Source organism: Nocardioides sp. Leaf374 (assembly GCF_916862475.1).
GTDB classification, from domain to species: Bacteria; Actinomycetota; Actinomycetes; order Propionibacteriales; family Nocardioidaceae; genus Nocardioides; species Nocardioides kribbensis.
On the sequence record NZ_CAKASO010000011.1, the window covers coordinates 1 to 57,671 of the forward strand.

Genomic DNA, 57,671 nt, shown 5'->3' on the forward strand with positions numbered 1-57,671 from the left:
GGTTTGTGGGGGGGGGGGGTGGGGGGGGGGGGGGGGGGGGGGGGGGGGGGGTGAGTGGCGGCCAGTGCTGGGCGTGGGGTGGGACGTCATGCGAGGGGTGGATGCGCATCCACGGTGCGTATGACGTCCGGGCCCGCCGCGGCGAGGAGCGCCGGAGCGGCGCGGTCAGCGGGAGGAGGCGGGGGCGAGGATCTCGATGCGGGGGGCGCGGCCGGGCTCGGGGCGGGGCTCGTAGTCGGGGGTGGGGGTGTAGTCGGCCCACGCCAGCAGCGCGCGCAGGTGCTCGGTGAGCACCGGCAGGACCTCCGCGACGGTGACGTCGCGGCCGGCCTCCTGGCTCAGCGACGTGACGCCGGCGTCGGCGATGCCGCAGGGCACGAAGCGGTCGTACCAGCCCAGGTCGACGTCGCAGTTGAGCGAGATCCCGTGCATGGTCACACCGCGGCTGACGCGGATGCCGATCGCGCCGACCTTGCGCTCGGGGCGCGTGCCGGAGCCGGTGGAGTCGGCGCGCAGCCACACGCCGCTGCGGCCGGGCACCCGGGCGGTGGTGACCCCGAAGGCCGCGCAGGTCGCGATCATCGCCTCCTCCATGCGGCGCACGAAGTCGACCACGAGCACGTGGTCGGGCAGGCGGACGATCGGGTACGCCACCAGCTGGCCCGGCCCGTGGTAGGTGATCTTGCCGCCGCGGTCGACGTCGAGCACGGGCGCGCCGCCCGGGTCGGCGGGGCGCTCGTGGGGGTCGGTGCGCTTGCCCGCGGTGAAGGTCGGCGGGTGCTCCAGCAGCAGCACCGTGTCGGGCGCTTCGCCCGCCACGACCTGGGCGTGCACCTCACGCTGGAGGTCCCACGCGGCGAGGTAGTCCACGGCCTGCGCGCCGAGGCCCACCGTGCGTACGTCGAGGTCTCTCCCGCTGCTCGCCATGGCTCCGATGCTACTCGCGGCCCTGCGCCCCGGCCCCGGCCCGTGCACAGGAGGGTCCCGCCTGTGGACGGCCGGCGGGCGGTGGTCGCCAGGTGGGTAGGGGGGACCCATGCCGCGCCTGCTGCTGACCGCCGTCGTCGTCACCTCCGCCGTCGTGCTGTGCGGCGTCGTCCTGCGGGGAGGAGGGCCCGGCCCGGAGCTGCGGCCCGCGGCCGCGGTGGCCGGAGGCCTCGAGGCGCTCGACGCCCCACCCCCCTCGAGCGCCGACGGTGGGCCCGTGACCGCGGGTGGTGGCCACCCGAGCGGTGGGGCCGGGGCGGTGGCCGAGCGCCCCGAGCCGCGAGCGGGGGCCGCCGAGCGGTGGTCGGCCGAGGAGCGCCGGGCGGCGCGCGTGGTGGCGCGGTGGGACCGGCAGCGGGCGGCGGCGTGGTCGCGGGCCGACCCGGAGCGGCTGGCGTCGCTCTACGTCGACGGGTCGGCCGCCGCACGCCACGACGTCGCGATGCTGAGCGCCTGGACGGCGCGGGGGCTGCGGGTGCGGGGCATGGCCACGCGGCTGGTCGCGGTGGAGGTGCTCGGCGCCGGCGTAGCCGCTGACGGGACCGGACGGCCCGCAGCCCGGCTGCGGCTGCGGGTGGTCGACCGGCTGGTCGGTGCACGGGCGGTGGGGCGCGGGGTCGACGTACGGCTGCCGCGCGACCGGGCGACCGCCCGCGAGGTCACCCTGGTCCGTGAGCGGGGTGGCTGGCTCGTCGCCGAGGTCGTGCCGGCCTGAGCGGCGCCCGCCTGGCCCGACCGTCCGCACCGACAGACCCGGCCCGAGCCGCCGCGGGCGGCGGTCAGCTCAGGCCGCTGCGGACCACGGCCTCGACGTCGGGGTCGTGGAAGGTGTAGCCGGAGTCGAGCAGCGCCTTCGGGGTGACGTTGAGCGAGCCGAGGAGCTCCGGGCCCATCGCGCCGGCGGCGGTGCGCAGCAGCGGGGCGGGCACGAAGGCGACCGCGGGCCGCCTGACCCCGGCGGCGAGGGCCTTCGTGAACTCCGCGTTGGTCGGCGTGGTCACGCAGCACAGGTTGAAGGGACCCGAGGCCGACTCGTGCTCGGCGAGGTGGACGGTGGCGTCGACCCAGTCGCGCAGCGAGATCATCGCCATGTGCTGGCTGCCGTCGCCGAGCTTGGCGCCGAGCCCGAGCTTGAAGACCAGGCGCAGCTGCTTGAGCGGGGGAGCGGCGGCGTCCATCACCGGAGCGGTGCGCAGCACGCACACCCGGGCGCCGGCGTCGACGGCCGCGTCGGCCGCCGCCTGCCACTCCCGGGTGACGTCGGTGAGCAGCGCGTGGCCGCGGCTGTCGGCCGACTCGGTGAGCAGGGCGTCACCGTGGTCGCCGTAGTAGGAGATCCCGCTGCCCGCGAGGTACGCCGGAGGGCGCTCGGCCTCCGCGATCACCTCCGCCAGCAGTCGGGTGGTCGTCACGCGGCTCTCGCGCAGCTCACGGGCCCAGGTCTTGGAGTGGGGGTTGCCGGCGGTCGGGGCGCCGGCCAGGTTGACCACCACGTCGGCCGACTGCACGAGCATGCGGTCGACGGCCCCGGCGTAGGGGTCCCAGGTCGACTCCGACGGGCCCTTCGCGGGGCGGCGGGTCAGCGCGGTGACGGTGTGGCCGCGCCCGCGCAGGGCACCCACGAGGTGGGAGCCGAGGAATCCGGACGAGCCGGCGATGACGACGTTCAGGGACATGGCCCCACCCTGTCACCCACCGGGAAACCCCGGCTCCCCCTTCGGGGCCGCACCTGCGCGGCCGGTCGGGCGTTGCCGCCGGACCAGGCGGGCCGTGGACGCGCCGACGGCGCGAGGTCGGTGACCTCGCGCCGTCGGGTGGTGCGGTGGTGTTGTCGAGACGGTCGCTGGCGCTCCCGGCCCGACCACCGTGGTGCGGTGGAGCGTCAGACCTCGAACTGGCCGGCCTCGAGGCGCGCCTTGACGTCCTGGAGGAAGCGGCCGGCGTCGGCGCCGTCGACCAGGCGGTGGTCGTAGGTCAGCGCGAGGTAGACCATGTGGCGCACGGCGATGGTCTCGCCGAGGTTGGCGTCGTCGATGACGACCGGGCGCTTGACGACGGCACCGGGGCCGAGGATGGCGACCTGGGGGCGGTTGATGATCGGGGTGTCCCACAGGGCCCCGACGCTGCCCAGGTTGGTGATCGTGAAGGTGCCGCCCGACAGCTCGTCGGGACCGATCTTGTTGGTGCGGGTGCGCTGCGCGACGTCGGCGATCTTCTTGGCCAGACCGGCGATCGACAGATCGCCGGCGTCCTTGACGACCGGGGTCAGCAGGCCCTTGTCGGTGTCGACGGCGAAGGCGACGTTCTCCCGGTCGTAGTAGGTGATCTCGCCGGCGTCGATGTCGATCGTCGCGTTGAGCTTGGGGTGCTGCTTGAGCGCGTCGATCGAGGCCTTGGCGAAGAACGGCAGGTAGGACAGCTTGACGCCCTCGCGGGAGAGGAAGTCGGCCTTCTTCGCCTCGCGCAGCCGCGCGATGTTGGTGACGTCGACCTCGACGACCTGGGTCAGCTGCGCCGCGGTGTGCAGCGAGTCGACCATGCGCTCGGAGATGATCCTGCGCAGGCGGCTGACCTTCTCCGTGGTGCCGCGCAGCGGCGACGGGGTGGTCGAGGGCGCCGAGGCACCCGACGCGGCGGGCGCCGCGGCCGGGGCGGCGGCCGCAGGAGCGGCGGCCGGGGCCGGCGCCTCCTTGGCCTTGGCGGCCTCGAGCACGTCCTGCTTGCGGATGCGACCGCCGACGCCGGTGCCGGTGACGGTGGAGAGGTCGACGTCGTGCTGGTTGGCCAGCTTGCGCACCAGCGGGGTGACGTAGCCGGCGGCGTCGTTGCTCGACGAGGAGCCGGACTCGCCGGTGGAGGGCGACTGCGCGCTGGGCGCCGGGGCCTTCTCGGCGGCCGGGGTGGTGGCCTCGGCGGGCTCGGGCGAGGCGGCGGGGGCGGCCGCGGCGGGGGAGTCGGACTTCTCCTTCTCCGGGGTCTCGTCGCCGGCGGGCAGCGAGCCCTTCTCCTCGACGATCCGCTCCTCCTGCTCGGCCTTCTTCTCGGCCTCGGCGTCGTCCTTGGGCTGGGCCTCGGGCGCGGCGGAGTCGGTGGGCTCCTCGACCGAGGCGCCCTTGTCGCCGATGACGGCCAGCTCGGCGCCGACCTCGACGGTCTCGTCCTCGTCGACCTTGATCGCCAGCAGCGTGCCGGCGACCGGGGAGGGGATCTCGGTGTCGACCTTGTCGGTGGAGACCTCGAGGAGAGGCTCGTCGACGGCGACCTCGTCACCGACCGACTTCAGCCAGCGGGTCACGGTGCCCTCGGTGACCGACTCGCCCAGCGCGGGCAGGGTCACCGAGGTGCCCGAGCCGCCGCCGGAGCCGCCGGCGGGGCCGGACTTCTCCGACTCGGGGGTCTCGTCGCCGGCGGGCAGCGAGCCCTTCTCCTCGACGATCTGCTGCTCCTGCTCGGCCTTCTTCTCGGCCTCGCCCTCGTCGGCCGGCTGGGCCTCGGGGGTCGCGGACTCGGTGGCCTCGGAGGCCTCGGGAGCGTTGGCGCCGCCGCCACCGTCACCGCCGGCCTCGCTCTCGTCGCCGACGAGGGCCAGGACGGCGCCCACCTCGACGGTGTCGTCCTCCTCGGCCTTGATCTCGAGGAGGGTGCCGGCGACCGGGGAGGGGATCTCGGTGTCGACCTTGTCGGTGGAGACCTCCAGCAGCGGCTCGTCGACCGCGACGGTGTCGCCCACGGCCTTCAGCCAGCGGGTGACGGTGCCCTCGGTGACGGACTCACCCAGGGCGGGGAGGTTGACTTCGGTGGCCAATGTGAGTTCCTTCGCTCGCGTTCTTCGTGTGGTGTGGGGCTGTGCGTCTGTGGTGGGGCGGGTGGAGCGGGGCTGGAGCAGGGGTGGCGCGCGGGGCCGCCGGGGCCAGCCTAGGAATGCGCGTGCAGCGGCTTCCCGGCGAGCGCCATGTGGGCCTCGCCGAGGGCCTCGTTCTGGGTGGGGTGAGCGTGGAGCAGCGGGGCGACGTCCTCGGCGTGTCCCTCCCAGTTGTAGATCAGCTGCGCCTCGCCGATGAGCTCCCCGACGCGGTCGCCCACCAGGTGGACACCGACGACGGGGCCGTCGACGCGGCGGACCAGCTTGACGAAGCCCTGGGTCTGCAGGATCTGGCTCTTGCCGTTGCCGCCCAGGTCGTAGGTCAGGCTCTGCACCGCGTCGGCGCCGTACGCCGCGACCGCGGCCTTCTCGTCGAGCCCGACCGAGGCGACCTCGGGGTGGGAGTAGGTCACCCGCGGGATGCCCGTCTCGTCGATCGGGGCGGGCTCCAGCCCGGCGATCTCCTCGGCGACGAAGATGCCCTGCGCGAAGCCGCGGTGGGCCAGCTGGAGGCCGGGCACGATGTCGCCCACGGCCCAGACGCCGGGCACCGAGGTGCGGCAGCGCTCGTCGGTGGTGACGAAGCCGCGCTCCATGGCGACGCCCTGCTCGTCGTAGCCCAGGCCCTCGGTGACGGGGCCGCGGCCCACGGCCACCAGGAGCAGCTCGGCCTCGACGACCTCCTGCTCGCCCTGGGCGGTGTCGACGGTGACCGCGACACCCTTCTCGGTGCGGGAGACCGACGCGAAGCGGGTGGAGGTGCGCACGGTGATGCCGCGCTTGCGGAAGGCGCGCTCGAGCACCTTGGAGCAGGCCTCGTCCTCGGCCGCGACCAGGCGCGGGAGGGCCTCGACCACGGTGACCTCGGCGCCGAAGCTGCGCCAGACCGATGCGAACTCCGAGCCGATCACGCCGCCGCCGAGCACCACCACGGAGGCGGGCACGCGCTCGAGGCGCAGGGCGTGCTCGGAGGTGAGCACCCGCTCGCCGTCGACGTCGAGCCCGGGCAGGCTGCGCGGGGTGGAGCCGGAGGCGAGGACGACGTGGCGGGCGGTGTGGGCCGTGCCGTCGACCGTGACCTCGTGGGGCCCGGTGAGGCGGCCCTGGCCCTCGATGACGGTGACGCCGCGCGAGCCGACGAGGCCGGTGAGCCCCTTGAAGAGCCGCGCGACGACGCCGTCCTTGTAGGAGTTGACGCCGGCCATGTCGATGCCCTCGAAGGAGGCGAGCACGCCGAAGCGCTCCGACTCGCGGGCGGCGTCGGCGACCTCGGCCGCGTGCAGGAGGGCCTTGGTGGGGATGCAGCCGACGTGGAGGCAGGTGCCGCCCAGTCGGTCCTTCTCGACCAGGGCGACGCGCAGGCCGAGCTGCGCGGCGCGCAGGGCACAGGCGTAGCCCCCCGAGCCCGCACCGAGGATGAGAACGTCGAAGTCGGTGTCGTGAGCGGGGCCGGCCACCGTGGTCCTTCCGTGTGCCGTGAGCAGGGGTGCGCCTCGTGAGCGCGGACCCATCTTTGCACTTCTTCAGGGTGTGTCCACACCGGCCTTCGGCGGGGCGGGCAGACTAGGGGCATGGCGTTCCTCGACCGATTCCGACGAAGCAGCGCGACGAAGATGCGCAAGCCGGCCCGTGACGGCTTCCGCACGGGCTCGACGCGCGTGCGCGCCTCGGACTCCGTCGACCAGGAGCACCTGCAGTCCTGGGTCGGCGAGCGCCACGGCGTGGAGGGCTTCGTCGAGCCCCGCACGGCGGTCTCCGACGTCACCCTGCTGCTCGTGGCGCACGACGGGGAGTGGACGCGGCGGCGGGTGCCGTCGGTGGAGTGGGCGCACGCGTTCTGCAACCGCCACCAGGTGCCGTCCTACGACGCGGCCGTGGTCGGCGTGCCGCAGCGCATGCGCGACTACAACTCCCGGATGAAGGCCCAGCGCAAGCAGCAGGGCCTCTAGCCCGCCGCGGCGGGGCGGGCCCCGTCGGGCCCGCCCTTCGCCGTCGCGCCGGGACTACTCCGCGACGGCGAAGGCCCGGGCGTAGTCGACGAGCGTCGCGACGGCGAAGCCGGTGCCGCCGGCGGTCACGTGCCCCGAGGCGCCGGAGCCGAAGGACGGCCCGGCGATGTCGAGGTGGGCCCACGGGAGCCCGGCGGTGAACTCGCGCAGGAAGGCCGCGGCGAAGAGGCCGCCGCCCCAGCGCACCCAGTCGTGCTGGGCCAGGTCGGCGACCTTGCTCGAGCGGATCCGCTCGCCCATCTGCTCGGGGATCGGCATCGGCCAGTGCGCCTCGCCGGCGACCTCGGAGGCGGCGAGCACGTCGTCGACGACCGAGCGGGTGCCCATCACGCCGGCCACCTTGTCGCCGAGGGCGACGACCATGTGACCGGTCAGCGTGGCGACGTCGAGCACGACGTCGGGCTCGGTCTCGGTGGCCCGCACGAGGGCGTCGGCCAGCACGAGGCGGCCCTCGGCGTCGGTGTTGGAGATCTCCACCGTGGTGCCGCCGTAGATGCGCAGCACGTCGCCGGGGCGGGTGGCGCTGCCGGAGACCATGTTCTCGGCCATGGGCACGAAGGTGCTGACCTTGACCGGCAGACCGAGCCGGGCGATCGCCAGCGTGGCCTGCACGACCGCGGCGGCGCCGGCCATGTCGGACTTCATCTCGCTCATCGAGGCGGCCGGCTTGATGGTCAGACCGCCGGAGTCGAAGGTGATGCCCTTGCCGACCAGCGCGAGGTGGCGGGTGGCGCCCTTGGGGGCGTAGGTGAGCTCGACCAGGCGCGGCGGGGCGCTCGACCCGGCGCCGACGCCGAGGATGCCGCCGCAGCCGAGGTCGGCCAGCGCGGCCTCGTCGTGCACGGTGGCGGTGACCTTGTGGCCGCGTGCGACCTGCTTGGCGTTGTCCTTGACCGCGGCCACGACGGCGTCGGCGAAGGCCGGCGGGGTCAGGTCGCCGGGCGGGGTGTTGACCCAGTCGCGGGTGGTGGCGACGGCCGCGGCGACGACCTGGGCCTCCTCGAAGGCGGTGGTGGCCTCGGCGCGGCGCGCGACCGGCGACAGCACGGCGACCTCGGCGACCGTGGTGGTCGTCGCGGTGTCGCGCTGGTAGGCGGTGAAGCGGTAGCCGCCCAGCGCCCACCCCTCGGTGACCGAGCGGACCAGCGCGGCGGAGTCGGCGGGCAGCGCGAGCGCGACGCTCGCGGCGTTGGTGACGGCACGGGCCGCGGCGCCGGCGCCGCGGCGCACGGTCTCCGGCGTGGCCTCGGCGCCGAGCCCGACGAGCACGAGGGTGGGGGAGGCGATGACGCCCCCGGTGGGCACGCGGGTCGTCTCGCCGACCTTGCCCGTCAGCGCCAGCATCGCCAGCAGCGGGCGCAGCTTGCGGCCGTAGGCCTCACCCACCGCCTCCGCGCCCGGGGCCAGCACGACCCCGTCGCCGCTGCTCACGACCCCCACCACCACGGCGTCGGCCTTGGTCTTGGCGGGGTTGGCGTTGCGCAAGGAGTACGTCGTCACCGGGGCAGGTTAACCGTCGGCGCCTCACGCTAGGTTGAGGCCATGGCCGAGGACCGTGCACCCGACCCCTCCCGCGACCCCTCCCGCGACCCAGACGGTGGCGTCACGCCGCCCGACGCGCAGGGGCTGGTCCGCTCGCCGCTGCACGAGCGCCACGTCGCGCTGGGCGCCAAGCTGGCGGAGTTCGGCGGCTGGTCGATGCCGTTGGAGTACCCCTCGGGCGTGGTCAAGGAGCACACGGCCGTGCGCGAGGCGGTCGGCCTCTTCGACGTCAGCCACCTCGGCAAGGCCAGCGTGACCGGTCCCGGCGCGGCCGACTTCGTCGACGCGACGCTCTCCAACGACCTGCGCCGCATCGGCCCGGGCCAGGCGCAGTACACGCTGTGCTGCGACGAGGAGACCGGCGGCATCGTCGACGACCTCATCGCCTACCTCCACGACGAGGAGCACGTGCTGCTCGTGCCCAACGCCGCCAACACCGCCGAGGTCGTGCGCCGGCTCACCGCGGCCGCGCCGGCGGGGGTGAGCGTGACCGACGAGCACCGCGACCACGTCGTGCTCGCGGTGCAGGGCCCGCGCAGCGACGACCTGCTCGCGGCCGTCGGGCTGCCGGTGGGCCACGACTACATGAGCTTCGCCGTCGCGCCGTACGCCGCGCAGGGCCTGACCCACGACGTGGTCGTGTGCCGCACCGGCTACACCGGAGAGCGCGGCTACGAGCTGGTCGCCCCCGTCGCCGCGGCGCTGGGCCTGTGGGACGCGCTGGTCGCCGCGGGGGAGCCGCTGGGCCTGCTCGCCTGCGGCCTGGGCGCGCGCGACACCCTGCGCACCGAGATGGGCTACCCGCTGCACGGGCAGGACATCTCCCTCGACGTCACCCCCAACCAGGCCCGGCTCGGCTGGGCCGTGGGGTGGGGCAAGGACGCCTTCTGGGGCAAGGAGGTGCTCACCGCCGAGCGTGCCGCCGGGCCCCGCCGCCGCCTCCAGGGGCTGGTGGCCACCGGCCGCGGCATCCCGCGCCCCCACATGACGGTCTCGCTGACCCCCGACGTGCTGCTGGGGGAGATCACCTCCGGCACCTTCTCCCCGACCCTGCGCAAGGGCATCGGCCTCGCGCTGCTGCCCAGCTTCGTGGCCGACGACGCCGAGGTCGGCGTCGACGTGCGCGGGCGGCGCGAGGTCTTCCAGGTCGTCCGCCCGCCCTTCGTCGCCCCCTCCGTCAGGACGTGATCCGCGTGAACCTGCCCGACCAGCCCCCGACCTTCCGCCAGCCCACCCCCGCCGAGCTGCCCTGGTGGTGGCGCCTCGAGGACGCCTCCGGCCAGGAGGTGAGCGTGGGCGCCGACCTCTCCGGCGAGCGCTTCGCCAACCAGGCCGACGCCGAGTCGTGGGTGGGGGAGTGCTTCGGCGACCTCGCCGCCGAGGGCGTCGACGCCGTCGTGCTCTTCGAGGGCGAGCGCCGCGTCTACGGCCCCATGTCGCTGCACCCGTGAGCGGGGCGCCGGTGCCCGGCGCGGTGGTCGGGCGTCGCTTCAGCCAGGTCGACGTGTTCAGCGCCGAGCCGCTGCGCGGCAACCCCGTGGCGGTGGTGCACGACGCCGAGGGCCTCGACGAGGCCGACATGGCCGCCTTCGCCCGGTGGACCAACCTGTCGGAGACGACCTTCCTGCTGCCGCCGACGACACCCGGCGCCGACTACCGCCTGCGCATCTTCACCCCCGGTCGCGAGCTCCCCTTCGCCGGGCACCCCACCCTGGGCTCGGCCCACGCCTGGCTCGAGGCCGGTGGCGAGCCGGCCGCCGACGGGGTCGTGGTGCAGGAGTGCGGCGCCGGGCTGGTGCGGCTGCGCCGCGGCGAGCGGCTCGCCTTCGCCGCGCCGCCGCTGGTGCGCTCCGGCCCGGTCGACGAGGCCGACCTCGCCCACGTGCGCCGCGTGCTCGGCGCCGGGCCCGGAGGCGGGCCCCGAGGTGGCTCGGGAGTCGAGGTGCTCGACGCGGCCTGGGTCGACAACGGCCCCGGCTGGCTCGGCGTGCTGCTCGCCGACGCCGCCGTGGTCCTGTCGCTGGAGCCCGACCTCGCGGCCTTCGGCGACCTCAAGCTCGGCGTCGTCGGCGTCCACCCCGCCGGCACCAGCGACGCCGACGTCGAGGTGCGGGCCTTCGTGCCCAGCCTCGGGGTCGGCGAGGACCCGGTCACCGGCAGCCTCAACGCCGGCCTGGCCCAGTGGCTCGCGGGCGACCGGCTGCCCTCGGCGTACGTCGCCTCGCAGGGCACGGTGCTCGGGCGGCGCGGGCGTGTGCACGTCAGCACCCAGGCCGGCCCCGACGGCGAGCCGGTCGTGTGGGTCGGCGGCGACACCGCCACGACGGTGGCCGGGCAGGTCCGGCTGCCCGCCGGGCCGCGCCGGTAGGGTCGCGCTCGTGCAGGCCTACCTCGACCTCGTCCGGCGGATCCTCGACGAGGGCGTGGCCAAGGGCGACCGCACCGGCACCGGCACGCGCTCGGTCTTCGGCCACCAGATGCGCTTCGACCTCTCCGCCGGCTTCCCGCTGGTGACGACCAAGCGCATCCACACCCGCTCGGTCTTCGCCGAGCTGCTGTGGTTCCTGCGCGGCGACACCAACGTCACCTGGCTCCAGGAGCGCGGGGTGAGCATCTGGGACGAGTGGGCCGACGAGCACGGCGACCTCGGCCCGGTCTACGGCGCGCAGTGGCGCTCCTGGCCCACCCCCGACGGCCGCCACGTCGACCAGCTCGCCGAGGTCGTCGAGCAGATCCGTCGCGACCCCGACTCGCGCCGTCACCTCGTCTCGGCGTGGAACGTCGCCGACATCCCGTCGATGGCGCTGGCGCCCTGCCACGCGCTCTTCCAGTTCTATGTCGCCCCCGCGGTCGACGGCGGGCCCGCGCGGCTGTCCTGCCAGCTCTACCAGCGCTCCGCCGACGTCTTCCTCGGCGTGCCCTTCAACATCGCCTCCTACGCGCTGCTGACCCACATGGTCGCCCAGGTCACGGGCCTGGCCGTCGGCGACTTCGTGCACACCCTCGGCGACGCCCACCTCTACTCCAACCACCTCGACCAGGCGCGTCTCCAGCTGACCCGCGAGCCGCGACCGCTGCCGACGCTGTGGCTCGACCCCAGCGTCACCGACCTCGGCTCCTTCGAGCTCGAGCACGTCGCCGTCGAGGGCTACGACCCCCACCCGGGCATCAAGGCGCCCATCGCCGTATGACCCCCGGCGGGCGGCGGGTGCTGCTCGTCGCCGCGGTGGCGCGCAACGGCGTCATCGGCGCCGACGGGGCGATCCCGTGGCACCTGCCCGCCGACTTCGCGCACTTCAAGGCGCTCACCCTCGGCCACACGCTGCTCATGGGGCGCGCGACCTACGACTCCATCGGTCGTCCGCTGCCCGGGCGCACCACCGTCGTGCTCACCCGCGACCCCGCCTGGTCGGCCCCGGGGGTGCTCGTCGCCCACGACCTCGACGCCGCGCTCGCCCTGGCCGACGACCAGCCCGAGGGCGCGGAGGTGAGGGTCGCCGGCGGCGCCGCGGTCTACGCCGCCGTGCTGGCCGCCGTCGGCGCCGACGGCGCGGGCCTGGCCGACGAGCAGGTCATCAGCGAGGTGCACCTCGAGCCCGCGGGCGACACCACCTATCCCGCGATCGACCTCGCGCTCTGGCACGGGGCCTCCCGCGAGCCGCACGACGGCTTCGACGTCGTGCGCTGGGTACGCCGCTGACGCTCGGCCCGGCCGCCGCGGGGCGGGTCACGGGGCCGGCGGGGGCGTCGTACGCGCGGGGACGTCATGCGGAGGGTGGGTGCGCATCCACGTCTCGTATGACGTCCGGGGTGGGGCGGGTGGCTGGTCCGGCGGGTGGGGTGGGACGTCATGCGGAGGGTGGATGCGCATCCACCTCTCGCATGACGTCCGGGGTGGGGGCGGCCGGCCGAGCCTCAGAGGCGGCTCAGCGGCAGCCGCACGGTGAAGGTGCTGCCCTCGCCGAGCTCGGACTCCAGGCGGATCGAGCCGCCGTGGCGCTGGACGATGCGCCGCACGATGCTCAGCCCCAGGCCGGTGCCGGGGCGGGCGAGCGCCTCGGGGTTGGTGGAGCGGAAGAACTCGGTGAACAGCTCCTCCTGGTCGGGCTTGCTGATGCCCAGGCCGGTGTCGCGGCACACGAAGCGCACGAACCGCTCGCTGCGCTCGACCGAGACGCTGACCTCGCCGCCGGCGGGGGTGTACTTGACGGCGTTGCCGACGAGGTTGAGCGCCACCCGCTCGAGCTCGTCGTGGTCGCCGCTGATGAGCAGCGGCCCGCCGTGGGGCTGGAGCACGAGCCGCACGCCGTCCTCCTGGGCGTGGAGCCGGAAGGCGGCCACGGCGTCGACGGCGAGCTGGTGGAGGTCGACGATCGCGGCCTCGGAGGTGGCCTCGCGGTCGGTGAGGCGCTTGAGGGTCAGCAGGTCGTCGATGAGGGAGAGCACGCGGTCGAGGTTGCGGCGCACCACCTGGAAGCTGGCCGCGGGCGCAGCGGCCGGGTCGTCCTCGATCAGCTCCAGGTGACCCTGGATGGAGGTCAGCGGGGTGCGCAGCTCGTGGGAGACGGTGGAGATCAAGTCGTTCTTGTAGACGTCGAGGGCCTCGAGCTGCTCGACGAGCACGTGCTCGCGCTCGAGCAGCCGGGCGTTGAGCACCGCCTGGCCGAGGTGGCGGGCGACCTGGCTGGCCGCGCGCACCTCGTGGGTCGTCCAGCCCGCGGCGGCGGTCTCCGCGCCGCTGCCCGCCCCGTCGGCGGGACCCTGACCGGACCCGTCGCCGGGCACGCTGCCGCCCCCGGCCCCGCCCCCTGCGCCGGCCCCCGCCCCGCCGCCGCTGCCAGGTCCGTCGCGCCGTGCGAGCACGACGTAGCCGAAGCAGTCGGTGCCGGCGCCCATCGGCGCCATCAGCATGCTGCTCAGGTCGTTGCCGTGCAGGTGGGCCAGCACGGCGGCGCGCTCGGCCTCGTCGCCGATGTCGGACCGTGGGCTCAGCGGTTGGCTGACCCAGCCCGCGGCCCCGCCGGCGACCGGGCGGCGGGTCGCGGTGTCGAGGTGGAGGGTGTGGGTGGTCAGCGAGGTGCCGTCGGCGCTCACCGAGGTGAGCGACACCGTGCCGGCGGCCCAGTGGTCGCAGGCCTCGCGGGCCGCCCAGGCCACGACCGGGGCGGGGGTCTCCGCGTGGCCGGTGGGGAAGCGCGCCCCGTGGTCGGCGCCCGGCAGCGCGCTGGCGCCGACGACCCTCACCCGCACCCAGTCCGAGCGCAGCGCGGCGGCGATCGAGGTCGTCGCGCGGTCCACCACCTGCGCGGCGTCGAGGCTGGCCCCGGCCTCGCTGTTGATCGCGTCGACCGCCGCGCCCAGGCGCACCTGCTCGGCCAGGTCGACGGCGCGCCGGGCGTTGCCGAGGGCGATGCCGGCCAGGTCGGCGTACATCTCCAGCTGCTCGCGCCGCGCGGCGTCGGGGCGGCGGCCGTCGAGGGGCAGGTCGACCGAGAGCAGGCCGAGCAGCTCGCCCTCGGGGGAGCGCAGCGGTGCGCGCAGCGTGTCCTCCGGCCGCCACCGGTCGGGGTCGTCGGGGGCCGTCTCGTCACGGGGGACCGCCGTGTCGGAGACAGGGATCCAGCCGTCGGTCGGCAGGTCGGCCAGCCGCTCGGCGGGGATGAAGAGCAGCGAGCCCCACGCGTCGGCGAGCGCCAGCTCCTCCTCCATGAGCGCAAGCGGCACCCGGGTGCCGACGAGCTGCTCACGCGCCTCGGCGCTGCCCGCGACGCTGACGATCTCCAGGGTGGCGTCCTCGCGCAGGTAGCTGATCGCCGCCACCGCGAAGCCGACCGTGGCCGCCGCGCCCTCGGCCACGGCGTCGAGCACCGAGGCGACGTCGCCGCCCAGGTTGAGCCGTCGCATGATCTGGTAGACCGGGCGCAGGTCGCCGGTGACCGTGCGCGCCGTCTCGTCTGTGGCCTCCACCGTCGCCTCCCGCGTGGTCGGAGGCGTCATCCTCGCAGGTCCGCGACCCTCCGGCGGGGTTGCGCCGCGCCGGGCTGCTGGCAGCATGGCGGCATGGATCTGCGCGTGTTCACCGAGCCCCAGCAGGGCGCCACCTACGACGACCTGCTCGCGGTGGCCCGCGAGGCCGAGACCCTCGGCTTCGACGCCTTCTTCCGCTCCGACCACTACCTCGCGATGAGCGGCGACGGCCTGCCCGGGCCGACCGACGCCTGGACCACCCTGGCCGGGCTGGCCCGCGAGACCAGCACGATCCGCCTCGGCACGCTGATGACCAGCGCGACCTTCCGCCACCCCGGGCCGTTGGCGGTGCAGGTGGCCCAGGTCGACCAGATGAGCGGTGGGCGCGTCGAGCTCGGGATCGGCGCCGGGTGGTTCGCCGCCGAGCACGAGAAGTACGCCATCCCGTTCCCGTCGGTGGGGGAGCGCTTCGACCGCTTCGAGGAGCAGCTGGAGATCGTCACCGGGCTGTGGGCGACCCGGGGCGGCTTCACCTTCGAGGGGCGCCACCACGTCGTGCGCGACTCCCCGGGCCTGCCCAAGCCGGTGCAGACCCCGCCCCCGGTGATCATCGGCGGCCTCGGCAAGCGGCGTACGCCGGAGCTCGCGGCGCGCTTCGCCGACGAGTTCAACCTGCCCTTCGTCGACACCGCCACGACCCGCGAGCAGAGCGCCCGCGTCGCCCGGGCCTGCGAGGCCGCCGACCGCGACCCCGCCTCGATGACGTGGTCGAACGCCCTCGTGCTGTGCGTCGGCGCCGACGAGGCGGAGGTGGCCCGCCGGGCCGGGGCGATCGGGCGCGACGTCGACGACCTGCGTGCCCACGGCCTGGCCGGCACCCCGGCGGAGGTCCTCGACCGGATCGGCGCCTACGCCGCGGAGGGCTGCCAGCGGCTCTACCTCCAGGTGCTCGACCTGCACGACCTCGACCACCTGCGCCTCGTGGCCGCCGAGGTGGCGCCGCACCTGCCCGCCGGCCGTGCGGCGTGACCGGTCCCGCGACGCGGCGACCGGGCGGGATAGCCTGCCGCCATGACTGCTGAGGCGACTCCCGGGGCCCCGACGGCACCCTTCGGCACCGTGCTGACCGCGATGGCCACCGCCTTCGCCCCCGACGGGTCGCTCGACCTCGAGAGCACCCAGCGCATCGCCCGCCACCTCGTCGCCCACGGCCACGACGGCCTCGTCGTCTCGGGCACCACCGGCGAGTCGCCGACCACCACCCCGGCCGAGGACGGCGAGGTCCTCGCCGCCGTGCGCGACGCCGTCGGCCCCGACATCGTCCTGGTGGCCGGTGTCGGCACCAACGACACCCGCACCTCCATCGGCCTGGCCAAGCAGGCGGCGCAGGCCGGCGCCGACGGGCTGCTGCTGGTGACGCCCTACTACAACAAGCCCGGCCAGGCCGGGGTGCTGCACCACTTCCGCCAGGTCGTCGGGGCCAGCGACGTGCCGGTGATGCTCTACGACGTGCCGGGCCGCACCGGCACCCAGCTCAGCCTGGAGTCCTACGCCGAGGTCGCCCGCTGGGAGCAGGTGCTCGCGGTCAAGGACGCGGTGGGCGACCTGGCCCGCGGCGTGCGGATCAGCCAGCTCGGCCTGGCGCTCTACTCCGGCGACGACATCGCCAACCTCGGCTGGCTGGCCCACGGCGCGGTCGGCTTCGTCTCGGTCGTGGGCCACGTCGCCGGCGACCAGCTGCGCGCCATGCACGACGCGCACCGCGCGGGCCGTGTCGGTGAGGCCCTCGAGATCTACACCCGGATGCTCCCGGCGATCGAGGCCGTCATGGGGGTGGCCAACTACGGCGCCACCACGGCCAAGGCGAGCCTCGAGCTGCTCGGCGTGCTCGACAACCGCCGGGTCCGCTCGCCGCTGCTGGAGCTCGACGACACCGAGGTCGCCGCGCTGCGCGCCGGCCTCGAGGCCGCCGGCCTGCTGCCCGCCTGAGGCCCGCCCGGCGCGGGATGCGCGCCGTGCCACCACCGCCGGTCCACCGGGGTCCGCCCACCCCGGTGGGGGAGTGGTGACGGCTGGGGCGCGACACGCTTCCTGTGGTCCCTGTGACTGGAGTGGCGTTCCTCTAGGTTAACCAGCATGGCGACCCGTACGTCTTCCCCGCCGGGGTCGCGGAGCACGAGCACGTCCACGTCGACGTCCCCCACGACGTCCCGCAACGGCTCGAGCGCCCGACCACGGAGTACCCCGACCACCTCGACCGCGCGCAGCAAGGCCACCGGCAAGCGGCCTGCGCCCAAGAAGAAGACCGCAGCCCGTCCGGCGAGCCGGACGGGTGGTCGCTCGACGACCAAGCGGCCCGCGACCAAGCGCCCCGCCGCGCGTCCGGCGCCGCGCGCCGTGCGCACCGGTCGCGGCCCGGTCGCGCGCCTGTTCGACGCGGTCCTGCGCGGCGTGGTCGCCACCTGGCTCGCCGTGGCCCACGGCGTGGGCGCCCTGGCCCGCGGCATCGGGCACGGCGCCCGCGAGCTCGACCCCGAGCACCGTCGCGACGGTGCGGGCCTCTTCGTCCTCGCCCTCGCGGTCGTCGCCGCCGCCGCCGTGTGGTTCCAGCTCGGTGGCAGCGCCATGGAGATCACCCGCACCGCGGTCACCGGCTCCGTCGGCAAGGTCGGCTGGCTGGTGCCGCTGGCCCTGGTGGTCGTCGGCTGGCGCACCATGCGCGACCCGGTCGGCAACGGCCCGGCCGGTCGTCAGGTCATCGGCTGGAGCTCGCTGGCCCTCGGTGTGCTCGGCATCGTGCACATCGCCGGTGGCAGCCCGCAGCCCGTGCGCGGCGACGCCGGCCCGCTGCAGGAGGGCGGCGGCGCGATCGGCTACGTCGTCTCCTCGCTGCTGCTCGACCTGCTCCGCGAGGAGTACGTCGTCGTGCCGCTGCTCGTGCTGCTCGCCGTCTTCGGCCTGCTGGTCGTCACCGCCACCCCGCTCTACCAGGTGCCGGTCAAGCTCGCCGACCTGCGCGACCGCGCCCTGGGCCGCGACCTCTACGAGGACGACGACGACACCCGGGCCACCCGCTCGCGCCGCGGGCGCCACGACGCCGAGGACGAGATCGACCCCGAGATGGGCGACCCGGCCTACGACAGCCCGGTGCTCAGCGACCGCGAGCTGAAGAAGCGGCGCCGCAAGGACCCCATCGAGGTCGCCATGGAGCAGGAGGTCGCCACGGACGCCGGTGTCGACCTCTTCGCCCCCGAGCCGCGTACCCCGGCGGCGAAGCCGTCGGCGCGGCGCCCGGTCGCCCCCGACCTCCCCGACCTCGGCGAGGACGACGAGCCGGAGGCCAAGGAGGAGCTGGTCCCGCCGCCGCACACGCCGCTGCCGGCTCGCGTGGAGCAGCTCGCGCTCTCCGGCGACGTCACCTACCACCTGCCCGCCGGCGAGGTGCTCAAGCCCGGCTCGGTGCACAAGGCCCGCTCCAAGGCCAGCGACGCGGTCGTCGACCGCCTCATGCAGGTCATGGACGAGTTCAACATCGACGCCCAGGTCACCGGCTACACCCGCGGCCCGACCGTCACCCGCTACGAGGTCGAGCTCGGCCCCGCGGTGAAGGTGGAGAAGGTCACCGCGCTGAGCAAGAACATCGCCTACGCCGTCGCCTCGGCCGACGTGCGGATCCTCAGCCCGATCCCCGGCAAGTCGGCGATCGGCATCGAGATCCCCAACGTCGATAAGGAGATCGTCTCCCTCGGCGACGTGCTGCGCTCCACGACGGCGCGCTCCGACCACCACCCGATGATCGCCGGGCTCGGCAAGGACGTGGAGGGCGGCTTCGTGGTCGCCAACCTCGCCAAGATGCCGCACCTGCTCGTCGCGGGCGCCACCGGCTCGGGCAAGTCGTCGTTCATCAACTCGATGATCACCTCGATCCTCATGCGCTCCACGCCCGACGAGGTGCGGATGATCATGGTCGACCCCAAGCGGGTCGAGCTCAACGCCTACGAGGGCGTGCCGCACCTGATCACCCCGATCATCACCAACCCCAAGAAGGCCGCCGAGGCGCTGGCCTGGGTCGTGCGCGAGATGGACATGCGCTACGACGACCTGGCCAACTTCGGCTTCCGCCACATCGACGACTTCAACAAGGCCGTCAGGGCGGGCAAGGTCGAGGTGCCGCTCGGGTCCGAGCGCCAGCTCTCGCCCTACCCCTACCTGCTGGTCATCGTCGACGAGCTGGCCGACCTGATGATGGTCGCCCCGCGCGACGTCGAGGACGCGGTCGTGCGCATCACCCAGCTGGCCCGCGCGGCAGGCATCCACCTGGTGCTCGCGACGCAGCGGCCCTCGGTCGACGTGGTCACCGGCCTGATCAAGGCCAACGTGCCCTCGCGCCTGGCCTTCGCCACCTCCTCGCTCGCCGACAGCCGGGTCATCCTCGACCAGCCGGGCGCCGAGAAGCTGGTCGGCCAGGGCGACGGCCTCTTCCTGCCCATGGGCTCCTCGAAGGCCGTGCGCGTGCAGGGGTCGTGGGTCACCGAGGCCGAGATCGCCCAGGTGGTCAAGCACTGCAAGGAGCAGCTCGAGCCGACCTACCGCGAGGACGTCACCGCCCCCGCGGCCAGCAAGCGCGAGCTCGACGACGACATCGGCGACGACATGGACCTGGTCATCCAGGCCATCGAGCTCGTCGTGTCCACGCAGTTCGGGTCGACCTCGATGCTGCAACGCAAGCTGCGTGTCGGCTTCGCCAAGGCGGGCCGCTTGATGGACATCATGGAGAGCCGTGGCGTCGTCGGACCCAGCGAGGGCTCCAAGGCCCGCGACGTGCTGGTCAAGCCCGACGAGATCGACGGCGTCATCGCGACCCTGCAGGGGGAGATGTGAACGACATCCGCACCGACCTGACCGAGCCCGCCGAGGGCGCCACCGAGAGCCTGGCCGCCGACGGGCACGGCGCCGCGCCGCGCACGGTGGAGGTACGCCGCAACGGCGTGCTGGCCGGCGCCATCGGGGGCGTCGCCGCCCTCGTGGCCGCGGCCTACCTCGCCCGCGCCACCGCGACGGGCGCGGCGCTCGACTGGGTGCTCTGCGTCGTGATGGCCCTCGTGGCCGTCGGCCACGCCCTGGTCCTGCGCGACGCCCGCACCCCGCTCTTCGTCGCCGACGACCTCGGGGTGCGCCTGCGCACCGGCCGCACCTGGCGCGGCCTGCCCTGGACCCAGATCGAGGCCGTCGAGGTGCTCCCGCGCCGCCGCGTCGTGCGCGACGGGGCCATCGACGTCCTGGCCGGTGACGACGACCCGATCTCGGTGCCGCTGTCGGTCTCGACCCGCGTGGTCGGCGTCGAGCCCGGCGCCACCGTCGTCGACGCCCTCGACGCCCTCGCGGGCGGTGCCGTCGAGGTGGTCGAGATCGAGGGCTACGAGTACCTCGACGACGAGGCCTGGGCCGCCGTCCACGACAGCGACCCGGCGACCGGGCCCACCGGTTACGCCGACGCCGCCGAGGCCGCCGAGGCCGCCGAGGCCGCCGAGGCCGCCGAGGCCGCCGAGGCCGCCGAGGCCGCCGAGGCCGCCGAGGCCGACGCCGAAGCCGAGCGCGCGGTGGCCCAGCGGGTCACCACCGAGCAGCCCCCGGCGGCCGGGACCGACGAGGTCCCCGCAGCCACCGCGCCGCCCGCCGGAGCCGACGACACGGCCGTGCGCCCCGCGGTGGGTGCGAGCGCTGCGGCGTACGCCTCCAGTGACGGTGACCGTCTCGCCCACGAGGAGGCCGAGGAGGACGCGGGTCGCTCCCACGACCCCCGTCCCGCGCTCGCCCAGGCCATCGGCGACCTGGCCTCGCGGCTGCCCTGGCGCCGTGAGCGGGCCACTGACGGCGACCCCGCCGACGGCGACTCCTCCCACGACGCCCCCGCCGGGACCGGCGCCGTGCGCGGCCCGGGCTCGCCCGTGGGCGCGCCCGTCATGGGGCGCCCCGAGGTCACCCCGAGCGCGACGCCGAGCCCGCTGCGCGAGCCCGTCGTGGCGGTGCGCAGCGAGATCCGCACCGACCTGGTGCACGGCGCCAACGCCCTCGACCTCGCCGACGACGAGTCCGACGACCACGCCCGCCGCGGCCTCCCCGAGGCGCGCGAGCTGCGCCGCAGCGGCAGCGTGAGCCTGGTCGAGGACACCGTGGTGTGGGGCGACCGGGTCAGCCCGATCGCCACCGCCGGCGACGCCGTGGCCCCCATCGTCATCGACGACCTCGGCGCCGAGCCGGCGGAGGACCCCGTGATCGGCCCCGAGCTGGCCGCGGCCCGGACCCGCCTGGGCCTCAGCGTCGACCAGCTGGCCGAGCGCACCCGCATCCGCCCGCACGTCATCGAGTCCATCGAGGTCGACGACTTCGCCCCCTGCGGCGGCGACTTCTACGCCCGCGGCCACCTGCGCACCCTCGCCCGCGTGCTCGGCGTCGACGTGGCGCCGCTGCTCGCCGACTACGACGCGAGGTACGCCGACGCCCCGATCAACCCGCGCCGCGTCTTCGAGGCCGAGCTCGGGGCGGGCGGGGCGATCCGCGGCACCCGCGGCGGCCCCAACTGGTCGATCATGATCGCCGCGGTCATGGCGCTCGTGCTCTGCTGGTCGGTCGCGCGGCTGGTCATGGACCAGCCGGTCGACCTGCGCGACCCGGCCCCGAACCTGCCGGCCGCCGTGCAGTCCTCGGCCGGCGCCCGCGTGCCGGTCACCCTCACCGCCGCCGGCGGCGGCGCCACGGTGTGGGTGCGCGACGGCGACAACGAGCTGGTCTTCAAGGGCACGCTGACCTTCGGCCAGGTCAAGGTCATCGACAAGGTCTCCCAGCCGGTGCGCGTGCAGTCCTCCGACGGCTCCGTCGAGGTCGCCGTCGACGGCCAGGACCGCGGCGCCCTCGGCGCCACGGGCAAGACCGCCCAGGACACCTTCACCGTCGAGGACTGACCGCACGGGCGCGACCCGCACACCGCCACCCGGCCCCGAGGAGCAGCTGCTCCTCGGGGCCGGGTGCGTCCGCGGCCGGGTCGGGCCGCGGCGGGAGCGGGACGTGTGGCGGCGTGGCGGCGTGGCGGCGTGGTGGCGTGGTGGCGAGGGACGTCATACGAGCGGTGGATGCGCATCCACGGTGCGTATGACGTCCGGTGCGGGGGCGTCGCTCGGGTGGCGGCGGGTGCGGGACGTCATGCGGGGGGTGGATGCGCATCCACGGTGCGTATGACGTCCGCGGCGGGCGCGTCGTCGGACCCCGCCGCGTCAGGCGCGGCGGTAGCGGCGCTCGGGGCGCCCAGAGCCGCCGTACTGCAGCCGCACGGCGAGGCGTCCCTGGGCGACGAAGTGCTCGAGGTAGCGCCGGGCGCTGACGCGGGAGATGCCGACCGCCTCCGCGCACTCCGCGGCCGAGCGCTCCACACCGTCGTCGAGGGCGGCGAGCACGGTGTCGGCGGTCTCGCGGCTCAGGCCCTTGGGCAGCACCTCGCGGCCGCGGTTGAGGGGGGCGAAGGCGGCGTCGATGTCGTCCTGGCCCGGCGTGGCCGAGCCGGCGAGGGCGGCGCGGGAGGCGCGGAAGGCCTCGAGGCGCCAGTGCAGGTCGTCGGCCTCGAAGGGCTTGACCAGGTAGTGCGCCGCGCCGCCGGCGACCGCTGCGCGCACGGTGTCGGCCTCGCGGGCCGCGGTGACCATGACGACGCCGACGTCGTTGCCGGCACCCCGCAGCCGGCGCAGCACCTCGATGCCGCTGAGGTCGGGCAGGTGCACGTCGAGCAGCACCAGGTCGGGGGAGAGCCGCTCGATCTCGGCCAGCGCGGTCTCGCCGGTCGCGGCGACGCCCACGACCCGGAAGCCCTCGGCGCGCTCGACGAAGCGGGTGTGGATCGAGGCGACCATGAAGTCGTCGTCGACGACCAGCACGGTCAGGTCGGTCGGCTCGGTCACGGCGCTGGGGTCACGGTCCTGGGGTCGGTGGGATCGGCTCGGTGGGGGCGGGCAGGCGCGCGGTGAAGACGGCGCCCTCGGCATTGTGCACCGAGACCGACCCGCCGCGCCGCTCGCACACCACCTGCACCAGCGCCAGACCCACCCCGCGCCCGCTCGCGTCACCGGGCTTGGTGGTCACCCCGCGGCGGAAGACGGCCTCGCGCCGGTCCTCGGGCACCCCGGGTCCGGTGTCGGCGACCTGCACCACCACGGTGCCGTCGTCCTCGCGCACCAGGCGCACGTCGACCCGGCCCGCGCCGCCCGCGCCGCCGCCCGCGCCCCCGGCCACGACCGCGTCGACGGCGTTGTCGACCAGGTTGCCCAGCACGGTGCCGACGTCGGCCGACAGCTCGGGGTCGAGCCGGGGGAGCGAGGTGTCGTCGCGCAGCAGCAGCTCGACGCGCCGCTCCGCGGCCAGGGTGGTCTTGGCGATGAGCAGTGCGGAGACCGCCGGGTCGTCCACGCGCGCCAGCACGTGGTCGGTGATCTCGGCGCGACGCCGGTTGAGGGTGCCGAGGAAGCCCTGGAGCTCGTCGTACTCCTCGAGCTGGAGCAGCCCGGAGATGGTGTGCAGCTGGTTGCTGAACTCGTGGGTCTGCGCGCGCAGGGTCTCGGTGACGCTCTCGCGGGCGGTGAGCTCGCTCTGCATCGCGAGCAGCTCGGTGCGGTCGCGCAGGGTGGTGATGGTGCCGATGCGGCGCCCGCCGGCGGTGACCTGGTTGCGGTTGGTCACCAGCACCCGGCCCGCGACGACGAGCACGCCGTCGCGCAGGTCGTCGGGGGCCAGCAGCAGGTCGCGCACGGCGTCGCTGACCGGCAGGTCGGCCAGGGCGCGGCCCTGCGTGCCGGGCGGCAGGCCGAGCAGCTCGCGCGCGCTGTCGCTGACCACCGTGACGACGCCGTCGACGTTGACCGCCACGACCCCCTCGCGGATCGAGGTCAGCAGCGCCTCGCGCTGGTCGGCGAGTGCGGAGATCTCCGCCGGCTCCAGGCCCCGCGTACGCCGCTTGATCAGGCGCGCCAGCAGCCAGGAGCCGGCCAGGCCGAGGGCCAGCCCGCTCAGCAGCACCACCAGCAGGTCGGCCGTGGTCTGGCGCAGCCGCTCGGTGATGGGCGGGTAGTCCTCGGTGACGACCACCAGCCCCACCACGCGCGGGGGCCGGCCCGCCCGGCCCGGCGTCGCGGCGCGGGCACCGGCGTAGACCGGCACCTGCGCGGCGATGACCCGGTTGCCCCGGTCGACGATGTCGCCGGTCCAGGTGCGTCCCTGCGCGGCGTCGGGGCCCAGCTGCACCTGCTCACCCTCGCGGGTCGGGTCGGTGGCGACGAAGGCCGTGCCGTCGGGGGAGGTGAGGTAGACGGTGCTGGCGCCCACGTCGTTCTGCCGCTGCTGGGTGTAGAAGGCCAGCGAGCGCGCGTCGTCCGTGCCGAGCAGGCCCAGCTGCACCGCCGGGGTGTTGGCCAGGCTGTCGGCGGCGGCGCGCAGCCGGGCGCCCCGGGTGTCGCGGAAGTCGGCGTCGCTCTGGCGCACCGACACCACGCTGGTCACCAGCACGACGAGCAGCAGCACCACCAGCTGGAGGATCAGGAACTGCCCGGCCAGGCTGAGGTGGCGGCGCGACGAGGGCTCGCGCTCGGTCGTGGCCCCGGGCGACGGCGCGGGCGAGGGACCGGACGACGGCGGCGTCGAGCCGGTCCGGGCGCGCTCACCGCGACGTGACCACAAGTTCCACAACCTCCTTTGGTTGCCTAATCGTGACGGCCGACACAGCCTGCGTGACGATCGACACGTCCCACCCCGTCGACTCCCCAGGAGAGACATGTTCCCCGCAGCACCCCGGGCCCCGCGAGGGGGCCCACGCCGTGACCGCCGGCCCGGTCGGCCCGGTCCGCGACGCGCCCGCGTCGTGGCGGCCGCGCTCGCGACCGCCCTGGCCCTCACCGCCTCCTCCTGCGGCGTGACCCGCGGCGACGACAGCGCCGACCTCGACATGTGGATCCCCAACAGCCCCGGCGGCGGCTACGACCAGACCGGCCGCGCGGCGGTAGGGGTCATGGAGCAGGACGACATCACCGGCGGCAGCTTCCAGGTCACCAACATCCTCGGCGCGGGTGGCGCGGCCGCGATGAGCCAGCTGATGGGCCAGGAGGGCAACGAGCACCTGCTGATGACCATCGGGCTGGGGGTCGTGGGCTCGACGTACTCCTTCGCCTCCGACGCCCGGCCGCAGGACGCGACCCCGATCGCACAGCTGATCGAGGAGCAGGAGGGCGTGCTCGTGCCGGCGGAGTCTCCGTTCGAGACCATCGACGACCTGGTGGAGGCCTGGAAGGCCGACCCCGGCTCGATCGTCGTCGGCGGCGGCTCCTCGCCCGGCGGCCCCGACCACCTCTTCCCGATGCAGCTGGCCGAGACCGTGGGCATCGACCCGCAGGAGGTCCGCTACGTCACCTACGACGGCGGCGGCCCGCTGACCAGCGCCCTGCTGGGCAACAAGATCCAGGTCGGCTTCTCCGGCCTCAGCGAGTTCGAGGGCCAGATCGCCGCCGGCGACCTGCGCGTGCTCGCGGTCTCCGGCGAGGAGCGCCTGACCGGCGAGGCCGTCAAGGACGCCCCGACCCTCACCGAGTCGGGCATCGACCTGGTCTTCATCAACTGGCGCGGCGTCCTGGCCCCGCCCGGCATCTCCGAGGAGCGTCAGGACGAGCTGATCGCCTACCTCTCCGAGATGCACGACTCCCCGCAGTGGCAGCAGACGCTCGAGAAGAACGGCTGGATCGACGCCTTCCGCACCGGGGACGACTTCGAAGCCTTCCTGCTGGAGCAGGACGACCGCGTCTCGTCGACGCTCGAGGAGCTGGACCTGCTGTGAGCACTCCCACCACGACCTCGCCCGGCGCCCCGGGCACCCCCGGCGGGCACGCCCCGGCCGGTGACCACCGGCCCGAGGGCGGCGTCGACAAGGCGCAGTACCCGCTGGCCGCCCTGCTCGTCGTCGTCGGCGCCTACACCTTCTACGACGCCTCCACCCTCAGCGTCGGCTTCGGCGACCCGGTCGGCCCGCGGGTCTTCCCCTACGTCATCGGCGCCGTGCTGGTGCTGCTCGGCGTGCTGCTCGCGATCGCCACGGCCCGCGGCTCGAAGGCCGAGCCCGAGGGCGGCGAGGACGTCGACCTCGCCCAGCGCGCCGACTGGGCCACCGTGGCCAAGCTCGTGGGCGTCCTGGCCTTCACGATCGCCACGGTCGACCTGCTCGGCTGGGCCGTCACCGGCGCCGTCCTCTTCGCCGGCGCCGCCTGGGCGCTCGGCTCCCGCACGCTGATCCGCGACGTGATCGCCGGCCTCGTGCTGGCGATCGGCAGCTGGTACGCGTTCTACGTCGGCCTGGGCATCCCCCTGGCCCCCGGCATCCTCGATGGGATCTTGTGATGGGTGACTTCGACCTCCTCTGGGGCGGCCTGCAACAGGCCGCGACCCCCGAGAACCTGCTCTTCGCCGCCGTCGGCGTGCTGCTCGGCACCTTCGTCGGCGTGCTGCCCGGCATCGGCCCGGCCATGGCCGTGGCGCTGCTGCTGCCGGTGACCTTCGGCCTCGAGCCGACCCAGGCCTTCATCATGTTCGCCGGCATCTACTACGGCGGCATGTACGGCGGCTCCACCACCTCCATCCTGCTCAACACCCCCGGTGAGTCGGCGTCGGTGATGACGGCGCTGGAGGGCAACAAGATGGCCAAGCGCGGCCGGGCCGCCCAGGCGCTGGCCACCGCCGCGGTCGGCTCCTTCGTCGCCGGGACCATCGGCACGCTGCTGGTGGCCTTCTTCGCCCCGCCGCTGGCCGACGTCGCGGTGCAGATCGGCGCTCCGTCGTACTTCGCGATCATGCTGCTGGCCCTGGTGATGACCACCGCCGTGCTGGGCTCCTCGGCGCTGCGCGGCTTCATCGCGCTCTTCCTCGGCCTCACCATCGGCCTGGTCGGCCTCGACCCCAACACCGCCCAGGCCCGCCTCGACCTCGGCCTGCCGCAGCTGATCGACCCCCTCGACATCGTCGTCGTCGCGGTCGGCATCTTCGCCCTCGGCGAGGCGCTGTGGGTCGCGGCCCACCTGCGCCGCAGCCCGCTGCAGATCATCCCCGTCGGTCAGCCCTTCATGGGCAAGGACGACTGGAAGCGCTCGTGGAAGCCGTGGCTGCGCGGCACGGCGCTGGGCTTCCCCTTCGGCGCCATCCCCGCCGGCGGCGCGGAGATCCCGACGTTCCTGTCCTACGTCTCGGAGCGCAAGCTGGCCAAGAACGACGAGTTCGGCAAGGGCGCCATCGAGGGCGTCGCCGGGCCCGAGGCCGCCAACAACGCCTCGGCGGCCGGCATGTTCGTGCCGATGCTGGCCCTGGGCCTGCCGGTCACCGCGACCGCCTCGGTGATGCTCGCCGCGCTCCAGGGCTACGGCATCCAGCCCGGCCCGCAGCTGATGACCGACCAGGCCGACCTGGTCTGGACCCTGCTGGCCAGCCTGCTGATCGGCAACCTGCTGCTGCTCGTGCTCAACCTGCCGCTGGCCCCGCTGTGGGCCAAGCTGCTGCGCATCCCGCGGCCCCAGCTCTACGCCGGCATCCTGTTCTTCGCCTGCCTGGGGGCCTACGCCACCAACCTCGACCCCTTCGACGTGGGCCTGCTGCTCGTCTTCGGCCTGCTCGGGCTGATGATGCGCCGCTTCGGCCTCCCGGTGCTGCCGCTGATCCTCGGCGTCATCCTGGGCCCCCTCATGGAGGGCAAGCTGCGCGAGGCGCTGAGCATCTCCGGCGGCGACTTCTCCGGCCTGGTGAGCGAGCCGCTGGCGGTCGTGGTCTACGCGATCATCGCCCTCGCCGTGCTGGCGCCGGTCGTGGTGAGCCGGGTCCGTGGACCCCAGGCACCGGCCGTCCCGGCCAGCGCCACCGACGGTGCGGTCGCCGACGCGGCCCCCGCGAGCGACGATGAGAAGGTGGGTCGATGAGCGACCAGACGCACGACCGCACGCAGGACCAGGCCGGCGCCCCGGCGTCGCACGACGCGAGCAGCGCGAAGGGCTGGGTCGTGGTGGCCTGGGCCCCCGACGAGTTCGGCGCCGTCGCCCTGGCCCACGGCGTCTTCGAGGCCCGCGACCGCGGCCGCGGGGTGCTGGTGGTCAACGCCACCAAGGGCGACGCGCTCGTCGACGACCGCTACGCCGGACCCGAGGCCCTGCAGCAGGTCGAGCGCGAGCTCGCGGCGGCCGGCGTGCCCTTCGAGGTGCGCCAGTCGGTCGGTGGCGACGTCGCCGACCAGGTGCTGCAGGTGACCAGCGACGTCGACGCCCGCCTCGTGGTGATCGGGCTGCGCCGGCGCACCCCGGTCGGCAAGCTGCTGATGGGCAGCGTGGCCCAGCGGATCCTGCTGGCCGCCACCTGCCCGGTGCTGGCGGTCAAGCCCGGCGAGCAGCCCGGCTGACCCGTCGACCGTCCGTCGACCCGCCCCTCGACGCGCCCCCGTCCCCGGTGCCCACGCCCCGGGAGCGGGGGCGCGCGCGTGTCGAGGGTTCGTGCCCGGCCCCGTGCGGGCGGCATACTCGGGGGCGATCATGACGACTGAATCCCTCCCCGCCTCCCTCCCCGCCCGCGACGACGCCGACGCCCCGGCCGACGGCGAGCTGCTCTCGGTCGCCATGGTGACCCTGGGCTGCGCCCGCAACGAGGTCGACTCCGAGGAGCTGGCCGGCCGGTTGGAGGCCGGCGGCTTCCGCCTCGTCGAGGACCCCGCCGCCGCCGACACGGTGGTCGTCAACACCTGCGGCTTCGTGGAGGCCGCGAAGAAGGACTCCGTCGACACCCTGCTCCAGGCCGCCGACCTCAAGGCCTCGGCCGGCACGGGCGGCCGGGCCCAGGCCGTCGTCGCCGTCGGCTGCCTGGCCGAGCGCTACGGCAAGGACCTGGCCGAGTCGCTGCCCGAGGCCGACGCGGTGCTCGGCTTCGACGACTACCCCGACATCGCCGCCCGGCTGCGCTCCATCGTCGCCGGCGAGGTGCACCACCCGCACACCCCCCAGGACCGGCGCCTGCTGCTGCCGATCTCGCCGGTCGACCGCGCCGCCTCCACCACCCCGGTGCCCGGCCACGGTGACCAGGTGCCGCCGGCGGCCCCCGTCGCGGGCTCGGCGGCCGACCCGGCGACGGTCGGTGCCGGCGGCCCGGCGACCGGTCCCCGCGCCGTACGCCGCCGTCTCGACTCGGGCCCGATGGCGGCGCTCAAGCTGGCCAGCGGCTGCGACCGGCGCTGCTCCTTCTGCGCGATCCCGGCCTTCCGCGGCTCGTTCGTGAGCCGCCGGCCCTCCGACGTGCTGGCCGAGGCCCGCTGGCTGGCCGAGCAGGGAGCGCGCGAGCTCTTCCTGGTGAGTGAGAACTCCACCTCCTACGGCAAGGACCTCGGCGACCTGCGCCTGCTCGAGACCCTGCTGCCCGAGCTGGCCGCGGTCGACGGCGTCGAGCGGGTCCGGGTGTCCTACCTCCAGCCGGCCGAGACCCGCCCGGGCCTGGTGCAGGCCATCGGCGACACCCCCGGCGTGGTGCCGTACTTCGACCTGTCCTTCCAGCACGCCAGCGCCACGGTGCTGCGCCGGATGCGCCGCTTCGGCGACCCCGAGTCGTTCCTCGGCCTGCTCGAGCAGGTGCGCGCCGCCGCCCCGCTGGCCGGGGTGCGCTCCAACGTGATCGTCGGCTTCCCCGGCGAGACCGAGGACGACCTGCAGACCCTGTGCGACTTCCTCGTCGCCGCCCGCATGGACGTCACGGGCGTCTTCGGCTACTCCGACGAGGACGGCACCGAGGCCGCCTCCTACGACGGCAAGCTCGACGACGACGAGGTCCGCGCCCGCGCCGAGCACGTCAGCGCCCTGGTCGAGGAGCTCAACGCCCAGCGGGCCGAGGAGCGCATCGGCGAGCACGTCGAGGTGCTCGTGGAGTCGCTCGGCGAGGACGGCACCGCCGAGGGCCGCGCCGCCCACCAGGGCCCCGAGGTCGACGGCACCACGACGCTCGAGGCCCCGCGCGAGGGCGCCCACGCCGTGGGCGGTCTGGTCGCGGCCACCGTCGTCTCGACCGACGGTGTCGACCTGCTCGCCGAGCCCACCGGAGGAGTCCGATGACCCAGCCCGAGGTCGAGCCCGTCTCGCCCAAGCCGAGCAACCTCAACCTGCCCAACGCGCTCACCACGCTGCGCATCGTGCTGGTGCCGTTCTTCGGCGCCGCGCTGCTCGTCGACGGCGGCGACTCCGGCACGTGGCGCACCGTGGCCTGGGTGATCTTCTTCGTGGCCATGGCCACCGACAAGATCGACGGCGACATCGCCCGCGCGCGCAACCTGGTCACCGACTTCGGCAAGATCGCCGACCCCATCGCCGACAAGGCGATCACCGGCATGGCCTTCATTGGGCTCTCGATCGTGGGGGAGGTGTGGTGGTGGGTCACGATCCTGGTGCTGCTGCGCGAGTGGAGCGTCACGCTGCTGCGCCTCTCGGTGCTCAAGCGCGTGGTGATCGCGGCCGCCGACCTCGGCAAGCTCAAGACGACCGTGCAGGGCCTGGCCCTCGGCCTGCTCGTGCTGCCCCTGCTCGACCCCGACCTGCCGTCCTGGCTCGAGACGCCCGGCGAGGTGCTGTTCTACCTCGCCCAGGCGCTGCTGGCCGTGGCCGTGGCCCTGACGCTGTGGTCGGGCGCCGAGTTCTACCGCGGCGTGTGGCGCCAGCGCCACGAGCTGCGCGGGAGCGGCAAGTCGTAACCCAGTTGTCACCTGAGGACCCGGTCGCCGAGCGTTGATCCGGGGTTAGGGTCCGGAGGTCAATCGCCCATTTGGTGTGAAGGATCTCCCACTCGTGCTATCTCGCTCCTGGTCCGGACGGGCCACCCGTCCACTCGCCGCGTCGCTGGGCCTCGGCGTCGCCGCCGCCGCCCTCTCGGTCACCACCGCCGCTCCCGCCCAGGCCGTTCCGTCGGCCCCGGCTCCGCGCGCGGACAAGGTCGTCGACCTCACCCTGCTCAACATCAACGACTTCCACGGTCGCATCGACGCCAACACCACGAAGTTCGCCACCACGATCGAGGGGCTCAAGGCCGCCAACGGTCCCAAGCGCACGCTCTTCCTCAGCGCCGGCGACAACATCGGTGCCTCGCTCTTCGCCTCCAGCCAGTTCAAGGACCGCCCGACGCTGAAGGTGCTCGACGCGCTGGGCCTCAAGACGTCGTCGGTGGGCAACCACGAGTTCGACCGCGGCTTCGACGACCTCGACGGCCGCGTGGACGACGTCGCCGACTTCTCCTACCTCGGGGCCAACGTCTACGCCGAGGGCACCCGCACGCCGGTCCTGCCGGCCTACGACACCTTCAGGCGCGCCGGGGTCACCGTCGGCGTCATCGGCGCCGTGACCGAGGAGACCGCGAGCCTGGTCAGCCCCGCCGGCATCGAGGGCATCGAGTTCGGCGACCCGGTCGTCGCGGTCAACCGCGTCGCGCGCCAGCTCTCCGACGGCAGGCCGGGCAACGGCGAGGCCGACGTGCTCGTGGCGGAGTTCCACGAGGGCGCCGGCGAGGGGGCCCCCGCGGGCGCCACGCTGGAGGAGGAGGTCGCCGCGGGCGGCGCCTTCGCCCGCATCGTCACGAGGACCACGCCGAAGGTCGACGCCATCTTCACCGGTCACACCCACAAGCAGTACGCCTGGGACGCCCCCGTGCCCGGCACCGAGCGCACCCGCCCGGTCCTGCAGACCGGGTCCTACGGCGAGAACATCGGCCGGATCACGCTGAGCGTCAACCAGCGCACCGGCCGGGTGAAGGCCTACACGCAGGAGAACGTCGCGCGCGTCGCCGAGGCCGACCTGTCCTACCCCGCGGTGGTCAAGGTGCAGCAGATCACCAACCGCGCGCTGCGGCTGGCCGCCGAGATCGGCAACCAGCCGGTCGCGGAGATCACCGACGACATCACCACCGCCTTCGCCGGCGGCAGCTACGGCCCCGACGGCTACACCGGCGGCACGCGTGACGCCCGTGCGGAGGAGTCGGCCCTGGGCGACCTCGTCGCCAACGCCCTGCGCGACGGCGTGCAGGACTTCGCCGAGCCCGACCTGGGGCTGACCAACCCCGGCGGCCTGCGCGCCGAGCTGCTCTTCGCCGGCGACACGACCAGCAACCCGGCCAACACCGACGGCGTGGTCACCTTCGCCGAGGCCAACGCCGTGCTGCCCTTCAACAACACCGTCGCGATCGTCAAGCTCACCGGTGCCGACCTGAAGCAGGTGCTGGAGCAGCAGTACCAGACCAACGCCGACGGCTCCGTGCCCTCGCGCCCCTACCTGCAGCTCGGGATGTCCGACAACGTCCAGGTCACCACCGACCCGACGGCCCCCGCCGGCTCGCGCATCACCTCGGTGCTCATCGACGGCGAGCCGCTCGACCCGGCGCGCACCTACACGATCTCGACGCTGTCGTTCCTGGCCACGGGCGGCGACAACTTCCGCGCCTTCACCAACGGCACCTTCACCGACACCGGCCTGCTCGACGCCGAGCTCTGGCGCGACTACCTGGCCGGCAACGACCCGGTCTCGCCCGACTTCGCGCGCCAGCAGGTCACCGAGTCGGGCCTGCCCGACGCGCTCGTCGCCGGCGAGGAGGCGAGCTTCACCCTCTCGAAGCTCAACCTCACCTCGCTGGGCAGCCCGGCCAACACCGAGCTGACCGCGACCTACGTCGACGGCTCGACCACGAGCCCGCTCGGCACCTTCCCGATCACCACCGTCGACGGCGGCAGCGCCACCGTCACGCTCACCGTGCCCGCCGGGTCCTCCGGCGGCGTGGTCGAGCTGGTGGCCGCACCGAGCGGCACCACCGTCACGGTGCCGGTCTCGGGCACCCGCTGAGCCGCTGGTCCCCAGCAGCACACCGTCCTGACCGGGGCCGCCGACGCACGTCGGCGGCCCCGCTCACGGGCGGCCCCCGGGTCGCCCGTCGGGCGCACCCACGAGCACGTCCCGCACGCACCCCTCCCTCGGAAGGTCCGTCATGCCCCTGTCCCCTCGAGCCACCCGCCGGGTGGCTCTGCCCGTCGCCGGCGCGTTCAGCCTCGCGGCGGTCGTCACCGGTCTCGCCGGCGCCCCCGCCCTGGCCGCGCCCGACGGCTCCGGTCTGGTCATCAGCGAGGTCTACGGCGGCGGTGGCAACACCGGCGCCGCCTTCACCCACGACTTCATCGAGCTCTACAACCCCACCGCGAGCGCCATCAGCGTCACCGGGATGTCGGTGCAGTACCGCAGCGCCACCGGCACCAGCGCCCAGGTCACGCCCCTCTCGGGCTCCGTGCCCGCGGGCGGGCACTACCTGGTGCAGCAGGCCGCCGGCACCACGCTGGCCGCCGCCCTGCCGACGCCCGACGCGACCGGCACCATCGCCATGTCCGGCAGCAACGGCGTCGTCCTGCTGGCCTCCTCCGAGACCCCCGTGAGCACCACCGGAGAGCTCGCCGGCGCGGCCGGTGTCCTCGACGCCGTCGGCTACGGCACGACGCCCACCTCCTTCGAGGAGCGCAACACCGGCGTCGCCCTGACCAACAGCACCTCGGCTGCGCGCACCGCCACGGGCACGGACTCCGACGACAACGCCGACGACTTCGTCGAGGGCACCCCGGTGCCGCAGAGCTCCGGCGGCGCCGGCGAGCCCGAGCCCGAGCCCGACCCGGTCGAGGCCACCATCCCCGAGATCCAGGGCACCGGCGCGGCCTCGCCGCTCGACGGCGACCCCGTGACCACCTCGGGTGTCGTGACGGCGGCCCCGCGCTTCCTCTACGGGTTCTACCTGCAGACCCCCGGCACGGGCGGGTCGGTCGACCCGACCACGCGCACGTCCTCCGACGGCGTCTTCGTCTACTACCCCAACGGTGCCGGCAGCGTGGGCGTGGAGCCCGGCGACCACGTCGAGGTCACCGGCGACGTCGACGAGTACGCCGGCCAGACCCAGGTCGTCTCCTCGGCGGCCGAGACCACGGTGCTCGACACCCCGGCCGCGCCCGTCACGGCGACCACCACCACGGCGTGGCCCGCCACGGCGGCGGAGAAGGAGGCGCTGGAGGGGATGCTCTACGACCCCACCGACGACTTCACCGTCACCAACACCTTCTCCACCCACCAGTTCGGCGAGGTCGGCCTGGCCCTGGGCGACACGCCGCTCATCCAGCCCACCGAGGTCGCCGACGCCCAGGACACCGCGGCGATCCGCGCGGTCGAGGCCGACAACGCCGCTCGGGCCATCGTGCTCGACGACGCCTCCGGCACGACCTACGCCCCGGGCACCAACGGCAAGACGCTGACCCCGCCCTACCTCTCCAACACCGCCCCCGTGCGGGTCGGGGCGGCGGCGACGTTCACCGACGACGTCATCCTCACCCAGGGCGGCTCGCCGAGCGCCCCGACGTACCGCTTCCAGCCGCTGCAGACCGTCAGCGGCCCGGACTACACCGCGACGTCACCGGCGACCTTCGAGAACACCCGGACCGACGCGCCCGACGAGGCACGCATCGAGGCCGACGGCGAGAGCGACCTCAAGGTCGCCTCCTTCAACGTCCTCAACTACTTCACCACCCTCGGCGACGCCGACGACGACAACGTCGGCGACGGCGGCTGCACGACGTTCCCCGACAAGGACGGCGACGGCAACTCCGTCGGCGGCGGCTGCGAGCAGCGCGGCGCCTGGGACCCCCAGGACCTCGCGCGTCAGCAGGCCAAGATCGTCTCGGCCATCAACGCCCTCGACGCCGACGTCGTGGGCCTCATGGAGATCGAGAACTCGCTGGTCGTCGACGGCGACGCCGACGAGGCCACCGAGACGCTGGTGGCGGCGCTCAACGCCGACGCCGGCGCCGGCACGTGGGCGGCCAACCCGTCGTCGACCGAGCTGCCCCCGGCGGCGGAGATGGACGTCATCAGCAACGCCATCATCTACAAGCCGGCCGCCGTCGAGCGCACCGGCGAGGCCCGTTCCCTCGGCGCGCTGAGCGGCTCGGGCGAGGCCTTCGACAACGCCCGCGAGCCCATCGCCCAGGCCTTCACGCCGAAGGGCGGCGACCAGCCGTTCCTCTTCGTGGTCAACCACTTCAAGTCCAAGGGCTCCGGCGCCGACGACGGCACCGGGCAGGGCAACGCCAACCCCGACCGCGTGGCCCAGGCCACCGCGCTGCGCGACTGGGTGCCCGGTGTGCAGCAGGAGAGCGGCGCCGAGGGCGTCCTGCTCGTCGGCGACTTCAACTCCTACTCCCAGGAGGACCCGCTCCAGGTCCTCTACCAGGCCGGCTACACCAACATCGAGGACGGCGAGGGCGCCGACGCGGAGTACTCCTACTCCTTCAGCGGCCTCTCCGGCTCCCTCGACCACGTGCTCGCCAACGACGCGGCGCTCGAGGCGATGACCGGCCACGACATCTGGAACATCAACTCCGGTGAGTCGATCTACATGGAGTACAGCCGCTACAACTACAGCCCGACCGACTTCCACACCGACGGCCCGTTCCGCTCCTCCGACCACGACCCGGTGGTCATGGGTCTCGACCTGGTCGAGGACGTCGTGGAGCCCCCGGCCGCGGAGCTGGCGCTCACGGTCAGCAGCACCCCCAAGAAGGTCAAGGCCGGCAAGACCAAGGTGACCCTGCGGGTGAAGGTCACCGCCGACGGCGAGCCCGCCCGCGGCGGCACCGTCACCGTGCGGCTGCCCGGCGGCGAGACCCGCACCGCCACGACCAACCGCCAGGGCGTCGCGACGATCCGCCTGGCGCCCTTCGACCGGGTCGGCACCAAGACCCTCCAGGTCGAGTGGAGCAAGAACGGCACGACCGTCGGCGGGACCTCCACGATCAAGGTCGTGAAGTGACCGCCTGACCCGCACGACCCGCACCACCCGCACCAGCACCGACGGGGCCCTGCCGACCGGCAGGGCCCCGTCCTGCGTCCGGACCGTCGCAGCGCGAGACGCCGTCAGCGCCGCTCGGCCGCGGCGAGGTGGAACGCCGCCTGCACGAGGGCCAGGTGGCTGAAGGCCTGGGGGAAGTTGCCGACCATGCGCTCGGCCCCCGGGTCGTACTCCTCGGCGAGGAGGCCGACGTCGGTGGACAGCCCGACCAGCCGCCCGAGCAGGGCCCGCGCGTCGTCGAGGCGGCCGACCACGGCGTAGGCCGAGGCCAGCCAGAACGAGCACGCCAGGAAGGGGTGCTCGTCGCCGGAGAGCCCGTCGACCCCGCTGGCGGTGCGGTAGCGCAGCACGAGCCCGTCACGCAGCAGGTCCTCCTCGACGGCACGGATGGTGCCGGCCAGGCGCGGGTCGTCGCCGGGCAGCAGCCCGATCGTGGCCAGCACCAGCAGCGAGGCGTCGACCTCGCGGGTGCCGGGGTGCTGCACGAAGGTGCCCCGCTCGGGGTCCCACCCCTCGCCGAGCACCAGGTCGCGGGCGGCGTCGCGCTCGCGGCGCCACCGGTCGACGTCGCCGGGCAGACCCCGCTCCTCGACCGCCCGCACGGCCCGGTCGAAGGCGACCCACACCATGGCGCGGGAGTGGGTGAAGTGGCGCGGCTGCCCACGGATCTCCCAGATGCCGTGGTCGGGATCGCGCCAGCGGGTGACCAGGTCGTCGACCAGGGCCCGCTGCAGCGCCCAGGCGTTGGGGTCGTCGTCGCCGAGGTGCTCGCGCACCAGCGCGAGGGCGTCCATCACCTCGCCCAGCACGTCGTGCTGGCGCTGCCCGACGGCGCCGTTGCCGATCCTCACCGGGCGTGAGCCGGCGTAGCCCGGCAGGTGGTCGAGCTCCGACTCGGGCAGCCGGCGGGAGCCGTCCACGGCGTACATCACCTGCAGGTCCTCGGGGTCGCCGGCCACCGCGCGCAGGAGCCAGTCGCGCCACGCCGCGGCCTCCTCGGTGTAGCCGGCCTGCAGCAGCGAGGCGAGTGTCAGCGCGGCGTCGCGCAGCCAGCAGAAGCGGTAGTCCCAGTTGCGCTCGCCGCCGAACTCCTCGGGCAGCGAGGTCGTGGGCGCCGCGACGATGCCCCCCGTCACCTCGTGGGTCATCAGCCGCAGCGTGAGCAGCGAGCGGCGCACGGCCTCGGGGTGGGGGAGGTCCTGGCGGCACACCTGCGCCCACGCCTCGTCCTCGGCCACCGTCTCGGCCACCCGCGCGTCGAGGTCGCCCAGGTGACCGGGCTCGACGTGCGAGGGCAGCCACACCATCGCGAAGGACAGCTCCTCCCCGGCGGCGAGACTGAACTCGTCGGCGTGAGTGTGGTCGACCGCCACCGGGAGCCGCGGCCCGCGCAGCACGAGCTTGTCGGGGCCGGCCACCGCGGTGATGACGTCCTCGCCGCCGAGGCACTCGCGACGCACCCACGGCCGGATCCGGCCGTAGTCGGGGCGCAGCCGCCACTCGTGACGCATCGGCACCGTGCCGCTCACGCAGACCAGGCGGCGCACCAGGTCGGCCCGCTCGTCGCCGCGGGGCATCACGTCGGTCAGGGTCACCACGCCCGCGGCCGTGGTGAAGGTCGTCTCCAGCATCGCCGAGGAGCCGAGGTAGCGCCGCTCGGTGGCGTAGGGCACCGTCGGCACCAGCTGCCAGTGGCCGTGCTCCGGCGTGCCGAGCAGGGCGGCCAGGCAGGCGGGGGAGTCGAAGCGGGGCAGGCAGAGCCAGTCGACCGAGCCGTCGGTCCCGACCAGCGCCGCGGTGCGCCGGTCGCCGATCAGGGCGTAGTCCTCGATGGGCAGCGGCATGCCGGGGAGCCTACGGGCGGTGCCCTCGCCCGGCCCTCGCCCGACCGGCACGACGCTGCACCCGCTGTGGCAGGGTCGGGGCATGCTGCGACGCCCCGCCCCCGACGACCTCACCGCGGTCGCCACCCGACTGGTCGACCGGCTGCGCGCCGAGGGAGCGACCGTCGCCACCGCCGAGTCGCTCACCGGCGGCCGGCTGGCGGCGGCGCTCACCGCCGTGCCGGGTGCGTCGGCGGTCTACCGCGGCGGGGTGGTCACCTACGCCACCGACCTCAAGGTCTCGCTGCTGGGCGTGCCCCAGGAGCTGGTCGACGAGCACGGCGTCGTCTCGGCCGACTGCGCCGCCGCGATGGCCGGGGGCGCCCGCCGGATCGCAGGCGCGACGTACGCCCTGGCCACGACGGGGGTGGCGGGGCCCGACCCGCAGGAGGGGCGCCCGGTGGGCACGGTCTTCGTCGGCGTGGCCGGCCCCGAGGTCACCTCGGTGCTGTCGCTGGAGCTCGCGGGCACGCGCGCGCAGATCCAGGAGAGCACGTGTCGCGAGGCGCTGCTCGGCCTGCTGGTGCACCTCGACCAGGAGGCCGGCGGTCCCGGGGAGCCCCACGACGACACCGACCCCGGGGACCTCCGGCTGGAACAGAACCCTCTCCGGTAGCGTTGGCATCCTTGATCGACCCGGAGATCGACCCGGACAACCCACGGAGGCTCGCATGGTGCTCTTCCGCCGCCTGCTCGGCGACGTGCTCCGCGCGCAGCGGATGCAACGGGGCATGACCCTGCGCGAGGTCTCCGAGCAGGCCAGGGTCAGCCTGGGCTACATCTCCGAGATCGAGCGCGGCCAGAAGGAAGCCTCCTCCGAGCTGCTGTTCTCGCTGTGCCAGGCCCTCGACGTGCCGCTCTCGCTGGTGCTCCGCTCGGTCTCCGACGCCGTCGCCCTGGAGGAGGCCGCCACCGCGGCCACACCGCTCCCGGTGCCGCGCGCCGCCGGCCCCGTCGTCGCCTCCGCCGCCTGACCCGACGCAGCCCCGGAGCGGGTCGGGCCGTCGCTCAGGGCCGGCCGGGTCCCGCGGGCTCGGGCTGGCACGACGGGCAGAAGTAGATCGCGCGCTCGCGGCCGGCCGGGCCCTGCACGTCGACCTCCACCCTCGTGCCGCAGCGCCGGCACGGCGCGTGGTCCTGCCGGTAGACCCACGTGCGCCGGCGCTCGCGCAGGTCGCCGGTGGTGGACTGGACCGCCCGCTCCTTGTTGAGGTCGAGCATCTGGCGCCCACGGCGCACCATGCGCGGCAGGTCGCGCACCTCGCCGACCGGCACGCGGGGGTGCACGCCGGAGACGAAGCACAGCTCGGCGACGTACATATTGCCCAGGCCCGCCAGCCTGGTCTGGTCGCGCAGCGCGTCGCCGACCTCGCGGGCGTCGTCCTTGTGCAAGCGGCGCAGCGCCTCGTCCTCGTCCCAGTCGGGGCCGAGCAGGTCGGGTCCGAGGTGGCCCACGACGGAGTCCTCGTCAGCGGTGGGGAGCAGCTCCACGATCCCCAGGGAGAAGCCGACCGCGTGACGCGGACCCACGTCGAGCACGACGCGTGCCTGGTGGGCCGGGCGGGGCCAGCGCGCCCCGGAGTCCAGCACCCGCCAGGCGCCCTCCATCTTGAGGTGGGTGTGGAGGGTCCAGCGGCCGGTCGGGTGCTCGATGCGCGTGAGCAGGTGCTTGCCGCGCGAGACCGTCGCCCGCACGCTGCCCCCGGACAGGTCGGTGGTGGCGTGCTGCGGCACCCGGAAGTCGGTGCGCACGAGCACCCGGCCCGAGAGCGAGCGGTCGAGCAGCCGGGCGGCGCGGAAGACGGTGTCGCCCTCAGGCACCCCGGCTCCTCAGCTGCAGCCCGCGCGGGGTGGCCAGGAAGCCGGCCGACTGCAGCGCCTCGCGCAGCGGGGTCGTGCCGCCGCCCAGCAGCGGGGCACCGTCGGCCTTCTCCACCGTCATCCGGCCCAGCGCCCCGGCCCGGGCGGCGTCGGCGAGCGACTGGGCGCCGAGGGTGAGCCGGTCGACGTCGTCGGTCCAGGTGAGCAGGGTGCGGCCGCCGCGCTCGACGTAGAGGGTGAGCTCCCCGTCGACGAGCACCACCAGGCCGCCGGCCTTGCGGCCGGGGCGGTGGCCCTTCTCGCCCTCGGCGGCCTCGCTGGTCGAGGGTCGCGCGGGCCAGGGCAGGGCCGCGCCGTAGGGGTTGGCGGGATCGGTGGCGGCGAGGGCGACCGCGAGGGGCTTGGCGTCGCCGGATCCCTCGGCGGCCTCGGAGAAGGTCCGCAGCCGGTCGATGGAGCCCGCGGTGCCGAACTGCGCTGCGCCCAGGCCGCTGACGAAGTAGCCCCGCCGGCAGCGACCGGAGTCCTCGAAGGCCGAGAGCACCTTGTAGACCGCGGCGAAGCCGCCGGCGACGCGCTCGCTCATCACGGCACCGCGGATCACCACGCCGTGACGCTCCAGCAGGTGCTCGGCGCTGGCGTGGGCGCGGCGGGTCGGGTCGGCGTCGACGTCGGGCAGCAGCGCCCAGCGGCCGGCGGTCTCGGGAGGGCCGGTGCGTGGCGCGGGTCGGGCGCCGCCGCGCCCGCCGGTGGTCGACGACATCCGCAGCCGCGGCGGCGGGCGCTTGCTGCGGTGGGCCGAGGAGCCACCGCGGGTCAGCGCGCGCAGCGGGGTGAGGGTGTCGTTGCTGACCCGCCCCGACCACACCAGGTCCCACAGCGCCGCCGAGACGGCCTGGTCGGTGGCGCTCTGGCCGGTGGCCTGCACCTGCTGCACGAGCTGGCGGAAGAACCACGCGCCGCCGCCCTCGAGGGAGTCGAGGAGGGCCTGGTGCAGCTCGCTGTGGTCGAAGGGCTCGTGGGCGGGCAGCGTCAGCGGGGCCTGGTCGGCGAGGTGGAGCGACACCCAGCCGTCGGAGCCCGGCAGCGCGCCATGACCCGACCAGACGACCTCCCCGGAGGCGGTGAGCTCGTCGAGGTAGGAGGGCTCGTAGTCGCGCACCCGCGCCGAGAGCACCAGCGGCTCCAGCGCCGAGGCGGGCACGGCACAGCCGGCGAGCTGGTCGACGGCGGCCAGCACCCCGTCGACGCCGCGCAGGCCGCCGCGACCGCTGGTGGAGGCGGCCCACACGTGCTGCCAGGCCGGCAGGAAGCGGCCCAGCGCCTCGGGGTCGACGGGCTCGACCTCCTTGCGCAGCCGGGCCAGCGAGCGGCGGCGCAGGCGGCGCAGCACCTCGGCCTCGCACCACTCGCTGCCCGAGCCGTGCGGTCGGAACTCGCCCTCCAGCACCCGGCCCGAGGCGGCGAGGCGCTGCAGGGTGTGGCGCACGACCGCCGTGCCGAGGCCCAGGCGCGCGGCGACGTCGTCGGTGGTGAAGGGTCCGTGGGTGCGCGCGAAGCGTGCGACCAGGTCGCCCAGCGGGTCGTCGACGGGGTCGGTGAAGGCCTCGGGCGTGCCCGGGGGCACGGGGGTGCCCAGACCGTCGCGCAGGCGGCCGACGTCCTCGATCGCCGACCAGCGCTCGTCGCCGGCCATCCGCAGCTCGACCACGCGACGGCTCTGCGCGAGCGCGGCAAGCCACCCGGTGACGTCGGCGTCGGGCACGCTGCGCGCGGTGATCTCGTCGGTGCTCAGCGGCCCGAGGAGGCGCAGCAGGTCGGCCACGCCCTCGGCGTCGCGGGCCCGTCGCTCCTCGGTCAGCCGCTGGAGCTCGGCGGCGACCTCCTCGAGCACCTCGGGGTCGAGCAGCTCGCGCAGCTCGGCGCGGCCCAGCAGCTCGGCGAGCAGGCCCTGGTCGAGCGAGAGGGCTGCGGCGCGGCGCTCGGCGATGGGGGAGTCGCCCTCGTAGACGAACTGCGCGACGTAGCCGAAGAGGAGGCTGCGGGCGAAGGGCGAGGGTGACGGGGTGGCGACGTCGACCACCTGCACCTCGCGCTGCTCCACCCGTCGCATCAGGCCGATCAGGGACGGGAGGTCGTAGACGTCCTGGAGGCACTCGCGCACGGCCTCGAGCACGATCGGGAACGACGGGTACTTGGAGGCGACCTCCAGCAGCGCCGCCGAGCGCTGGCGCTGCTGCCACAGCGGAGAGCGGCGACCGGGGTCGCGCCGGGGCAGCAGCAGGGCCCGGGCGGCGCACTCGCGGAAGCGGGAGGCGAAGAGCGCCGAGCCGCCGACCTCCTGGGTGACCAGGTCGTCGACCTCGTCGGGCTCGAAGACCACCAGCTCCGCGCCGGGCGGCTCGGCGTCGGTGTCGGGGATGCGGATGACGATGCCGTCGTCGGAGGCCACGGCCTGGCCGTCGACGCCGTAGCGCTCGCGCAGGCGTGCGTTGAGCGCGAGGGCCCACGGGGCGTGCACGGGGGTGCCGTAGGGCGAGTGGAGCACCAGGCGCCAGTCACCGAGCTCGTCGCGGAAGCGCTCGACGAGCAGGGTGCGGTCGCTGGGCAGGGTGTTGGTGGCCTCCAGCTGCTCGTGGAGGTAGGAGACGAGGTTGCCCGCGGCCCACTCGTCGAGCCCCTCCTCGCGCACCTTGGCCTCGGCCGCGGGGCGGGGCAGGGCGGCCAGCTCCCGGGTGAAGGCACCGATGGCCTGGCCCAGCTCGGCGGGGCGGCCCAGGCTGTCGCCCTTCCAGAAGGGCAGCCGGCCCGGGATGCCGGGAGCCGGGGTGACGAGGACCCGGTCGTGGGTGATGTCCTCGATGCGCCAGCTGGTCGCGCCGAGGGCGAAGACGTCGCCGACGCGCGACTCGTAGACCATCTCCTCGTCGAGCTCGCCGACGCGCCGCCCCGGGCCCTCGCCGCCCACCAGGAAGACCCCGAAGAGGCCGCGGTCGGGGATGGTGCCGCCGCTGGTCACCGCGAGGCGTTGCGCGCCGGGCCGACCGGTGAGCTCTCCGGTGACGCGGTCCCAGACGATGCGCGGGCGCAGCTCGGCGAACTCGTCGGAGGGGTAGCGGCCGCTGAGCAGGTCGAGGGTGGCGTCGTAGGCCGAGCGGGGCAGGGCGGTGAACGGCGCCGAGCGGCGCACCAGGGCGAAGAGCTCGTCGGCGTCCCAGGCCTCGAGCGCGGTGATGGCCACGACCTGCTGGGCCAGCACGTCGAGGGGGTTGGTCGGCACCCGCAGCGACTCGATGGCGCCGGCGCGCATGCGCTGCACGGCCACAGCGGTCTGGGCGAGGTCGCCACGGTGCTTGGGGAAGAGCACCCCCCGTGACACCTCGCCGACCTGGTGGCCCGCACGGCCCACGCGCTGCAGGGCGCTGGCGACCGAGGGAGGCGACTCGATCTGCACGACCAGGTCGACCGCCCCCATGTCGATGCCGAGCTCGAGGCTGCTGGTGGCGACCACGGCGGGCAGGCGGCCGCGCTTCAGGTCGTCCTCGATCAGCGCGCGCTGCTCCTTCGAGACCGACCCGTGGTGGGCCTTGGCGATGACGACCGCGCCCTCCGGGCTGCCGCCGGAGGACCCGGACTGGGCCATGACCTGGGCCGGCGGGCGCGACGGGACGGCCCGTCCGCTGTCGGGCAGGTCGTCGGGCTGGTCGTCGGGCTGGTCGTCGGGCTGGTCGTCCTCGTGACCGGCGCCGTCACCCAGGGGGTCGCCGTCGTGGTCGTGGGCGCCGGCGGGCACGGGCACGAGGTCCCCGGCCTCGGGCTCGACGCCGGCGCGCTCGTTGGCGATCTCGTTGAGCCGCGAGGTGAGGCGCTCGGAGAGCCGCCGGGAGTTGGCGAAGACGATGGTCGAGCGGTGCGACTCGATGAGGTCGACGACGCGCTCCTCGACATGGGGCCAGATCGAGGCCGCCCGGGTGGCCGAGCCCTCGCCGTCGGCGTCCTCCTCGTCGTAGCCACCCGGGGCGGTCATGTCCTCCACGGGCACGACGACGCTCAGCTCCCACTGCTTGCGCGAGGGCGGCGCCACGATCTCGACGGGGGCGGAGCCGCCGAGGTAGCGCGCGACCTCCTCCAGCGGCCGCACGGTGGCCGACAGCCCGACCCGCTGGGCCGGCCGCTCCAGCAGGGCGTCGAGGCGCTCGAGGGTGAGGGCGAGGTGGGCGCCGCGCTTGCCGCCGGCCACGGCGTGGACCTCGTCGACGATGACCGTCTCCACGCCGCGCAGCGACTCGCGGGCCTGGGAGGTGAGCATCAGGAAGAGCGACTCGGGCGTCGTGATCATGATGTCGGGCGGAGCGGTGGTGAGCTTGCGGCGGTCGGCCGCGCTCGTGTCGCCGGAGCGCACGCCGACCCGCACGTCGGCCACCTCGGCCCCGAGCCGGTCGGCGGTGTGCCGGATGCCCGTGAGCGGGGAGCGCAGGTTGCGCTCGACGTCCACGGCCAGCGCCTTCAGCGGGGAGACGTAGAGCACCCGGCAGCGGCGCTGCCTGTCCTCCGGCGGAGGGGTCGACAGCAGCCGGTCGAGCGACCACAGGAAGGCCGACAGGGTCTTGCCCGACCCGGTGGGCGCCACCACCAGGGCGTGCCGGCCCGCGCCGATCGCCTCCCACGCGCCGGCCTGCGCCGGGGTGGGCTCCGCGAACGCCGCGGCGAACCACGTGCGCGTCGGCTCGCTGAAGCGCGCCAGCGCGTCGGCGGGCGGCGGCGCGGCAGCGGGGGTGGGAGGGGTCACCGGGCCAGTGTCGCCGACGCCGCCGACAGCCGGGCTCCCCCCGACGGCTGGGCCCGCTCGGGCCACTCGCTGCGCGCCGCGGAGATGTCCGGCACGGCCCCTCCGGCGCGGCGTCGGGTGGGGCGGGAAAGCGGAGGCGTGCTGTCGGCGGTCGGGCCTAGGGTGCTCGGGTGACGGCGACCGACTCGATGATCTGGGCCCAGGGCCTGCGCAAGGGGTTCGGCGACGTCGAGGCCGTGCGCGGCATCGACGTCGACGTGCGCCGGGGTGAGGCCTTCGGCTTCCTGGGGCCCAACGGCGCCGGCAAGTCCTCGACCATGCGCATGGTGGCCGCCGTGTCGCCCATCAGCGGCGGTGAGCTGCGCATCCTCGGTCTCGACCCGGCCGTCGACGGTCCTGAGATCCGCGCCCGCATCGGTGTCTGCCCGCAGGAGGACACCCTCGACACCGAGCTGACGGTGCGGGAGAACCTCTTCGTCTACGGCCGCTACTTCGGCCTGCCGCGCAAGGAGGTCCGTGCCCGCGTCGACGAGCTGCTGGAGTTCGTGCAGCTGACCGAGAAGGCCGGCTCGATGGTCGAGGACCTCTCCGGGGGCATGAAGCGACGCCTGACCATCGCCCGCTCGCTGATCAACCGGCCCGAGGTCCTGCTGCTCGACGAGCCGACCACCGGCCTGGACCCCCAGGCCCGCCACGTCGTGTGGGACCGGCTGTTCCGCCTCAAGCAGCAGGGCGTCACCCTGGTCCTCACGACCCACTACATGGACGAGGCCGAGCAGCTGACCGACCGGCTCGTGGTGATGGACAAGGGGCTCATCGTCGCCGAGGGCTCCCCGCTCGACCTGATCGCCGAGCACTCGACCCGCGAGGTGGCCGAGCTCCGCTTCGGCGTGGCCCAGGAGGGCGACACCCACGAGGTCGTCGCCCGCCAGGTCGAGGACCTCGCCGACCGGGTCGAGGTGCTGCCCGACCGGCTCCTGCTCTACTCCCACGACGGCGAGGAGACCGTGGCCAAGGTGCACGAGCGCGGGCTGGTGCCGGTCGCCACGCTGGTGCGCCGCTCCACGCTGGAGGACGTCTTCCTCCGCCTCACCGGCCGGACCCTGGTCGACTGATGGCCGCCACCTCCTCCGGGGCCCCCGACCCGACCCGGGCCACCGCGCCCGCCAGCACCCTGGCCGGCGCGCTGCGGCTGCTCGACTACTGGCTGACGGTCTACCGCCGCACGTGGAAGGGCACGATCGTCTCCTCCTTCGTCACCCCGCTGCTCTACGTCGTGGCCATGGGCGTGCTGCTCGGCGGCTTCATCGAGGGCGACCCCGCCGAGCTCGAGGGCGCCACCAGCTATCTCGCCTTCGTGGCGCCCGGCCTGGTGGCGGCCCAGGCGATGACCACGGTGATCGGGGAGACCACCTACCCCGTCATGGACATGGTCAAGTGGCACAAGGTCTACTTCGGCATGATCGCGGCGCCGCTGCGCGTGGGCGACATCATGCTGGCGCACCTGGCCTTCGTGCTCTTCCGCGTGGCGCTCACCTCCGCGGTGTTCCTCGCGGTGATGGCGCCCTTCGGGGTCTTCAGCAGCGTCGGGGGAGTGCTGCTGGCGTTCCTGGTGCAGCTGCTGGTGGGCCTGGCCTTCGCCACCCCGGTCTACGCCTACGCCGCGGGCGCCAAGGACGAGAGCGCCTTCAACCTCATCTTCCGCCTCGGCATGATCCCGCTCTTCCTGTTCTCCGGGGCCTTCTTCCCGGTGGCCAACCTCGACGCGCCGCTCGAGCTGCTGGCCACCATCACCCCCCTGTGGCACGGCGTCGACCTGACGCGGATGCTCACGCTGGGCCGGGTCGACGTGTCCGCCGCGCTGGTCCACGTCGCCTACCTGGTGGTGCTGGCCGCGCTCGGCTGGGGCTGGGCCGCCCGCCGCCTGCAGCGGAGGCTGATCTCCTGATGAGCGCCGTCACCGCCGCCGTCGCGCGCCAGGCCGCCTCGCCTCTCGGGGCCCGCGAGGCCACCGCGCTGCTGCTCTACCGCAACTTCCTGGCCTACCGCCGCGCCTGGTACATCTTCCTCACCGGCTTCCTGGAGCCGGTCTTCTACCTGTTCTCGATCGGCGTGGGCGTCGGCCAGCTCGTCACGGGCTTCGAGGTCGACGGCCGGACGATCGAGTACGCCGCCTTCGTCGCCCCCGGCATGCTCGCGGCCTCGGCCATGAACGGCACGATCCTCGACGCCACCTTCAACTTCTTCTTCAAGCTCAAGTACAACAAGCTCTTCGACCAGATGCTCGCCACGCCGCTGACCACCATGGACATCGCCCGCGGCGAGCTGAGCTGGTCGCTGCTGCGCGGCGGCATCTACTCCGCGGGCTTCCTGGTCGTCATGCTGCTGATGGGCCTGGTGTCGTCGTGGTGGGCGGTGCTCGTCGTGCCCGCCGCGCTGCTCATCGGGCTGGCCTTCGGCGGGGTGTGCATGGCGCTGACCACCTTCATGCGCTCCTGGCAGGACTTCGAGCTGGTCACCCTGGCGACGCTGCCGATGTTCCTGTTCTCCGCGACCTTCTTCCCGGTCACGGCCTTCCCCACCTGGCTGCGCTGGGTCGTGGAGTGCACCCCGCTCTACCGCGGCGTCGTCCTGTGCCGCGAGCTGACCACGGGCACGGTCTCCTGGGCCTCGGCGGTCTCGGTGGTCTACCTCGTGGTCATGGGGGTCGCCGGACTCCTCGTCGTGCGCCGCCGCCTCGACCGGCTGCTCCTCACCTGACCGCGGGTGGTCGTCCTCGGGCCACCCTCGGTCGGGCGCCGTCGGCGGCGCGAGGCATCATGGGCGCCATGCGGCACACCGAGTTCTGGGAGCGCCTCGACCACGCCCTGGGCACGGCGTCGTCGCGGTCGTGGGCGAGCTTCTTCGTCATGAGCGAGCTGGGCGACCGCACGGCCCAGGAGGCCCTCGACGCCGGGGTGCCGCCCAAGCAGGTCTGGGCCGCGGTGTGGAGCGCGCTGGCCCTGCCGGCCTCCGAGCGCTGACCCGGGCACCGACACAGAGCAGCGACCCCGGGCAGCGACCCCGAGCACCGACCTCGTGCAGCGACCCCGAGCAGCGACCCCGAGCAGCGACCCCGAGCACGTCGACCAGCACCCCCGGTGAGGGCCGGGGTGAGGGCTGGCACAGTTGCGGCCATGAACGCGACCGCAGACGTCGCCGTGATCGGCGGCACCGGCTTCTACTCCTTCCTCGACGACCCCGAGCAGGTCAGCGTCGAGACCCCCTACGGCCTGCCCTCGGCGACCATCTCGGTCGGCACCGTGGCCGGGCGCCGGGTGGCCTTCCTGCCGCGCCACGGCGACCACCACGACTACCCGCCCCACGCCATCCCCTACCGCGCCAACCTCTGGGCGCTGCGCTCGCTGGGCGTGCGCCAGGTGCTCGCGCCCTGCGCCGTCGGTGGGCTGCGCGAGGAGGTCGCGCCCGGCGACATCGTCGTGCCCGACCAGCTGGTCGACCGCACCTACCGCCGCATCCCGTCCTACGTCGAGAGCGGCGCGGTCCACCTGCCCTACGCCGACCCCTACTGCGAGCGCCTCGGTGCGGCCGTGGCCGGTGCCGACACGGAGATCAAGGCCGGCGGCACGATGGTGGTCATCGAGGGCCCCCGCTTCTCCACCCGCGCCGAGTCGCAGCACTACGCCGCCCAGGGCTGGTCGCTCATCAACATGACCGGCCACCCCGAGGCGCCGCTGGCCCGTGAGATGCAGCAGTGCTACACCGCCATCGCGCTGGTCACCGACATGGACGCCGGCGTCGAGGCCGGCCAGGGCGTCGGCCAGGAGGAGGTCTTCGCGCTCTTCCAGGCCAACCTCGAGCGGCTCAAGGGCGTGCTCACCCGCACCATCGAGAGCCTCCCCGACCCCGACGGGTGCACCTGCTCCACCTGGGCCGAGGGCATGGAGCTGTCCTACGGCATCCCGACCCCCGCCGGCGCGGGCGAGCAGGGCGAGGAGGCGGGCGCGTGAAGGTCCTGCTGACCGGCTCGGCCGGCTTCATCGGCGCCGCGGTGGCCGAGGCCTTGGAGGCCGACGGCGACGAGGTCGTGCGCGTCGACTGGATGCTCGACATGGCCCACGGCGAGGCCCGCCCGCCCGCGGGCACCCACCACGTCGACGTGCGCGACGCCGACGCGGTGAGCGCGCTGCTCGACGGCGTCGACGCGGTCTGCCACCAGGCGGCCGTCGTGGGGGCCGGGGTGAAGGTGGCCGACCTGCCGGCCTACGCCTCGCACAACGACTACGGCACGGCGGTGCTGCTCGCGGCCATGCACGAGGCGCGCGTCGACCGGATGGTGCTCGCCTCGAGCATGGTCGTCTACGGCGAGGGGCGCTACACCTGCCCCGAGCACGGCGACCAGGCCCCGGGGCCGCGCACCGTCGCGGCGCTGGAGTCCGGCGACTTCGACAACCACTGCCCCGTGTGCGGCGGACCGCTCGGCTGGGCCCTGGTCGACGAGGACGCCCGCCTCGACCCGCGCTCCAGCTACGCCGCCAGCAAGCTGGCCCAGGAGCACTACACCTCGGCGTGGGTGCGCCAGGCCGACGCCGCCGCGGTGGCGCTGCGCTACCACAACGTCTACGGCCCGGGCATGCCGCGCGACACGCCGTACTCGGGGGTGGCGGCGATGTTCCGGTCCTCCCTCGAGCGTGGCGAGGCGCCCAAGGTCTACGAGGACGGCGCGCAGATGCGCGACTTCGTGCACGTCAGCGACGTCGCGCAGGCCAACGTCGCCGCGCTGCGCGCCGTCGTGGCCGCCCCGACGGGTCACTACGCCGCCTACAACGTCGCCTCCGGGCGACCGGTGGCCATCAAGCAGGTCGCCGAGCTCGTCGCCACCGGCACGGGCGCCGACGGCGGCGCGGAGATCGCCCCCGAGGTCACCGGCGGGTTCCGGCTCGGCGACGTGCGCCACATCGTCGCCTCGCCCGAGCGCGCCCGCGCCGAGCTCGGCTTCGCCGCGGCCATCGCCCCCGAGGAGGGCCTGCCCGCCTTCGCCACCGCGCCGCTGCGCGCCTGAGGCACGGATCGGGGCGGCCGGGGTGCCGGCTGCCCCGACCGGGCTGGGCTGGGCGACGGCTACCAGCTGGTGTACATGAGGTGCTGCAGCAGCAGCGCCGCGACCAGCTGCAGGCCCAGCCCCCAGCGCCGCCACCGCTCGGGGAGGAAGGCCGCACCGATCATCATCCACGGCACGAACGGCACCCAGATCCGCTCGACCTCGGCCTTGCTCATCCGTGAGGCGTCGGCGACGGCCACGGCCAGGGCGGCGCTGAGCACGAGCAGCAGCGGCGAGGCGAGCACGGCGCGCCCCAGCCGGCGCGCCCTGAGGCCGGCCACGGCCAGCGCCGAGCCGAGCAGGGGACCAGCGCTGAGCACGAGGGCCGCGAGGTTGCCCCACAGCCAGTACGACGCCGGCCGGTCGGCGGCGATGCCCTCCCAGTAGCGGTCGTGGAGCACGGGGTAGGCCTCCCACCACGCGAAGCCGCCCGCGGCGAAGCCGAGCACCACCACGAGCGCGGCGCCCGCGGCGACCGGCAGCGGCAGCCAGGAGCGGGCCAGGGCCAGCACCGCCAGCGCGGTGAGGCCGAGCAGCGGCAGGCCGTAGGACGTCATCACCATGGCGCCGAGCAGCAGGCCCGCCAGCGTCGACCACGCCAGCAGGCCGCGGCGCGAGGCGTGGCGGGCCCCGAGCGCCAGGCAGGCCAGGCCCCAGGCGCCCAGCGCGCCGAAGAGGGCGTCGGCGGAGACGGCCATGAAGACCGCCGCCGGGGCGAGCACGAGGAAGGGGGCGGCCCGCCGGGCGAGGGCCTCGTGACCCAGCGCGCGCAGCGTGGTCATCACCGCCAGCGCCGTGGTCGCGGCGAGCACGGTCACCACGATCCCGGCCGCCAGGTCGCCGCCCAGACCGACCCGCACCAGCCCGACGAAGAACAGCAGCGCCAGCGGCGGGTGGCCGGCGACGTGGGTGGGCCAGTTGTCGGGGGAGGAGTAGGAGATGCGTCCGACGTACTCCTGGAGCAGGGTGCCGATCCCGTCGACCTCCCGGGCGGTGGGGAGGTACTCCACGTCGCTGCCCAGCACCCGCGAGAGGCCCGAGCTGCCGTCGACCAGGGCCAGCGAGACCATCCAGGCCAGCGCCACGACGTACGACACGAGCAGCAGACGCCGCCACGGGAGGGTCTCCGCCCACCCGGCGAACCAGCGCCACCCCACGAGCGCGACCAGCAGCGCCGGCACCGTGCCGGGGCCGAACAGCTTGGGGTCCCAGAACCCGTGCAGCGGCGGCACCGCGAGGTCGGTGTAGGAGCGCGGCGCGCGCGTCCAGGTCTCCCAGTCGAGGACGCGGGGCACGACGATCGCGAGCGCCACCAGCACGACGGCGACGCCGAGGCCCCAGGCGGCGGCGCGGGCGCCGGAGCGGTTCTCGACCGGCGCCGCTCCCGCCGGGGCCGGGGGCGGGTCGGTCAGAGGGGGGCTGGTCGCCATGCCCAGACCCTAGCCAGCCCACCGGTGGCGCCCGACAGCGACGACCCGGGCCCGCGCGGTGCCGCAGCCACGCGCGCGATCGCGCACGACACGCGGCGCACGCTGCGGGAACGCCGGGGGAACGACGCGCGAACGTCTGGCCTCCCGGGTGAACACCCCCGAGCACCCGGTGCGGTTCGATGGGGCGGCCGGACCGACCGGCGTCACCTCTTCGTAAGGGTTCACCGCCACGATGCCACCTACCGTTGACGACGTGCCCGTCTGCGACCTCGTCCTCCCCTGCAAGGACGAGGCGCCTGCCCTGGGCGACCTGATCCCGCGGGTGCCCGCCCGCTTCTCGGTGATCGTCGTCGACAACGGATCGGTCGACGGCACGGCCGCGGTCGCCGAGCGGCTCGGCGCCCGGGTCGTGCGCGAGAGCGTGCCCGGCTACGGCTCGGCCGTGCACGCCGGGCTCCTCGCCGCCACCCACGACTACGTCGCCTTCATGGACGGCGACGGCTCCTTCGACCCCGCCGAGCTGCTGCCGCTGCTCGACGACGTCGCCTCGGGCCGCGCCGACTTCGCCGTGGGCCGTCGCCGCCCCGTGCAGCGCGGTGTGTGGCCGTGGCACGCCCGCGCCGGCAACGCGCTGATCGTGGCCTGGCTGCGCCGTCGGATCGCGATGCAGGCCCACGACATCGCCCCGATGCGGGTCTCGCGGCGCCAGGACCTGCTCGACCTCGGTGTCGAGGACCGCCGCTTCGGCTACCCCGTCGAGCTGCTGCAGAAGGTCACCGTCGCCGGGTGGCGGGTCTCCGAGCGCGACGTGGGCTACCACCCCCGCGCCGCCGGCACCCGCTCGAAGGTGTCGGGGTCGGTCAAGGGCACCGTCCGCACGGCGCGCGACTTCTGGAAGGCCCTCGCATGAGCACCCCCACCCCCCGCCCCACCCCCACTCCGTACGCCGCGGGCGCCGGCCCGGCCGCGGCGCCGCGGATGCTGGTCGTGGCCAAGGCACCGGTCGCGGGGCGGGTCAAGACCCGCCTCGGCGCCGACATCGGCATGGACCTGGCCGCGGAGATCGCCGCCGCCTCCCTCCTCGACACCCTGGTGGCCTGCACCGACGCGGTGGGCCCCGACCGCTGCCACCTCTCCCTCGACGGCGAGCTGCTCGACGCCGTGCACGGTGAGCGCATCCGCCGCCACCTGCACGGCTGGCAGGTCACCCCGCAGGTCGGCGACGGCTTCGACGAGCGGCTCGTGCGCGCCCACGCCGACGTGGCCGCCACGGGCCCCGGCCCGGTCGTGCAGGTCGGCATGGACACCCCGCAGGTGACCCCGGACCTGCTGCTCGCGGCGGCTGCGCCCCTGGCCGACCACGACGGCGTGCTCGGCCCGGCCGAGGACGGTGGCTGGTGGGTGCTCGCCCTGCGCGACCCCCTCGCCGCCGCGGCCCTGCGCGGCGTGGCGATGTCGACGCCCACCACCCACGACGACACCCGCGCGGCGCTCGTGGCGGCCGGCCTGAGCATCGCCGCGACCGCGGTGCTGCGCGACATCGACACTGTGGCCGACGCCGACGCGGTCGTCGCCCTCGTGCCCGGTGGCCGCTTCGCCGCGGCCTGGAGCCCGGAGGTGGCCTCGTGAGCGTGCGCGACGAGTCCTTCTCCGCCGTCTTCACCCACGCCCTGCGGGGCATGCCGTGCCGCGTGGTGGGCCTGGGCCCCGAGCCCTCGCCGCTCCCGGTGGCGGACTGGACCCGCGAGGCCGACGAGGCCGACCACGCGCTGCTCGCGTGGTGCGTGGGCCCCACCATCGACATCGGCTGCGGACCGGGCCGGCTCTCCGCGGGCCTGGCCGCGCGCGGCCACGTCGTGCTCGGCATCGACGTGGTCCACGAGGCCGTCGAGCAGACCCGCCAGCGCGGCGCCTCGGCGATCCTGCGCGACGTCTTCGAGTCGATCCCCGGCGAGGGGCGCTGGGAGTCGGCGCTGCTCGCCGACGGCAACGTCGGCATCGGGGGAGACCCCGTGCGGCTGCTGCGGCGCGTGCGCGAGGTGCTCGACCCGCGCGGCCGGGTCGTGGTCGAGCTGGCGCCGCCGGGGGTCCCGATGACGACCACGTGGGCCAGCATCGAGGGCGACGACGTGCGCAGCCGGCCCTTCCGCTGGTCGGTGCTCGGCGTCGACGACATCGCCCACGTGGCCGAGGCCGCGGGCTGGGGCGTCAGCGCGTGCGAGCCCTTCGCCGGACGCTGGTGCGCCGTGCTCGAGGAGCAGCTCGCCCCCGTCGCCGCGGGCCTTGTCACACCCGCGGTCGCCGACCGCCACCTGCACGACGTCTCTCGGGACCACCACCACCCCGAGGAGCCGACGACCTGATGACGAGCCCCAGCGCAGGACCCCCCGCCCGCACCCGGACGGGGACGTGACGACGTGGCGGTGATGAGCCGGCTGGCCGAGCGCCTGCCGAGCGAGGACAGCTTCCGCTCCGAGCTGCGCAGTCCCACCGTCGCCGCCCGCGTCGGCCTGTGGCTGGGCGTCTGCTTCACCGTCTGCTTCCTCACCGGGCTGGTCAGCCACTACGCGCAGAACGTCGACCACCCGGTGCCGTTCCCGGCCTCGCCCTCCTGGGGCTACCGCGTCACCCAGGGCCTCCACGTCGTCACCGGCACCGCCGCCGTGCCGCTGCTGCTGGTGAAGCTGTGGACCGTCTTCCCGCGGCTCTTCGCCCGGCCGGGCCGCGGGGTGCGCGCGCTGGCCGTCACCGCCCTCGAGCGGGCCTCGATCCTCGCGCTCGTCGGCTCGGCGGTCTTCCTGCTCGTCACCGGCCTCATGAACTCCGCCCAGTGGTACCCCTGGGCCTTCTCCTTCCGCTCCACCCACTACGCCGTGGCGTGGGTCGCGATCGGCTCGCTGGTCGTGCACGTCGCGGTCAAGCTGCCGGTCATCCGTGCCGCGCTGGGCGCCGACGTCGACGACACCACCCTCGACCGGTCCCGCACCGACCGGCCCCGCACCGACGGGCCGGGGACCGACCGACCGACCGACCGGCCGACCGAGCGCGGCGGCGGGCTCTCCCGGCGCGGCCTGCTGCGCACGACCTGGGCGGCGGCCGGCCTGGCCGTGCTCGCCACCGCGGGCAGCACGGTGCCGCTGCTGCGCACGGTCTCCGTGCTCGCCGTGCGCACCGGTGACGGCCCGCAGGGGCTGCCGGTCAACCGCTCCGCCGCGGCCGCGCAGGTCACCACCGACGACGTCGGCGACTCCTTCCGCCTCACGGTGGCCCACGGCTCGCGCACCGTCGAGCTCGCCCGCGAGGACCTGCTGGCGATGACCCAGCACACCGTCGACCTCCCGATCGCCTGCGTCGAGGGCTGGTCGGCCGACGCCACCTGGACCGGGGTGCGGGTCGCCGACCTGCTCGCCCTGGTCGAGGCCCCCGCCGACAGCGACCTGCGGGTGACCTCGCTGCAGCGGGCCGGCGCCTTCGGCACCACCGCGCTCCAGGCCTCCTTCGCCGAGGACGACCGCACGCTGCTGGCCCTGCAGGTCAACGGCGAGACGCTGAGCCTCGACCACGGCTTCCCCTGCCGGATCATCGCCCCCAACCGCCCCGGGGTGCTCCAGACCAAGTGGGTCACGTCGCTGGAGGTGCTCGCGTGAGCGCCCCGACCGGGGGAGCACCGACCCCGCTCGGCCTGCGCCTGGCGCTCGGCGCCGTCGGCGTGGCCCTGGGTCTGTACGGCGCGTGGCTGCTGTGGTCGCGCGCCGAGCCCGCCCAGGTGCTCGACGCGCTGCTGTGGGCCGTCTCCGGCGTGGTCCTCCACGACGCCGTGCTGGCCCCGCTCGTCCTCGTGCTCGTCGCCGTGGGCGTGCGCGTCGTGCCACGCCCCTTCCGCGCCCCCACCACGGTGGGTCTCGTCCTGCTGGGCAGCCTGACCCTGCTCGCCGTGCCCGTGCTGGGCCGCTTCGGCGAGCGCGCCGACAACCCCACGCTGCTCGACCGCGACTACACCGCCGGCTGGCTCGCCGTGGCCGGGCTCGTGCTGCTCGGGGTCGTCGTGGCCGGCCTGCTGCGGCGCCGCGCGCAGCGCGCCGCCGGCCCGGTCACGGCCGACCCGTCCCGCCCGTCCGACCCGCCCGACCGCCCCGGCCCCACCGGTCGCTGAGCGTGGCCCTCGTGCTCGTCGTCGACGACGACCTCACCGTCCGCGAGGTCGTCGTGTCCTACCTGCGCGCCCACGGCCACGAGGTCGTCGAGGCCGGCGACGGCGAGGCGGCGCTGGAGCTGATGGGCTCCCGCCCGGCCGACCTCGTGGTGCTCGACCTGATGCTGCCCGGGATCGACGGGCTCGAGGTGTGCCGTCGGCTGCGGCGCAGCGGTGACGTGCCGGTGGTGATGCTCACCGCCCTCGGCGAGGAGGGCGACCGTGTCGCCGGCCTCGAGCACGGCGCCGACGACTACGTCAGCAAGCCCTTCAGCCCGCGCGAGCTGGCCCTGCGGGTCGACTCGGTGCTCCGGCGTACGTCGGAGCCGGCCGAGGTCGTCGGTCCGCGGGTCGTGGTCGACGGCGACCTCGAGGTCGACGCCGCACGTCACACGGTCACCCGGGCGGGCCGCGAGCTGGCCCTGACCGCCCGGGAGTTCGACCTGCTGTGGTGGTTCCTCAGCCACCCCGGCGTCGCGGTCAACCGCGACGACCTGCTGCAGGAGGTGTGGGGCTGGTCGGTCGGCGACCGCTCCACCGTGACCGTGCACGTGCGCCGCCTGCGCGAGAAGGTCGAGCAGGACCCCACCCACCCGCGGCGGCTGCTGACGGTGTGGGGCGTGGGCTACCGGTGGGAGGCTTCGTGAACGGCGAGCAGGCGCAGGTCGTCCTCGTGGCGGCGGTCGCGGCCGTCGTCGTGGGCGTCGTCGGGCTGCTGCTGGCCTGGCTCGTGCGCCGGCTGTCGATCCGCTGGCAGCTCGGCCTCGCCGCGGTCGTGCCGGTGGCCGCGGTGCTCGCCGGGGTGCTCGCGGCCTCCCAGCGCATGTTCATCAGCGACGACGACGTCGAGGTCGTGACGCTCGTGGCCGGCGCCGCCACGGTGGTCGCGCTGGCGGTCGCGCTCGCCCTCTCGCGGGCGATCACCCGCTGGTCGCTGTCGCTGCGCGAGGAGGTGCGGCGGGTGGGCTCCGGCTCGCCGTACGTCGGCGGGGCCCGCGGGCCCTCGGAGTTCCGCGCGCTGTCCGAGGAGCTCGCCACCGCGCACGCCCGGCTCGAGGAGGCCCGTGGGCGCGAGGCGCGCCTGGAGGACTCGCGCCGCGAGCTGGTCTCCTGGGTCTCCCACGACCTGCGCACCCCGTTGGCCGGCATGCGGGCGATGACCGAGGCGCTCGAGGACGGCATGACCCCCGACCCCGAGCGCTACCACCGCCAGATCCGGGTCGAGGTCGACCGCATGGTCCGCATGGTCGACGACCTCTTCGAGCTCTCCCGCATCCACGCCGGCGTGCTGCGGCTGGCCCCCGAGGCCGTGGTGCTGGGCGACGTCGTCAGCGACGCGATCGCCGCCGCCGACCCGGTGGCGCGGGCCCGTGGCGTCAGGCTCGGGGGAGCGGTGCCCGGCGGTCTCGAGCTCGTCGCCGACCCCTCGGGGCTCTCGCGCGTGGTCTCCAACCTGGTGATGAACGCCGTGCGCCACACCCCGCCCGGGGGCACGGTGCACGTCGAGGGCACGGGCCACACCGCCGGGGTGCGCGCCGCCGCGGGGGACGGCGCGGGGGGCGGTGCGGGGGGCGGTGCGGGGGGCGACTGCGTGGAGCTCGTCGTGACCGACGGCTGCGGCGGCATCGGGGCCGTCGACCTCGCCCGGGTCTTCGACGTGGCCTGGCAGGCCGAGCCCTCGCGCACCCCTGACGACGTCACCGGTCGTGGGGCCGGGCTGGGCCTGGCCATCGTCAAGGGCATCGTGGAGGCCCACCGCGGCACCGTGCACGCCGAGGACGTCACCGAGCAGGGAGTCGACCAGGGGGGCCGGCCGACCGGCTGCCGCTTCCGGGTCGTGCTGCCCGTCGACGGCCCCGGGCCGCCCGACGCGGTGCTCCCGGCCCCCGCCCCGCTCTCCTGACCGTCCGTCCCACGAGCGCGGCGTCGGCCGGGCGCCGCCGCGGCGCGGCGTGTCGACTGGGGTCGAACACGTGTTCGGGCTACCGTGCAGGGGACGGCGCGCAGATCGGCGTTCTCCACAGTCCCGGGTCACCGTTCCCCGACTGTCGGCGGGCTCCTCTAGCGTTCCCGGCACAGACGTTGCACGACACCACAGACCACACCGTGGAGGGCCGAGCGCCCTCCGCCCCAGGACGGAGACATCATGGCTGGAGACCGCGACAAGGCCCTCGACGTAGCGCTCGCCTCGATCGAGAAGCAGTTCGGCAAGGGCTCGGTGATGCGCCTCGGCGACGAGACCCGCGCGCCCCTCGAGGTGATCCCCACCGGGTCGATCGCCCTCGACGTCGCCCTCGGCCTCGGCGGCCTGCCGCGCGGTCGCGTGGTGGAGATCTACGGCCCGGAGTCCTCCGGAAAGACGACGGTCGCCCTCCACGCGGTGGCCAGCGCCCAGCGCAACGGCGGCATCGTCGCCTTCATCGACGCCGAGCACGCCCTCGACCCCGACTACGCCAAGGCCCTCGGCGTCGACACCGACGCCCTGCTGGTCTCCCAACCCGACTCCGGTGAGCAGGCCCTCGAGATCGCCGACATGCTGATCCGCTCGGGCGCGCTCGACCTGATCGTCATCGACTCCGTGGCCGCGCTCGTGCCCCGCGCCGAGATCGAGGGCGAGATGGGCGACAGCCACGTCGGCCTCCAGGCCCGCCTGATGAGCCAGGCGCTGCGCAAGATGACCGGTGCGCTCAACAACTCCAAGACCACCGCGATCTTCATCAACCAGCTGCGCGAGAAGATCGGCGTCATGTTCGGCTCGCCGGAGACCACGACCGGTGGTCGCGCGCTGAAGTTCTACTCCTCGGTGCGCCTCGACGTGCGCCGCATCGAGACGCTGAAGGACGGCACCGACATGGTCGGCAACCGCACCCGCGTCAAGGTCGTCAAGAACAAGGTCGCCCCGCCCTTCAAGCAGGCCGAGTTCGACATCATGTACGGCAAGGGCATCAGCCGCGAGGGTGGCCTGATCGACGTCGGCGTCGAGGCGGGCCTGGTCCGCAAGGCCGGCGCCTGGTACACCTACGACGGCGACCAGCTGGGCCAGGGCAAGGAGAACGCCCGCACCTTCCTGCGCGACAACCCCGACCTGGCCAACGAGCTGGAGAAGAAGATCCTCGAGAAGCTCGGGGTCGGCCCCACCGTCGAC

General features: G+C 74.7%; 46 protein-coding genes and 1 pseudogene (1 of these 47 running past the window's edge). 35 read left to right on the forward strand and 12 right to left on the reverse strand.

Going from position 1 to position 57,671, the window contains the following annotated elements; translation table 11 throughout:
• Window positions 1–165 precede the first annotated feature (165 nt).
• The gene (lipB, locus tag LPA27_RS07280) at window positions 166–927 is read right to left on the reverse strand and encodes a lipoyl(octanoyl) transferase LipB (RefSeq protein WP_228942021.1); all 762 of its coding nucleotides are present in this window, start codon (window positions 925–927) and stop codon (window positions 166–168) included.
• A gap of 109 nt (window positions 928–1,036) precedes the next feature.
• Between lipB and LPA27_RS07285 the strand changes: the two genes are divergently transcribed.
• The gene (locus LPA27_RS07285) at window positions 1,037–1,702 is read left to right on the forward strand and encodes a hypothetical protein (RefSeq protein ID WP_228942022.1); all 666 of its coding nucleotides are present in this window, start codon (window positions 1,037–1,039) and stop codon (window positions 1,700–1,702) included.
• Window positions 1,703–1,766: 64 nt separating this feature from the next.
• Here LPA27_RS07285 and LPA27_RS07290 read toward each other — a convergent pair whose 3' ends face one another.
• The 3 genes from LPA27_RS07290 to lpdA all read right to left on the reverse strand — a co-directional run bounded on the left by LPA27_RS07290 (window position 1,767) and on the right by lpdA (window position 6,306).
• The gene (locus LPA27_RS07290; protein ID WP_228942023.1) at window positions 1,767–2,663 is read right to left on the reverse strand and encodes a TIGR01777 family oxidoreductase; all 897 of its coding nucleotides are present in this window, start codon (window positions 2,661–2,663) and stop codon (window positions 1,767–1,769) included.
• A 206-nt stretch (window positions 2,664–2,869) separates the two neighbouring features.
• Window positions 2,870–4,792, reverse strand: coding sequence for a 2-oxoglutarate dehydrogenase, E2 component, dihydrolipoamide succinyltransferase (sucB, locus tag LPA27_RS07295; protein ID WP_228942024.1), 1,923 nt, complete (start codon window positions 4,790–4,792; stop codon window positions 2,870–2,872).
• A gap of 110 nt (window positions 4,793–4,902) precedes the next feature.
• Window positions 4,903–6,306 carry a dihydrolipoyl dehydrogenase gene (gene lpdA / locus LPA27_RS07300; protein WP_228942025.1) on the reverse strand — a complete coding sequence of 468 codons (1,404 nt, stop codon included), beginning with the start codon at window positions 6,304–6,306 and terminating at the stop codon, window positions 4,903–4,905.
• Between the two features lie 114 nt (window positions 6,307–6,420).
• Between lpdA and LPA27_RS07305 the strand changes: the two genes are divergently transcribed.
• Complete coding sequence (locus tag LPA27_RS07305; RefSeq protein WP_227489137.1) at window positions 6,421–6,798, forward strand: hypothetical protein; 378 nt, start codon at window positions 6,421–6,423, stop codon at window positions 6,796–6,798.
• A 54-nt stretch (window positions 6,799–6,852) separates the two neighbouring features.
• Here LPA27_RS07305 and LPA27_RS07310 read toward each other — a convergent pair whose 3' ends face one another.
• Entirely contained in the window at window positions 6,853–8,358 is a 1,506-nt protein-coding gene (locus tag LPA27_RS07310; RefSeq protein WP_056862695.1) for a leucyl aminopeptidase, read from the reverse strand.
• Window positions 8,359–8,400: 42 nt separating this feature from the next.
• Here LPA27_RS07310 and gcvT point away from each other — a divergent pair, with 42 nt between their 5' ends.
• The 5 genes from gcvT to LPA27_RS07335 are packed head-to-tail and all read left to right on the forward strand — an operon-like array spanning window position 8,401 to window position 12,100.
• The gene (gene gcvT, locus LPA27_RS07315) at window positions 8,401–9,588 is read left to right on the forward strand and encodes a glycine cleavage system aminomethyltransferase GcvT (protein WP_228942026.1); all 1,188 of its coding nucleotides are present in this window, start codon (window positions 8,401–8,403) and stop codon (window positions 9,586–9,588) included.
• A 5-nt stretch (window positions 9,589–9,593) separates the two neighbouring features.
• On the forward strand, window positions 9,594–9,851 hold the full coding sequence (locus LPA27_RS07320; protein WP_228942027.1) for a hypothetical protein: 258 nt from the start codon (window positions 9,594–9,596) through the stop codon (window positions 9,849–9,851).
• Window positions 9,848–10,768: a PhzF family phenazine biosynthesis protein gene (locus tag LPA27_RS07325; protein ID WP_228942028.1), complete on the forward strand. Its 921-nt coding sequence runs from the start codon at window positions 9,848–9,850 to the stop codon at window positions 10,766–10,768. The genes LPA27_RS07320 and LPA27_RS07325 overlap by 4 nt, the downstream gene beginning before the upstream one ends.
• A gap of 10 nt (window positions 10,769–10,778) precedes the next feature.
• A complete protein-coding gene (locus tag LPA27_RS07330; RefSeq protein ID WP_056862697.1) occupies window positions 10,779–11,591 on the forward strand; it encodes a thymidylate synthase in 813 nt (270 codons plus the stop codon).
• Complete coding sequence (locus LPA27_RS07335; RefSeq protein ID WP_228942029.1) at window positions 11,588–12,100, forward strand: dihydrofolate reductase; 513 nt, start codon at window positions 11,588–11,590, stop codon at window positions 12,098–12,100. Before LPA27_RS07330 ends, LPA27_RS07335 begins: the two co-directional genes overlap by 4 nt.
• A 215-nt stretch (window positions 12,101–12,315) precedes the next feature.
• Here LPA27_RS07335 and LPA27_RS07340 read toward each other — a convergent pair whose 3' ends face one another.
• Entirely contained in the window at window positions 12,316–14,367 is a 2,052-nt protein-coding gene (locus LPA27_RS07340; protein ID WP_228942030.1) for an ATP-binding protein, read from the reverse strand.
• A gap of 93 nt (window positions 14,368–14,460) precedes the next feature.
• Here LPA27_RS07340 and LPA27_RS07345 point away from each other — a divergent pair, with 93 nt between their 5' ends.
• From LPA27_RS07345 to LPA27_RS07360, 4 genes are all read left to right on the forward strand, one after another.
• Window positions 14,461–15,396 carry an LLM class F420-dependent oxidoreductase gene (locus tag LPA27_RS07345; protein ID WP_228942031.1) on the forward strand — a complete coding sequence of 312 codons (936 nt, stop codon included), beginning with the start codon at window positions 14,461–14,463 and terminating at the stop codon, window positions 15,394–15,396.
• A 42-nt stretch (window positions 15,397–15,438) separates the two neighbouring features.
• A complete protein-coding gene (gene dapA / locus LPA27_RS07350) occupies window positions 15,439–16,356 on the forward strand; it encodes a 4-hydroxy-tetrahydrodipicolinate synthase (protein ID WP_056904411.1) in 918 nt (305 codons plus the stop codon).
• Between the two features lie 147 nt (window positions 16,357–16,503).
• Window positions 16,504–19,248 (forward strand): FtsK/SpoIIIE family DNA translocase, encoded by a 2,745-nt coding sequence (locus LPA27_RS07355; RefSeq protein WP_228942032.1) that lies wholly within the window; start codon window positions 16,504–16,506, stop codon window positions 19,246–19,248.
• The gene (locus tag LPA27_RS07360) at window positions 19,245–21,329 is read left to right on the forward strand and encodes a helix-turn-helix domain-containing protein (protein ID WP_228942033.1); all 2,085 of its coding nucleotides are present in this window, start codon (window positions 19,245–19,247) and stop codon (window positions 21,327–21,329) included. Before LPA27_RS07355 ends, LPA27_RS07360 begins: the two co-directional genes overlap by 4 nt.
• Window positions 21,330–21,638: 309 nt before the next feature.
• Here the strand turns inward: LPA27_RS07360 and LPA27_RS07365 are convergent, their stop codons facing one another.
• A complete protein-coding gene (locus tag LPA27_RS07365) occupies window positions 21,639–22,316 on the reverse strand; it encodes a response regulator (protein ID WP_228942034.1) in 678 nt (225 codons plus the stop codon).
• 10 nt (window positions 22,317–22,326) lie between these two features.
• Window positions 22,327–24,084, reverse strand: a complete 1,758-nt coding sequence (locus LPA27_RS07370) for a sensor histidine kinase (RefSeq protein WP_228942035.1) — start codon at window positions 24,082–24,084, stop codon at window positions 22,327–22,329.
• A 181-nt stretch (window positions 24,085–24,265) separates the two neighbouring features.
• Between LPA27_RS07370 and LPA27_RS07375 the strand changes: the two genes are divergently transcribed.
• The 8 genes from LPA27_RS07375 (at window position 24,266) to LPA27_RS07410 (ending at window position 35,271) form a co-directional block, all read left to right on the forward strand.
• Window positions 24,266–25,231 carry a Bug family tripartite tricarboxylate transporter substrate binding protein gene (locus LPA27_RS07375; protein WP_056862704.1) on the forward strand — a complete coding sequence of 322 codons (966 nt, stop codon included), beginning with the start codon at window positions 24,266–24,268 and terminating at the stop codon, window positions 25,229–25,231.
• The gene (locus LPA27_RS07380; protein ID WP_082499968.1) at window positions 25,228–25,788 is read left to right on the forward strand and encodes a tripartite tricarboxylate transporter TctB family protein; all 561 of its coding nucleotides are present in this window, start codon (window positions 25,228–25,230) and stop codon (window positions 25,786–25,788) included. Before LPA27_RS07375 ends, LPA27_RS07380 begins: the two co-directional genes overlap by 4 nt.
• On the forward strand, window positions 25,788–27,350 hold the full coding sequence (locus LPA27_RS07385; protein WP_228942036.1) for a tripartite tricarboxylate transporter permease: 1,563 nt from the start codon (window positions 25,788–25,790) through the stop codon (window positions 27,348–27,350). Before LPA27_RS07380 ends, LPA27_RS07385 begins: the two co-directional genes overlap by 1 nt.
• On the forward strand, window positions 27,347–27,823 hold the full coding sequence (locus LPA27_RS07390; RefSeq protein WP_082503092.1) for a universal stress protein: 477 nt from the start codon (window positions 27,347–27,349) through the stop codon (window positions 27,821–27,823). Before LPA27_RS07385 ends, LPA27_RS07390 begins: the two co-directional genes overlap by 4 nt.
• Before the next feature lie 130 nt (window positions 27,824–27,953).
• Window positions 27,954–29,513: a 30S ribosomal protein S12 methylthiotransferase RimO gene (gene rimO / locus LPA27_RS07395; RefSeq protein ID WP_416383233.1), complete on the forward strand. Its 1,560-nt coding sequence runs from the start codon at window positions 27,954–27,956 to the stop codon at window positions 29,511–29,513.
• Entirely contained in the window at window positions 29,510–30,145 is a 636-nt protein-coding gene (gene pgsA / locus LPA27_RS07400; RefSeq protein ID WP_228942037.1) for a CDP-diacylglycerol--glycerol-3-phosphate 3-phosphatidyltransferase, read from the forward strand. Before rimO ends, pgsA begins: the two co-directional genes overlap by 4 nt.
• A 94-nt stretch (window positions 30,146–30,239) precedes the next feature.
• Entirely contained in the window at window positions 30,240–32,276 is a 2,037-nt protein-coding gene (locus LPA27_RS07405) for a bifunctional metallophosphatase/5'-nucleotidase (protein ID WP_267477194.1), read from the forward strand.
• Between the two features lie 172 nt (window positions 32,277–32,448).
• Window positions 32,449–35,271 carry an ExeM/NucH family extracellular endonuclease gene (locus LPA27_RS07410; protein ID WP_228942038.1) on the forward strand — a complete coding sequence of 941 codons (2,823 nt, stop codon included), beginning with the start codon at window positions 32,449–32,451 and terminating at the stop codon, window positions 35,269–35,271.
• A gap of 104 nt (window positions 35,272–35,375) precedes the next feature.
• Here the strand turns inward: LPA27_RS07410 and LPA27_RS07415 are convergent, their stop codons facing one another.
• Window positions 35,376–37,154, reverse strand: coding sequence for a glycoside hydrolase family 15 protein (locus LPA27_RS07415; RefSeq protein ID WP_228942039.1), 1,779 nt, complete (start codon window positions 37,152–37,154; stop codon window positions 35,376–35,378).
• A gap of 82 nt (window positions 37,155–37,236) precedes the next feature.
• Between LPA27_RS07415 and LPA27_RS07420 the strand changes: the two genes are divergently transcribed.
• A complete protein-coding gene (locus tag LPA27_RS07420) occupies window positions 37,237–37,809 on the forward strand; it encodes a CinA family protein (RefSeq protein ID WP_228942040.1) in 573 nt (190 codons plus the stop codon).
• A 55-nt stretch (window positions 37,810–37,864) separates the two neighbouring features.
• A pseudogene (locus LPA27_RS07425) lies at window positions 37,865–38,164 on the forward strand (helix-turn-helix domain-containing protein); the annotation flags it as partial.
• Window positions 38,165–38,201: 37 nt separating this feature from the next.
• Here the strand turns inward: LPA27_RS07425 and LPA27_RS07430 are convergent.
• Window positions 38,202–39,014, reverse strand: a complete 813-nt coding sequence (locus LPA27_RS07430; RefSeq protein ID WP_228942041.1) for a DNA-formamidopyrimidine glycosylase family protein — start codon at window positions 39,012–39,014, stop codon at window positions 38,202–38,204.
• Window positions 39,007–43,803 carry a DEAD/DEAH box helicase gene (locus LPA27_RS07435; protein WP_228942042.1) on the reverse strand — a complete coding sequence of 1,599 codons (4,797 nt, stop codon included), beginning with the start codon at window positions 43,801–43,803 and terminating at the stop codon, window positions 39,007–39,009. Before LPA27_RS07435 ends, LPA27_RS07430 begins: the two co-directional genes overlap by 8 nt.
• 188 nt (window positions 43,804–43,991) lie before the next feature.
• Between LPA27_RS07435 and LPA27_RS07440 the strand changes: the two genes are divergently transcribed.
• The 6 genes from LPA27_RS07440 to LPA27_RS07465 all read left to right on the forward strand — a co-directional run bounded on the left by LPA27_RS07440 (window position 43,992) and on the right by LPA27_RS07465 (window position 48,865).
• The gene (locus tag LPA27_RS07440; protein ID WP_228942082.1) at window positions 43,992–44,918 is read left to right on the forward strand and encodes an ABC transporter ATP-binding protein; all 927 of its coding nucleotides are present in this window, start codon (window positions 43,992–43,994) and stop codon (window positions 44,916–44,918) included.
• Window positions 44,918–45,751 (forward strand): ABC transporter permease, encoded by an 834-nt coding sequence (locus LPA27_RS07445; protein ID WP_228942043.1) that lies wholly within the window; start codon window positions 44,918–44,920, stop codon window positions 45,749–45,751. Before LPA27_RS07440 ends, LPA27_RS07445 begins: the two co-directional genes overlap by 1 nt.
• The gene (locus tag LPA27_RS07450; RefSeq protein WP_056862713.1) at window positions 45,751–46,563 is read left to right on the forward strand and encodes an ABC transporter permease; all 813 of its coding nucleotides are present in this window, start codon (window positions 45,751–45,753) and stop codon (window positions 46,561–46,563) included. Before LPA27_RS07445 ends, LPA27_RS07450 begins: the two co-directional genes overlap by 1 nt.
• Window positions 46,564–46,631: 68 nt before the next feature.
• Window positions 46,632–46,826, forward strand: a complete 195-nt coding sequence (locus LPA27_RS07455; protein WP_056862982.1) for a DUF3046 domain-containing protein — start codon at window positions 46,632–46,634, stop codon at window positions 46,824–46,826.
• Window positions 46,827–46,979: 153 nt separating this feature from the next.
• Window positions 46,980–47,813 carry an S-methyl-5'-thioadenosine phosphorylase gene (locus tag LPA27_RS07460; protein WP_228942044.1) on the forward strand — a complete coding sequence of 278 codons (834 nt, stop codon included), beginning with the start codon at window positions 46,980–46,982 and terminating at the stop codon, window positions 47,811–47,813.
• Entirely contained in the window at window positions 47,810–48,865 is a 1,056-nt protein-coding gene (locus tag LPA27_RS07465) for an NAD-dependent epimerase/dehydratase family protein (protein WP_228942045.1), read from the forward strand. Before LPA27_RS07460 ends, LPA27_RS07465 begins: the two co-directional genes overlap by 4 nt.
• Before the next feature lie 59 nt (window positions 48,866–48,924).
• On the opposite strand, the gene LPA27_RS07470 is transcribed toward LPA27_RS07465, so the two are convergent.
• Complete coding sequence (locus LPA27_RS07470) at window positions 48,925–50,334, reverse strand: hypothetical protein (RefSeq protein ID WP_228942046.1); 1,410 nt, start codon at window positions 50,332–50,334, stop codon at window positions 48,925–48,927.
• Window positions 50,335–50,587: 253 nt separating this feature from the next.
• Between LPA27_RS07470 and LPA27_RS07475 the strand changes: the two genes are divergently transcribed.
• The 8 genes from LPA27_RS07475 to recA form a co-directional block, all read left to right on the forward strand.
• On the forward strand, window positions 50,588–51,244 hold the full coding sequence (locus LPA27_RS07475; protein ID WP_228942047.1) for a glycosyltransferase family 2 protein: 657 nt from the start codon (window positions 50,588–50,590) through the stop codon (window positions 51,242–51,244).
• Window positions 51,241–51,963: a TIGR04282 family arsenosugar biosynthesis glycosyltransferase gene (locus tag LPA27_RS07480; protein ID WP_228942048.1), complete on the forward strand. Its 723-nt coding sequence runs from the start codon at window positions 51,241–51,243 to the stop codon at window positions 51,961–51,963. The genes LPA27_RS07475 and LPA27_RS07480 overlap by 4 nt, the downstream gene beginning before the upstream one ends.
• A complete protein-coding gene (locus LPA27_RS07485) occupies window positions 51,960–52,697 on the forward strand; it encodes a class I SAM-dependent methyltransferase (protein ID WP_228942049.1) in 738 nt (245 codons plus the stop codon). Before LPA27_RS07480 ends, LPA27_RS07485 begins: the two co-directional genes overlap by 4 nt.
• A gap of 63 nt (window positions 52,698–52,760) precedes the next feature.
• Window positions 52,761–53,981: a molybdopterin-dependent oxidoreductase gene (locus LPA27_RS07490; protein ID WP_228942050.1), complete on the forward strand. Its 1,221-nt coding sequence runs from the start codon at window positions 52,761–52,763 to the stop codon at window positions 53,979–53,981.
• The gene (locus LPA27_RS07495; RefSeq protein WP_228942051.1) at window positions 53,978–54,487 is read left to right on the forward strand and encodes a hypothetical protein; all 510 of its coding nucleotides are present in this window, start codon (window positions 53,978–53,980) and stop codon (window positions 54,485–54,487) included. Before LPA27_RS07490 ends, LPA27_RS07495 begins: the two co-directional genes overlap by 4 nt.
• A gap of 2 nt (window positions 54,488–54,489) precedes the next feature.
• Window positions 54,490–55,173 carry a response regulator transcription factor gene (locus LPA27_RS07500; RefSeq protein ID WP_228942052.1) on the forward strand — a complete coding sequence of 228 codons (684 nt, stop codon included), beginning with the start codon at window positions 54,490–54,492 and terminating at the stop codon, window positions 55,171–55,173.
• Complete coding sequence (locus tag LPA27_RS07505; RefSeq protein WP_228942053.1) at window positions 55,170–56,429, forward strand: sensor histidine kinase; 1,260 nt, start codon at window positions 55,170–55,172, stop codon at window positions 56,427–56,429. The genes LPA27_RS07500 and LPA27_RS07505 overlap by 4 nt, the downstream gene beginning before the upstream one ends.
• 243 nt (window positions 56,430–56,672) lie before the next feature.
• Window positions 56,673–57,671 carry the 5' portion of a recombinase RecA gene (gene recA, locus LPA27_RS07510; protein ID WP_056862721.1) on the forward strand. 48 nt of this gene lie beyond the right edge of the window, so the window shows 999 of its 1,047 coding nt (coding positions 1–999); it begins with the start codon at window positions 56,673–56,675; its stop codon lies off the right edge, out of view.

Excerpts from the sequence above, each read along its gene's own strand:
- lipB (WP_228942021.1), bottom strand. The coding sequence starts at position 927 with ATGGCGAGCAGCGGGAGAGACCTCGACGTACGCACGGTGGGCCTCGGC.
- LPA27_RS07285 (WP_228942022.1), top strand. The coding sequence starts at position 1,037 with ATGCCGCGCCTGCTGCTGACCGCCGTCGTCGTCACCTCCGCCGTCGTG.
- LPA27_RS07290 (WP_228942023.1), bottom strand. The coding sequence starts at position 2,663 with ATGTCCCTGAACGTCGTCATCGCCGGCTCGTCCGGATTCCTCGGCTCC.
- LPA27_RS07305 (WP_227489137.1), top strand. The coding sequence starts at position 6,421 with ATGGCGTTCCTCGACCGATTCCGACGAAGCAGCGCGACGAAGATGCGC.
- gcvT (WP_228942026.1), top strand. The coding sequence starts at position 8,401 with ATGGCCGAGGACCGTGCACCCGACCCCTCCCGCGACCCCTCCCGCGAC.
- LPA27_RS07335 (WP_228942029.1), top strand. The coding sequence starts at position 11,588 with ATGACCCCCGGCGGGCGGCGGGTGCTGCTCGTCGCCGCGGTGGCGCGC.
- LPA27_RS07345 (WP_228942031.1), top strand. The coding sequence starts at position 14,461 with ATGGATCTGCGCGTGTTCACCGAGCCCCAGCAGGGCGCCACCTACGAC.
- dapA (WP_056904411.1), top strand. The coding sequence starts at position 15,439 with ATGACTGCTGAGGCGACTCCCGGGGCCCCGACGGCACCCTTCGGCACC.
- LPA27_RS07355 (WP_228942032.1), top strand. The coding sequence starts at position 16,504 with ATGGCGACCCGTACGTCTTCCCCGCCGGGGTCGCGGAGCACGAGCACG.
- LPA27_RS07385 (WP_228942036.1), top strand. The coding sequence starts at position 25,788 with ATGGGTGACTTCGACCTCCTCTGGGGCGGCCTGCAACAGGCCGCGACC.
- LPA27_RS07390 (WP_082503092.1), top strand. The coding sequence starts at position 27,347 with ATGAGCGACCAGACGCACGACCGCACGCAGGACCAGGCCGGCGCCCCG.
- rimO (WP_416383233.1), top strand. The coding sequence starts at position 27,954 with ATGACGACTGAATCCCTCCCCGCCTCCCTCCCCGCCCGCGACGACGCC.
- pgsA (WP_228942037.1), top strand. The coding sequence starts at position 29,510 with ATGACCCAGCCCGAGGTCGAGCCCGTCTCGCCCAAGCCGAGCAACCTC.
- LPA27_RS07415 (WP_228942039.1), bottom strand. The coding sequence starts at position 37,154 with ATGCCGCTGCCCATCGAGGACTACGCCCTGATCGGCGACCGGCGCACC.
- LPA27_RS07420 (WP_228942040.1), top strand. The coding sequence starts at position 37,237 with ATGCTGCGACGCCCCGCCCCCGACGACCTCACCGCGGTCGCCACCCGA.
- LPA27_RS07440 (WP_228942082.1), top strand. The coding sequence starts at position 43,992 with ATGATCTGGGCCCAGGGCCTGCGCAAGGGGTTCGGCGACGTCGAGGCC.
- LPA27_RS07445 (WP_228942043.1), top strand. The coding sequence starts at position 44,918 with ATGGCCGCCACCTCCTCCGGGGCCCCCGACCCGACCCGGGCCACCGCG.
- LPA27_RS07450 (WP_056862713.1), top strand. The coding sequence starts at position 45,751 with ATGAGCGCCGTCACCGCCGCCGTCGCGCGCCAGGCCGCCTCGCCTCTC.
- LPA27_RS07455 (WP_056862982.1), top strand. The coding sequence starts at position 46,632 with ATGCGGCACACCGAGTTCTGGGAGCGCCTCGACCACGCCCTGGGCACG.
- LPA27_RS07460 (WP_228942044.1), top strand. The coding sequence starts at position 46,980 with ATGAACGCGACCGCAGACGTCGCCGTGATCGGCGGCACCGGCTTCTAC.
- LPA27_RS07470 (WP_228942046.1), bottom strand. The coding sequence starts at position 50,334 with ATGGCGACCAGCCCCCCTCTGACCGACCCGCCCCCGGCCCCGGCGGGA.
- LPA27_RS07480 (WP_228942048.1), top strand. The coding sequence starts at position 51,241 with ATGAGCACCCCCACCCCCCGCCCCACCCCCACTCCGTACGCCGCGGGC.
- LPA27_RS07490 (WP_228942050.1), top strand. The coding sequence starts at position 52,761 with ATGAGCCGGCTGGCCGAGCGCCTGCCGAGCGAGGACAGCTTCCGCTCC.